Source organism: Actinacidiphila yanglinensis, from assembly GCF_900107965.1.
Classification (GTDB): Bacteria; Actinomycetota; Actinomycetes; order Streptomycetales; family Streptomycetaceae; genus Actinacidiphila; species Actinacidiphila yanglinensis.
Genome location: NZ_FNVU01000004.1, coordinates 513,043 through 570,713, shown reverse-complemented (window position 1 = coordinate 570,713; position 57,671 = coordinate 513,043). Strand labels below are relative to the sequence as shown.

The window sequence follows — 57,671 nt, the reverse complement described above, 5'->3', positions numbered from 1 at the left end:
CAGGGCGGTGGACAACCGCAGCTTACCGAGGTTCCGGATCTTCTCCCGGTCCGCTCCGCCGCCAGGACTCGAACCCGGACTTAAGGCACCAAAAGCCCCAGTGCTGCCAATTACACCACGGCGGATCAACTCGACTTCTCGGACCCGGCGTCGGGCCTGTCGGGCTGGACGCAACCCATCATGCCGTACGACACGGGGTGGACGCGACGCCGTTCCGGGGTAAAGATCCACTCGAACGACACTCGAAAGGGAAGGTAACCCTTACCCGACTGGTCCTGTCGCCCACCGGGTGCCGCTGCAATACTTACGGAGCCGTAGGTTGTGCGGCACACGGCTCGTGCGCCGTGCGCACGACCCCCCCATCAGCCCATTCAGTCCCCCCTCCTCTGCGCAAGGGACACACATGACCACACAGACGGACGTGATCACCGAGTCCCGGGAACCCGGGTCCTCGGGACAGGGATCGCCGCCGCCGAGCGCCACCCGCGGCGGCGAGAGCAAGCGCTCGATCGAGCAGATCTCCCTGCTGCTCTTCATCTGCATCCCCTTCGTGGCACTGGCCGCGGCGGTACCACTGGCCTGGGGACGGGGGCTCAGCTGGCTGGACGTCGGCCTGATGGTCGGCATGTACTTCCTCGGCTGCCACGGCATCACCATCGGCTTCCACCGGCACTTCACCCACGGCTCGTTCAAGGCGAACCGCCCGCTGAAGGTCGCGCTGGCCATCGCCGGATCGATGGCCGTCGAGGGCCCGATCGTGCGCTGGGTCGCCGACCACCGCCGGCACCACAAGTTCAGCGACGCCGAGGGCGACCCGCACAGCCCGTGGCGTTACGGCGAGACCCTCCCGGCCCTGATGAAGGGCCTGTGGTGGGCGCACATGGGGTGGCTCTTCGACGAGGAGCAGACCCCCCAGCAGAAGTACGCGCCCGACCTGATCAAGGACCCGGCGATCCGCCGCGTCTCCCGCGACTTCTGGCTGTGGACCGCGATCTCGCTGCTGATTCCCCCGCTGGTCGGCGGCCTGGCCACCATGTCGTGGTACGGCGCGTTCACCGCGTTCTTCTGGGGGTCGCTCGTTCGGGTGGCGCTGCTGCACCACGTGACCTGGTCGATCAACTCGATCTGCCACGCGGTCGGCAAGCGCCCGTTCAAGTCCCGTGACCGCTCGGGCAACGTGTGGTGGCTGGCCGTGCTGTCCTGCGGCGAGTCGTGGCACAACCTGCACCACGCCGACCCCACCTCCGCCCGGCACGGCGTGCTGCGCGGCCAGATCGACTCCAGCGCCCGCCTGATCCGCTGGTTCGAGCTCGCCGGCTGGGCCACCGACGTCCGCTGGCCCGACGCCGCGCGGATCGAGTCCCGCCGCCAGGAGAACAACCGGCAGGACGTCGACGAAGCGGCGTGAGAGCCCACCCGGCATGATGGCCGGGTGAGCGACGGCGAAGACGGAAGAGCCGGAAAGGCGTCCGCCCCGGCGGGCCCGACCGCGCGACGCACCCGGCGAGTCCGGATGACCGGCAGGGAAAGGCGCGAACAACTCCTCGACGTGGGCCGGGTGCTCTTTGCGGAGCGCGGCTACGAGGGCACGTCGGTGGAGGAGATCGCGCACCAGGCAGGGGTCTCCAAACCCCTCGTGTACGAGCACTTCGGCGGCAAGGAAGGGCTCTACGCGGTCGTCGTGGACCGCGAGATGGACCGCCTGCTCGACATGGTGACCGGCGCGCTCACCGGCGGCCACCCGCGCGAGCTGCTCGAACAGGCCGCCTTCGCGCTGCTCGACTACATCGAGCACTACACCGACGGCTTCCGGGTCCTGGTCCGCGACTCCCCCGTCGCGCAGTCCACCGGCACCTTCGCCTCGCTGATCAGCGACATCGCCACGGAGGTCGAGGACATCCTCGGGCACGAGTTCGAGCAGCGAGGCTTCGACCCGCGGCTGGCGCCGCTCTACGCCCAGGCGCTGGTCGGCATGGTCGCGCTCACCGGCCAGTGGTGGCTCGACGCCCGCCGCCCGCCGAAGGCCGAGGTCGCCGCGCACCTGGTCAACCTCTGCTGGAACGGCCTGTCCGGGCTGGAGCCCAAACCCCGGCTGATCGGCCACCGCAAGAGCTGACCGGACCGGTCGGCCGCGGGGCACCGATGAGTTCCGCGGCCCGCCGGGGTCTGCCCTCCGTAGGCGCGCGCAGGCGCGCGAGGTTCCACGGAAGGGCTCGGCCATGACCGAACAGGCGAAACACAGCGGGCAGGACACTCAGGCCGCACCGGACGGCGCCGCCGTCGTGCTCACGGCGGTGCGCTTCGTCGGCGTCCCGGTCAGCGACCAGGACCGCGCGCTCGACTTCTACACGCGGGTGCTCGGCTTCGAGAAGCGCATCGACAGCACCGTCGAGAACTTCGGCCGCTGGATCGTGGTCGGCCCGCCCGGCTCGGACGTCGGCATCGCGCTGGTGCCGGCCGGCCCGCACCTCCCGGCGGGCGTCGAGACCGGGGTCCGTTTCGGCACCCCGGACGTCGAGGCCGCGCACGCGGCCATGACCGCGCGCGGCGTGGACGCCGACCCGGTGCTGCACTGGGAGGGCGCCCCGCCGATGTACGCGTTCCGCGACCAGGACGGCAACGGCTTCGAGATCGTGCCGTAGGCGCCGCGGCGCCCACAGCCCGAGGTGGCGCCCGCTACCAGAGGCGGCGCGCCCCCGCCGACGGCGTCGTGACGAACTGCCGTGACTGGGGCAGCGCCGCGCTCACCGCGGCGCCGATCCGCTGCTCGTCGTCCGCCTCGATCAGGACGATCGCCGAGCCGCCGAAGCCGCCGCCGGTCATCCGGGCGCCGAGCGCGCCGGCGGCGAGCGCGGTGTCGACCACCAGGTCGAGTTCGGGGCAGGAGACCTGGAAGTCGTCGCGCAGCGAGGCGTGTCCGGCGGTGAGGACGGGGCCGATGTCGCGCAGCCGTCCCGCCTCGCAGAGGTCGAGGACCTCCTCGACCCGCCGGTTCTCGGTGACCACGTGCCGGGTCAGCCGGCGCAGCCGGTCGTCGGGCAGCGCGGCCAGCGCGGCCAGCGCGGCGGCCAGGCCGTCGTGCGGGACGTCGCGCAGGGCGGCGACGCCCAGGGCCGCGGCGGCGGCCTCGCAGCCCGCGCGGCGCTCGCCGTAGGCGCCGTCGGCGTGGGAGTGCTTGACGCGGGTGTCCACGACGAGCAGGCGCAGGCCCTCGGCGGAAAGGTCGAGGGGCACCTGGCGGCCGACGAGCCCGCGCACGTCGAGGTGCAGGGCGTGGCCGTCGGTGCAGCAGGCGGAGGCGGTCTGGTCCATGACACCGACGGGCGCGCCGACGTAGGTGTTCTCCGACGACTGGCACAGCAGCGCGAGGTCCTGCCGGGACAGCCCCTCGACGCCGTGCAGTTCGGTGAGCGCGAGCGCGGTGACGACCTGGAGCGCGGCGGAGGAGGACAGGCCGCCGCCGACCGGCACGGTGCTGTCGTAGAGGATGTCCGCGCCGCCGATGTCGTGGCCGGCCTGGCGCAGCGACCACAGCACCGCGGCGGGGTAGCGGACCCAGCCGGGGGTGGTGCCGGGGGCGAGGTCGGCGACGGCGAGTTCGACGGTGCCGTCGTCCATGTCCGCGGAGCGCAGCCGCAGCAGGCCGTCGTCGCGCCGGGCGATCGCGGCCCGGGTGATGTGCGGGAGCGCGAACGGCATGACATAGCCGTCGTTGTAGTCGGTGTGCTCGCCGATCAGGTTGACCCGGCCGGGCGCGGCCCAGGCGCCCTCGGGGGCGCCGCCGAAGACGTCCTTGAACGCGGCCTCGAAGGTGGAGTCGTCGGTCATCGTGTGTCGCCCTCCCCGAGCGATTGGGCGAAGTTCCAGGCGTCGCGGACGATCTGGTCGAGGTCGGTGCGGGTCGGCCGCCAGCCCAGCCGCTCGCGGGCCCGGTCCGCCGAGGCGACCAGCGCCGCGGGGTCGCCCGGGCGGCGCGGCTGCACGGTGGCCGGGATCGGGTGGCCGGTGACGCGGCGGACGGTCTCGATGACCTCCCGGACCGAGAAGCCGTTGCCGTTGCCGAGGTTGCAGATCAGGTGCTCGCCGGCCGGTGCCTTGTCGAGGGCCAGCAGGTGCGCCTCGGCGAGGTCGGCGACGTGGATGTAGTCGCGCAGGCAGGTGCCGTCCGGGGTCGGGTAGTCCTCGCCGTAGACGGCGATCGACGCGCGGCGGCCCTGGGCGACCTGGAGCACCAGCGGGATGAGGTGCGACTCGGGGTCGTGGCGCTCGCCGTGCGCACCGTAGGCGCCCGCCACGTTGAAGTACCGCAGCGAGACCGCGGACAGCCCGTGGGCGGCGCACTCCCCGGTGATCATGTGGTCCACGGCGAGCTTGGTGGCGCCGTAGGGGTTGGTGGGGGCGGTCGGGGCGTCCTCGGTGATCGGCACGGTCGCCGGTTCGCCGTAGGTGGCGGCGGTGGAGGAGAAGACCAGGGTGCGCACCCCGGCGGTGCGCATGGCGGCGAGGAGTTCGAGGGTGCCGGCCACGTTGTTGCGCCAGTACTTCTCGGGGTCCGCGACGGACTCCGCGACCTGGGAGGATGCGGCGAAGTGCAGCACCGCGTCGTAGGAGCCGTCCAGCACCTTGCCGGCGTCCTGGACCCGTCCCTCGACGAACTCGGCGCCGGCGGGCACCCCTTCGCGCACGCCCGTGGACAGGTCGTCCAGCACGATCACCTGGTGGCCGGCGTTCAGCAGGTACGCGGCGACGACACCGCCGACGTATCCGGCGCCGCCGGTGACCAGCAGCTTCTTCGGGCGGGTGGATTCGGTCACGGGGTGGCCACCTCTCGCAGTCGCAGCGCCGCGGCCTCCGGTGGCACGTCGTTGACGAACACGCCCATGCCGGACTCGGAGCCCGCGAGGAACTTCAGCTTGCCCGATGTGCGGCGAATGGTGAAAAGCTCCAGGTGGAGCGCGAACTCGCGGCGGTCGGCGGCGGTGAAGGGCGCCTGGTGCCAGCCGGAGATGTAGGGCGTGGGCGGCTGGTCGTCGCCGAAGATCCGGTCGAAGCGGCGCAGGAGTTCGAGGTAGATGTGCGGGAACTCGGCGCGCGCGTCCTCGTCGAGGCCGAGCAGGTCGGGCACCCGGCGGTTGGGGTAGAGGTGCACTTCGTACGGCCAGTGCGCGGCGTAGGGGACGAACGCGGTCCAGTGCTCGCCGGCCAGCACGATCCGGCTGCCGTCGGCGCGCTCGTCGGCCAGCACGTCGTCGAAGAGGTTGCGGCCGGTGGTCGCGCGGTGCTCGGCGAGCGAGCGGAGCATCAGCGCGGTGCGCGGGGTGACGAACGGGTACCCGTAGATCTGGCCGTGCGGGTGGCCGAGGGTGACGCCGATCTCCTCGCCACGGTTCTCGAACGGGTACACCTGGACGATGCCCGGCAGTTGGGACAGCTCGCGGGTGCGGTCGGTCCAGGCGTCGAGCACCAGGCGGGCGGCGTCCGGGGTCAGGCTCGCGAAGGACGCGTCGTGGTCGGAGGTGAAGCAGACCACCTCGCAGCGCCCCTTGTCGCCGGTGAGCGACGGGAAGCGGTTCTCGAAGACGACCACCTCGTAGTCCGCGGCGGGGATCTCGGTCTGCCAGCCCTCGCGCGAGGGGCACAGCGGGCACTGGTCGGCCGGCGGGTGGTACGTGCGGCCCTGCCGGTGCGAGGCGATGGCCACGGAGTCGCCGAGCAGCCGGTCGAAGCGGATCTCGGTGGTGGTCGCCACCGGTTCGAGCGGGCGGGGGTCGACCGCGTCGCGGACCACGGCGTCGGCTGAGTCGTAGTAGATCAGCTCGCGGCCGTCCGCGAGCCGGGTCGGCGTCTTCTTCACCTACGGCACCTCACACCACGATCACTCAAACGCTTAACAACAGAATCGCACACAATGAATCACAACGGAACAGAACAGTCAATGCCGGGGGGCCACGAAGTCGCACAGCTTCGTCACGAGGTGGCATCGGGTCGCACGGGGCCGCGGAGGGCACAACCAAACAAAGCCGAACAGACCACGACGCAACGGCTCGCCACGGGGCGGTGAAGGGCGGGACGGACCGGCGGCGCGGCGCCTGCGGGCGCGGGCGGCTCCCGCCGGGCAGGCGCTTCCGGGACCCGGCTGGACACGGTGTCCGGGGGGTCAGTGGCCCTCGGCGGACGCGGCCCGCTCCAGCAGCCCCGTACGCGCCGCGAGTGCCGCCGCCTCCAGCCGGGACCCCACGCCCAGCTTCATCAGCACCCGCTGCACATGCGTGCGCGCGGTGCTCGGCGCGATCCGCATGCCGGCGGCGATCACCCGGGTGTCCTCGCCCTCGGCGACCCGCACCAGGACCTCGACCTCGCGCGGGGTGAGCATGTCCAGCAGCCGGGCACCCTCGTCGTCGGGCTGCCGCGCGGGATTGAGGAGTTCGGCGAACGCGCCCTGGAGCAGCGGCTGGGCCACCGCGACCTCGCCGGTCCTGGCCTTGGCCATGGCCCGCTCGACGCCCTCGATCCGCTCGTCGTGCCGGACGTAGCCGGAGGCGCCGGCCGCGAAGGCCGCGGCGATCCCGCGCGGGTCGGGCACCGGGCCGAGCACCACCACGGCCACCCCGGGCCGCTCCCGCCGGATCCGCGCGACCGTGTCGAACGCGCCCGGCTCGGCGGGCGCCGCCGTGCCGAACAGGCACACCTCGGGTGCCCTGTTGAGCACCAGCTCGGCCGCGCCCGCGGCGGGCGCCGCCGCGGCCAGCACGCGGTGCCCGCGCAGCCTCAGAGCCGAAGCCAGCGCCTCGGCGAGCAGCCGGTGGTCGTCGACCACGACGAGCCGTACACCCATCTCGGGTCTCCCCCATCCCCGCGGGACCGACGGCCGTCGGTCCCGGTCCCCTGTCCATACCGCGACGGGACCGCTCCCAACCGCGCCCCTGGACGGAACCACGCGCCGACCGCGAAAAAAACCGCTTCGCGGCGCGGCGCGCGCCCCTGCCGATGGATACGTCGCACGGTCCTGCGATCGGACCGGCGGGCGGACTCGCGTCCGGGTCAGCCGTACACCACCACGTACTTCTGGCCCGACTCCTCGGAGTAGACCGTCTTGGACGTGAAGTAGAGGGTGTTGGCGTGCCACACGACGTAGTCGCCGGTGCTGATGCTGTCCAGCTTCTTGTACGCGTCGCTGCCGAGCGTCGCGTAGGTGGACATCGTGCCGCTCGCCGGGTCGAGGGTGACCAGCCGGCCCGGCTGGTCGTACTCCGGCTCCTCGTACCCGAGCACCTTGCCGCCCTGGAAGCCGATGCCGGAGATCTCGTAGTTGCCGGTCGTCTTGGCGACCCACTTCTGCTTGCCGTCCGACAGGTTGAACGCCGCGATGCCGCTGAGCACCTTCCCGCTGCTGTCGCTCTGGCTGTCCAGCGTCAGGTAGACGGTGTCCTTGTCGACCAGCACGTTGTGCACGGCCTGCACCTCGGTGCCGTCGTCGTCGATCCGGTACTTCTTGGTGCCCAGTGAGACCCGGGACTGCAGCTTGCCGTTGACGAGCGTCGCCACGTCCGTGTAGGTGGTGTCCTCGGTGCCGAGCAGCACCACCACCGGGTCGGTGGAGACCACCGCGCTGACCTGCAGGCCGTCCGGAGCGGTCCACGACCACTTCGGGGCACCGGAGTTGGCCGGGTCGACGAGCTGCACCTTGTAGGAGGTGTCGTAGCCGCAGTCGACGACCGCCACGAACTGCGCGCCGCCCGCGTACCCGCTGTCCTTGCAGTCGCCGTCGCCCGACTGCCACAACTGCTTCTGGTCGCTGAGCCGGTAGCCGACGGAGCCCTCGCCCCAGGTGATGCCGACCGCGTCGCCGCTGACCGCCATCTCCGTGAAGTCGTAGTCCGGCGCGATGTCACCGCCGGGCAGGGACGCCGTCCACAGCGTCTTGCCCGCGGCCAGGTCGATCGCCATCACCTTGTCGCACTTGGCGCCGTACTGGATCGCGGTCATGTCGTGGTAGGAGTCGCGCGCGGCGGTGCACTCCGAGCCGGAGGGCGCCGGGATCGCCCACGCCTTCGCGCCGGTGGTCGCGTCGTACCCGACCACCTGGTCGATCTGGTTCTTCACCACGTACTTGGAGGTGAACCACAGGCCGAGCGCGTTCTTGAGGTTGTCCTTCTTCGCGACGGTGTCGGCGTCCTGGTCCCACTTGAAGTCCAGCTCGGACTTGTGGGTCGCGGAGGTCGTCCCGCCGCTGGTTCCACCGGAGTTCGCCTGCGGCTTCGGGTCGTCGCCGCCGGAGCCGCCCTTGGTCGCGAAGTACACGCCGCCGCCGACCACCAGCACCGCGGCGACCACGGCCGCGACGATGACCAGCACCTTGTTCCTCGACCCGGCGCCACCGGGGGCGACCGGCTGCCCGTAGGGAGGCTGACCGCCGTAGGGCGGCTGCTGGGCGTACTGCTGGGTGGGGGCCTGCTGCGGGTAGCCGTACGGGCCCGGCTGCGGCGGCGGGGTCTGGCCGTAGGGCTGCTGGCCGTATCCGGGCTGCCCGTAACCCTGTTGGGGCTGCGGCGGCTGCGGGGGCTGCTGCGGGCCCGGGTAGCCGTAGCCCGGCGCGGGCGGCGGCTGCGGAGGTTGCTGCGGCGGCTGCGCCTGCTGCGGGGGCGGCGGGGGCTGCTGCTGCGGGAACGCGGGCTGGGTCGGCGCCGCGTAGGGGTTCTGCCCCGGAGGCGGCGGCGAGGCGTACGGGTTGTCCGGCTGCGAAGGGGGCGGCGGCACGGCGCCACCGGAGTTCCCGTACGGGGGCGGGTTTCCGGGGGGCGGGGGCGGCTGCGACATGGCAGGTCCTTCTTCGGGCCGGGCGAATGGAGTTCGGGCGAACGAAAGCTCTTTCTATCACCCGCCCCACTTGACGCCAGGGGCCGCGGCTGTTCCGTTACCTGGCCGCTACACGTCCCGCACGACCGGCCCGGCACGCCGTCGCGGGCGCCGCCTCACGCGTCCTCGGCCAGCTCCAGCCAGCGCGTTTCGAGGTCCTCGCGCTCCTCGCGCAGAGCGCGCAACTCGGCGTCGAGCGCCGCGACTTTCTCGAAGTCGGTGGCGTGCTCGGCGATCTGCGCGTGCAGTTCGCCCTCCCGCTCGCCGACCTTGTCCAACCGCCGCTCCACACGCTGCAGTTCCTTCTTCGCGGCGCGGGTGTCGCGGGCGCCGGCGCCGGCAGCGGTACCCGAAACGGCGCCGTCCGCAGCCGGCTTCGCCGACTTCTGGGCCGACCTCTGCGCGGGCGCGGCCGGCGCCGCGGCCGCCAGCAGCGCGTGCCGGCGCTCCAGGTACTCGTCCACGCCGCGCGGCAGCATCCGCAGGGTGCGGTCGCCGAGCAGGGCGAACACCCGGTCGGTGGTGCGCTCCAGGAAGTAGCGGTCGTGGCTGATCACGAGCATCGAACCGGGCCAGCCGTCGAGCAGGTCCTCCAACTGCGTGAGCGTCTCGATGTCGAGGTCGTTGGTCGGCTCGTCGAGGAAGAGCACGTTCGGCTCGTCCATCAGCAGCCGCAGGATCTGCAGCCGGCGGCGCTCACCGCCGGACAGGTCGCCCACCGGCGTCCACTGCTTCTCCTTGCCGAAGCCGAACCTCTCGCACAGCTGGCCCGCGGTCATCTCCCGGCCCTTGCCGAGATCGACCCGCTGCCGTACCGACTCCACGGACTGCAGCACCCGCTGCGCGGGGTCGAGTTCGACCACCTCCTGGGAGAGGTAGGCGAGCTTGACGGTGCGGCCCACCACCGCCCGGCCGTGCGCGGGCTGCCGCTCCCCGTCGCTGGCCGCCGCCTCGGCCAGGGCCCGCAGGAACGACGTCTTGCCCGAGCCGTTCACCCCGACCAGGCCGATCCGGTCGCCGGGGCCGAGCTGCCAGGTGATGTGCTCCAGCAACGTCCGGGGCCCCGCGGTGATCGTGGCGTCCTCCAGCTCGAACACGGTCTTGCCGAGGCGGGAGTTGGCGAACTTCATCAGCTCGGCGCTGTCCCGCGGCGGCGGCACGTCCTCGATCAGGGCGTTGGCCGCCTCGATCCGGAACCGCGGCTTGGAGGTGCGCGCCGGGGCGCCGCGCCGCAGCCACGCCAGCTCCTTGCGGACGAGGTTCTGCCGCTTGACCTCCTCGGTCGCGGCGATCCGCTCCCGCTCGGCCCGCGCGAACACGTAGTCGCTGTAACCGCCCTCGTACTCGTAGACGTTGCCGCGCTGCACGTCCCACATCCGGGTGCACACCTGGTCCAGGAACCAGCGGTCGTGGGTGACGCAGACCAGGGCCGCGCGGCGGGCGCGCAGGTGGCCGGCCAGCCACGCGATGCCCTCCACGTCCAGGTGGTTGGTCGGCTCGTCCAGCACGATCAGGTCCTGCTCGCCGATCAGCAGCTTGGCCAGCGCGATACGGCGCCGCTCGCCGCCGGACAGCGGGCCGATCACGGTGTCCAGGCCGTCCGGGAACCCGGGCAGGTCCAGCGCGCCGAACAGTCCGGTCAGCACGTCCCTGATCCGGGCGTCGCCGGCCCAGTCGTGGTCCGGGCGGTCGCCCACGATCTCCTGCCGCACGGTCGCGGCCGGATCCAGCGAGTCGCCCTGCGTCAGCACGCCGAGGCGCAGCCCGCCCTGCTGGGTCACCCGCCCGGCGTCCGGCTCCTCCAGCCGCGCCAGCATCCGCACCAGCGTCGTCTTCCCGTCGCCGTTCCGCCCGACCACCCCGATCCGGTCCCCCTCGGACACTCCGAGCGAGACCCCTTCGAGCAGCATGCGCGTCCCGTAGGTCTTGCTGACGCCTTCGACATTGACGAGGTTGACGGCCACGGACGGCTCTCTCCGAGAGGTTGGGTGTCGGGTGGGCTGGGGACTTCCAGCGTAGTGGGGGCGGCGCGAGCGGCGGAGGCCGCCGGCGGGTGGGGCCCGGGGACGGCGCACGGGCCGGGATCCCGCGGGGCCCGGGTGCGGTGCGTGACCGGGCCTCGGCGCCTTCGGGGTCCGCCGGACCCTACGGGAGGACGGTGGACCCTGGCGCGGGGGCCACGGCGACCCGCGCGCAGGAGCCGAGCACGGCCGCGATCTTGGCGGCGCCCTCCTCCTCCGCGGCGAGGAAGGCCACGGTCGGCCCGGACCCGGAGACGATCCCGGCCAGCGCCCCCGCCCCGAGCCCGGTCGCGACCGTGCGGGCCAGGTCGGGACGCAGCGACAGCGCGGCGTCCTGGAGGTCGTTCGCCAGCACCGCGGCGAGCGCGTGCGCGTCCCCGGCGGCCAGCGCCGCGACCAGCGCCGGATCGGCGACCGGCGCGGGCACCTCGCCCGCCAGGTCGCCCGTCCCCTGCTCCCGGCGCAGCCGGTCGCACTCCCGGTAGACCGCCGGTGTGGACAGCCCGCCGTCGGCCAGCGCGAACACCCAGTGGAACGCGCCGCCGACCTCCAGCGCGGTGAGCCGCTCGCCGCGCCCCACCCCGAGCGCGGCGCCGCCGAGCAGCGGGAACGGTACGTCGCTGCCCAGTCCCCCGGCGATCTCCAGCAGGTCGGCCGGCGGCGTGCCCAGTCCCCACAGCGCGTCGCAGGCGACCAGCGCGCCCGCCCCGTCCGCGCTGCCGCCGGCCATCCCCCCGGCCACCGGGATGTCCTTGGCGATGTGCAGGTGCACGTCGGGCGCGATGCCGTGCCGCTCGGCGAGGGCGACCGCGGCCCGGGCCGCGAGGTTGGTGCCGTCGAGCGGGATGCCCGCGACGTCCCGCCCCTCCGCCGTGATCGTCAGCCGGTCCGCGGAGGTGGCGGTCACGTGGTCGTACAACCCCACCGCGAGGAAGACGTTCGCCAGGTCGTGGAACCCGTCCGGGCGCAGCCCACCGACGGCGAGCTGCACATTGACCTTGGCGGGCACACGTACGGTCACGGCGGTCACGATCAGATTCTCCTCGGTTCGTACGACGTCCGTCTCCGCGGGTTTCCGGTGGGGCGTGGTGGCCTCCTGATGGGGCGCGGCCCCCTGCGCCGGTGCGCGCGTCACGCCGGCCGGTGCTCGGCGATCGCGGCGAACTCCTCCACCGTCAGCGCCTCCCCCCGCGCCTGCGGCGACACCCCCGCGGCGACCAGCGCCTCCTCCGCGGCCGCGGCCGACCCGGCCCACCCGGCCAGTGCGGCCCGCAGCGTCTTGCGGCGCTGCGCGAACGCCGCGTCGACGACCGCGAACACCTCGGCGCGCGTGGCCGTGGTCTTCGGCGGGTCACGCCGCACCAGCGACACCAGGCCCGAGTCGACGTTCGGCGCGGGCCAGAAGACGTTGCGCCCGATCGAGCCCGCCCGCCGCACCTCGGCGTACCAGTTCGCCTTCACCGACGGCACCCCGTACACCTTGCCGCCGGGCGTCGCGGCCAGCCGGTCGGCGACCTCGGCCTGCACCATCACCAGCGTCCGCTGGATGGTCGGGAACGTCGCGAGCATGTGCAGCAGCACCGGCACGGCCACGTTGTAGGGGAGGTTCGCGACCAGCGCGGTCGGCGCCGGGTCCGGCAGCGCGGCCACCGTCATCGCGTCGCTGTGCACCAGCGTGAAGCGCGCGGCGCGCTCCGGCAGCCGCGCCGCCACCGTCGCGGGCAGCGCCCCGGCGAGCACGTCGTCGATCTCGATCGCGACGACCCGCTCGGCGGTCTCCAGCAGCGCCAGCGTGAGCGAGCCGAGCCCCGGCCCGACCTCCACCACGATGTCCTGCGGCTCCACCTGCGCGGTACGCACGATCCGCCGTACGGTGTTCGCGTCGATCACGAAGTTCTGGCCGCGCTGCTTGGTCGGCCGCACCCCCAGCGCGGCGGCCAGCGCGCGCACGTCGGCCGGTCCGAGCAGGGCGCCGGGCGCGTCGGGGTCTGTCGTACTCACACCCGCAAGGCTATCCGCAGCCCGCACCGCCTCCTACCAGCCCGCGGTGCGCCGCAGGGAGCCGGGCGGGGCAGGGCGTACGGGGCGGGCACCAGGGCGAGCGGTGGGTCGGTGCCGGCTCGGCACCGGGCGGGCAGTGGCTCGATGCCCGCCCGCCCGGTGCGGCCCGGTGCGGCCCGGTGCGGCGCGGCACTGCCCGGTGCGGGCCGGAGCGGCTCAGTAGCCGAAGACCCGCGCGGTGTTGGCCGCCACCGCCGCCGCGAGGGTGTCCTCGTCCTCGCCCCTGGCCGCGGCCATCGCCCGCAGCGTCACCGGGATCAGGTACGGGGCGTTCGGCCGGCCCCGGTGCGGGACCGGGGTGAGGAAGGGCGCGTCCGTCTCCACCAGCAGCCGGTCCAGCGGCGCGGCGGCCACCGCGTCCCGCAGGTTCTGCGCCGACTTGTAGCTGACGTTCCCCGCGAAGGACAGGTAGTAGCCGCGCTCGGCGCAGAGCCGGGCCATGGCGGCGTCGCCGGAGAAGCAGTGGAAGAGCACGGTGCGGGGCGCGCCCTCCTCCTCCAGGATGCGCAGCACGTCCTCGTGCGCGTCCCGGTCGTGGATGACCAGCGCCTTGTCGTGCCGCTTGGCGATCGCGAGGTGCCGCCGGAAGGAGTGCGCCTGGGCCTGCGCGCCGCCCGGCCCGGTGCGGTAGTAGTCCAGGCCGGTCTCGCCCACGCCCCGCACCTGCGGCAGCGCGGCCAGTGCGTCGATCTCGTCGATCGCCGTCTCCAGCGCCGCCATCCCGCCCGGCTCTCGGTCGCCCTGCCGCGACCAGTGGTCGGGGTCCCCGTGCACGATCCTGGGCGCCTCGTTGGGGTGCAGTGCCACCGTCGCCCAGATCGCGTCGTGCTCCGCCGCCGTGCGCGCCGCCCAGCGCGAGCCCTCCAGGTCGCAGCCGACCTGGATGAGGGTGTGCACCCCGACCGCCGCGGCCGCCGCCAGCGCCTCCTCGACGGTTCCCGACTGCATGTCCAGGTGCGTGTGCGAGTCGGCGACCGGGACGCGCAGCGGCTCGGGGGCCGGGGCGGGGGCGGCGTTCTTCTTCGACTGCTGCGTCGGCTTCGACTGCTGCGTCGGCTGGGTCGGCTGGCTCGGCGGCGTCGGCTTCGTCGGCATGGTCCGATCCTAGGGACGGCCGCCCGGCCGGGGGCGGCCGGCCCGCGGCTGTCAGGCGGCCGGCCCCGCGGGAGTCCCCGGCCGGCCGGGCGGCTGCGCGGCTCCGGGGATCCCCGGCTGCCCCTGCCTGCGGTGCAGCAGCCCGCGCACCGACCAGTGGTGGACACGCCGCTCCGCGGGCTCGGCCCTCGGCGCGTGCCAGTGCGAGACCACCTCGTCGACCTGCCCGGAGCGCATGATGCGCACCAGGTGGCCGCCGCAGTTGTCGCAGTTGGGGCGGGTCAGCGGCGAGGGCACCGCGGTTCCGTCGGCGAGGTAGGTGACGAAGGGGCGGCCCGAGGTGTCGACGTGGTGCTCTATCTCGTACGCCTGCTCCCAGCCGTGCCCGCAGTTCATGCAGGCGAAGGCGTACGCCTCCCTGACGTTGTGGGCGGACCCGACGTGGGGGGCGGACGCTTCGGGGTGCGCTGTGCGCCCCGCCGCGTCACGCCCGTTTCCGACGGTGTTGCTCATGGCAGCTCCTGCGGCCCTACGGACAACCTGTCCGACCGGGACTTCCCACCCCCAGCGAACGCCCCATCCGTCCCGCACGCAGCACACCCGGCCGAGACTTGAGCCAGATTTGGGGCGTATGTGGGAGATGGCCGAGATTGCTTTGCCCTGCACGGCGTTTATGGGCCACGCGCCCCCGCGGACCGCCGTTCGCGCCGGTCAGGGCGGGGATGGCGTGCGCCGCCGCGCTCCCCCCGTCCGCGGCAGACCTCACCATGCGTCACTCCTTGCTCTGCGTCAGCCCCCCTCGGCGCGTCACACCTTCCCGTGCTTCGCCGCCACCACCGCGTCGAACACCTCGCGCTTCGGCAGCCCCGCCTCGACCGCGACCGCCGCGATGGCCTCCTTGCGGCGCTCCCCGGCCGCCTCGCGCGCCGCCACCCGCCGCACCAGCTCCTCCGGTGCCAGGTCCTGCGGCGCCGGCGCGGGGGCACCCTCCACCACCACGGTGATCTCGCCCCTCACGCGCTCGGCGGCCCACCGCGCCAGCTCCGCCAGCGGCCCGCGCCGCACCTCCTCGTAGGTCTTGGTCAGTTCCCGGCACACCGCGGCCCGGCGGTCGGCGCCGAACACCTCCGCCATGGCCGCCAGGGTGTCGTCGATACGGTGCGGCGCCTCGAAGTACACCAGCGTGCGCCGGTCGGCGGCGACCTCCCTCAGCCGGGCCAGCCGCTCCCCCGACTTGCGCGGCAGGAACCCCTCGAAGCAGAACCGGTCCACCGGCAGGCCCGACACCGCAAGCGCGGTCAGGACGGCCGACGGCCCCGGCACCGCCGTCACCCGCACCCCGCGCTCGACGGCGGCTGCCACCAGCCGGTAGCCCGGGTCGGACACCGACGGCATGCCCGCGTCGGTGACGAGCACCACACGGGCGCCGCCCTCCAGCGCGTCGGCCAGCTCGCCGGTGCGGGCCGCCTCGTTCCCCTCGAAGTAGGACACCACCCGCCCGCCCGGCTCGACGCCCAGCGCCTGGGTGAGCCTGCGCAGCCGCCGGGTGTCCTCCGCGGCCACCACGTCGGCGGCGGCCAACTCCTGGGCCAGCCGCGGCGGCGCGTCCGCGACATCGCCGATCGGGGTGCCCGCCAGGACGAGCAGCCCCGCACCCTCCTGCGCCGGGTGCGGTGCGGGCGCGCCGGGTGCCGGCTCCTCGGCCGAGGTCCGGGACGGATCTGCCGCGGTCTGGGACGGATCTTCGGATGAGCTGGTCACGGGTCGAGTCTAGGGCGGCCCTCTCCCGCCTCCGGCGCTCGGATTACCGGACAAAGCCGCCCCGCCTGCCGACACCTCATCGCAATCTCAGACGCTTTCCCTACGATGGGCCGGTGACGAGTGAGACCGTGGCGCAGGACCGTGCCCCAGAGGACGTCCGGGCACAGGCGGAGCCGAGCGCGTGGGCGCGGCGGCTGCGCGGCTTCGGGCACGTCGAACGACCCCGGACCGACACCCGGGAGCGCCTGGTCCCGCCGTTCCCCGAGCCGGGCACCCGGCTCTGGCAGATGCTCGGCCTCAGCCCGCGGCTGGCCCACCTCGCCGCGAAGTCCTCCGGGTGGCTCGGCCCGATCCTGGTCGCCGTCCTCGCGGGCGGCCTGCGCTTCTGGCACCTCGGCAGCCCGCGTGACGTCGTCTTCGACGAGACGTACTACGCCAAGGACGCCTGGTCGATGATCAAGTACGGCTACGAGGGCACGTGGCCGGACGGCAAGATCTCCAACCCGCAGATCCTCGCCCACCCCCAGGTCGTCGGGCTGTCCAAGGTCGGCAGCTACGTGGTCCACCCGCCCACCGGCAAGTGGATCATCGGCTCCGGCGAGTGGATGTTCGGGCTGAACCCCTTCGGCTGGCGCTTCATGATGGCCGTGCTCGGCACCCTCGCGGTGCTGATGCTGTGCCGGATCGGGCGCCGGCTGTTCCGCTCCACCGCGCTGGGCTGCGTGGCCGGCACCCTGATGGCCGTCGACGGCCTCGAGTTCGTGATGAGCCGGATCGCGCTGCTCGACCTCGTCATCATGTTCTTCGCGCTGGCCGCGTTCGGCTGCCTGCTGGTCGACCGCGACTGGTCGCGGGCCCGGCTCGCGGCGGCACTGCCCGTCGGGGAGGACGGCTTCGCCGGGCCCGACGACAAGACCGGCTCCCGGCAGGGCATGGGCTGGCGGCCCTGGCGGATCGCCGCCGCGGTGCTGCTGGGCCTGGCCGCCTCCAGCAAGTGGAACGGCCTGTACTTCCTGGCCTTCTTCATGATCATGACGGTGCTGTGGGACGTCGGCTCCCGGCGGGTCGCCGGCTCCCGCAGCCCGTACCTCGCCGTCCTGCGCAAGGACCTCGGCTGGTCGGTGCTGACGATGCTGCCGGTGGCCGTGGTCACGTACCTGCTCACCTGGACCGGCTGGTTCCTGTCCAGCGACGGCTACGACCGGCACTGGGCGGACGGCCGCGGCGGCTTCTGGTCCTGGATCCCGGCGCCGCTGCGCAGCCTGTGGCACTACGAGCACGACGTCTACAAGTTCAACGTCGGCCTGCACACCTACCACCCGTACGAGTCCAACCCCTGGAGCTGGCTGGTCCTCGGGCGGCCGGTGTCCTACTACTTCGAGTCGCCCAAGTACGGCCAGGACGGCTGCAAGGCCGCGAGCGGGTGCTCCCGGGAGATCCTCGCCCTCGGCACCCCGCTGCTGTGGTGGTCGGCCTGCTTCGCGCTGGTCTACCTGCTCTACCGCTGGATCGCCCGCCGCGACTGGCGGGCGGGCGCCATCCTGTGCGCGGCCGGCGCCGGCCTGCTCCCCTGGTTCCACTACCAGGACCGCACGATCTTCTACTTCTACGCGGTCGCCTTCGTGCCGTACCTCTGCCTGGCGGTCACCATGATGATCGGCGCGTTCCTCGGCCCACGCGAGTCGTCGGAGAGCAGACGCATGTGGGGCGCGGTGGGCGCGGGCACCCTGGTCCTGCTCATCATCTGGAACTTCATCTACTTCTTCCCGATCTACACGGGCATGACGATCCCCTACCACTCCTGGCAGGCCAGAATGTGGCTGGACTCCTGGATCTGACCGGCGGGTTCGGGGCCGTACGGCGACGCCCCCGGACCGGTTGCCGTTCATACGGCTTCAGTACGAATCCGTGTTCTGATCGAGACCTGAGCTCCCTACCGCTCGCCTAAAGTGCCGAGAGCGCGCTCAATTGAACGCGTTCAGTGGGGGAGGGGGGGCCTCGTGCCCATATCACGGGGAGTCAAGGTCGGCATCGTCGGCACGGTCGCCATCGGGATGCTGGCGGTCGGCGGTTACGGCGCCTACAACATCATCAGCGGCCTGAGCCACAGCGTCGGCAATACCGGCCTGACGACGACGAACTCGACCGCGTCACCCATCAGTTCCAAGCCACCCGGTGCCAAGGAGATCACCAAGGCCGCGGACGCCTTCCTGAAGGCGTGGTCGTCGGGCGACACCGCCAAGGCGGCCGCCCTGACCGACTCCGCGCAGGAGGCGGCCTCGGGGCTGGACGGGTACCGCGACCACGCCCATGTGACGTCCGTCCGGGCGGTCCCGAGCACCACGTCCGGCGCCCAGGTGAACTACACGGTCGACGCGCACCTCTCCTACCAGGGCATCAGCAAGGAGTGGAAGTACACCTCCTCGCTGACGGTCATCCGCAGCTACTACAACCGGATCACCGTGAAGTGGGCGCCCTCGGTGCTCCATCCCGGGCTCAAGGACGGCGACTCCCTGGTGACGGGTGTGGCCAAGACCCCCGACGTGGACATCGTCGACCGCAACGGCAAGGTGCTGGACATCAGTGCCTACCCGTCGTTGACACAGATCGCCGCGCAGTTGCGGGAGCGCTACTCCGGCCACGTGAAGCAGACCGGCACCCCGGGCATCGAGACGTACGTCGAGGACAGCGACGGCGGGACCGGCGCCACGCTCCTCGTCCTGCGCAAGGGCGTCGACGCCAAGTTGCGCACGACGCTGGACGCCACCGCCCAGGCCGCCGCCGAGAAGGCGGTGCTCGCCAAGCCGCAATCCGGGGTGACCGCACTGGACACCGACACCGGCGGCATCATGGCGATCGCCTTCAACCCGGCGAGCGGCCAGGACATCGCGCTCCAGTCACTCGAGGCGCCCGGCTCCACGTTCAAGATCGTCACCGCCACCGCGCTGCTCAACGCGGGCGTCACACCGCAGACCCACTCGCAGTGCGTCAGCGGCTACAGCCGCCACCTCGGCAAGGCCTACACGAACGTCAGCCGCGACAACCCCGGCGCCGACTTCGCGTGGGACTTCGCCAACTCCTGCAACACCGGGTTCATCCGGCTCGCCGGCGACATCGGTCCCACCACGCTGACCACCACCGGCCGCACCTACTACGGGCTCGGCACCGACTGGTATGTCGGCACCTCCACCGACGACGGCAACATCCCCGGCGGCACCGGCGACGAGATGACCTCGGAGATGATCGGCCAGGGCCAGGTGGTGATGACCACCCTCAACATGGCGTCGGTGTCGGCGACCGTGGTCGACGGCCGCTTCCACCAGCCGTCGCTGCTGCAGGACTCCAGCGTGATCGACCAGCGCGCCCAGATCAGCACCTCACCGCTGCCCTCGGGCGTCCGCACCGACCTGATGCAGATGATGCACCGGACCATCACCGACGGCACCGCCTACGCGGCCATGCACGACTTCGGCGGCACGGTCGGCGCGAAGACCGGTTCCGCGGAGGCGTCGACCGGTGCGCCCAACGGCTGGTTCACCGCGTACCACGGGCACGTCGCCGCGGCGGCGATGGTCGTCCAGGGCGGTGAGGGCGTCGACTCCGCCGGTCCGATCGTCGCATCGGTGCTGCGCGCGGCGTCGTAGCAGCCGGCCGCTGCCGGGTGAGGCGAGGGCCCCCTCGCCTCACTCGGCGGTCAGCGCCTCCGTGAACCCCGAGTTGCTGCTGAGGATCCCGCCGTCCACCGGAAGCGTGGTCCCCGTGATCCAGGACGCGTCCTTGGACGCCAGGAACGTCACGGCCGCCGCGATGTCGGCGGGCTCGCCGATCCGCCCCAACGGGTAGGCGTGCGCCGCCGCGTCCAGGACCGCCTCACGCCCCGCCCAGGCCGGCGTACGGATCGTGCCGGGCGCCACAAGGTTGACCCGTACACCGTCGGAGGCCACGTGCATCGCCAGGGTGCGGGTCAGCGAGATCAGTCCCGCCTTCGCCGCGCTGTAGGAGTGATTGCCGAAGTACGACAATCCGTTCACGGAACCGATGTTGACGATGGCACCTCGCCGATCCGGTGCGTTCAGCAGAGCGGGAAGCGCGGCCCGCGAGCATCTCATCGCACCGGTGAGGGTGACATCCAGGTCGCGCTGCCACGCCTCGTCACTCTCCAGAGTGAAGTCGTCGTGATGCTCACCGCAGGAGTAGGCGTTGTTCACCAGCACGTCCAAGGCGCCGAACAGCTCCACCGCGTGGGCGACCGCCGCGTCCACCGACGCCCGGTCCGCCACGTCGCACGCCACCGCCTGCGCCTGCCCGCCCTCCGCCCGGATCGCCGCGGCCGTACGCGCGCCCGCGGCTTCGTCGAGGTCGGCGATCAGCACCCTCGCGCCCTCGGCGGCGAACCTGCGCGCCGTGGCCTCGCCGATCCCGCGCGCGGCCCCCGTCACCAACACGCCGTAGCCCTCGAAGCGCTCAGTCATCCGGTCAGCGTAAGCACTGCCGAACGGCCCTGACCAGAGCCGGGCGTCGCACACCAGGACGCCAACGGGCGCGGCCCGGCGACTGGCCGGCGGCGGACCGAGGGGATCGGGCGGAAGCTCAGCGGCGCGCGGCCGGGCCGAACCAGGTGGTGAGGGCGTTCCTGAGCGCGGAGATGCCGATCGTGCCACCGGCGGCGGCCGCCCAGGCGACGTGGCCGTCGGGCCGGATGAGGAGCGCGGCGGGAGCGGGGACCTCGCCGATGACCGGAACCGGCCAGACGTCGTCCTCGCTCCGCGCCTCGACGAGATCGACGCGGTCGCCCCAGCCCTTGGCGACCGCCGCCACCCCCGCGTTCCCGCGCAGGTCGAGCAGCACGGGGCGGGCGGCGTGCAGCAGCTCGTAGACACGGGTGGCACCGTCGGCCGTCTTGAGGTCGGCGTCGGGAACGCGCCGGCCGGCCAGCGGGTGGTCGCCGTCGATCGGGTACCTGATGTCCAGTGCGGTGATCATGCCGCCGAGATACCGGTTGACGTCGTCGAACACGATGAGCGAGCCGAACAGCTCGCGCAGCGCGTCCGTCTGGGGGCCGGGGCGGGTCATCGCCGCCTGCGCCCGGGTGTTCTGCAGGACGGCCGCCGCGACGGGGTGCCGCTCGGCGTGGTAGCTGTCCAGCAGGCTCTCCGGTGCCAGGCCGCGCACCACCGAGCCGAGCTTCCAGCCGAGGTTGACCGCGTCCTGCACTCCCATGTTCAGCCCCTGCCCGCCGGCCGGGTAGTGGATGTGCGCCGCGTCGCCCGCGACCAGCACCCGGCCCTGTCGGTACGTGGCGGCCTGGCGTGCCGCGTCACCGAACCGGGAGACCCACCTGGGGCTGTGCATGCCGTAGTCGGTGCCCTCGATCCTGATCAGCGAGTCCCTGAGCTGCTCGAACGTCGCGGGCTCGTCGCGGTCCGGGACGCGGTCGTACTCGGACGTGATCACCCGGTACCAGCCCGGCTCGAAGGAGATCACCGAGAAGTCGCCGCCGGGGCGGCGGCGCACCCATATGTAGTCCTCCGGCAGGTCCGGGAGTTCCACGTCGCCGATCATCGCGGTCATCGTCGCCGAAGTGCCGGGGAAGGCGATGCCCGCCGCCTTGCGCACCGTGCTGCGCCCGCCGTCGCACCCCACGAGGTAGCGCGCGCGAAGGGTGGCGCCTGCCTCCTGCGCCCCGCCGAGTTCGATCGTCACGCCTTCCTCGTCCTGGCGGACGCCGGTCAGCGGCGACGCGTAGCGCACCCGCACACCGAGTTCGCCCGCCCACTGCTCCAGCAGCCGCTCGACCGAGTCCTGGAGGATCATCAGCGGCAGGGGGTGCCGGGACTCGAACGCGTCGAACTCCAGCCAGAGTCCCGAGAAGTGGCCCACCGGCTGCAGCTCACCGACCTCCAGGAAGCGGTCGAGGACGCCGCGCTGGTCCAGTACCTCCAGGGTGCGGGCGTGCATCCCGCCGGCACGCGACTCGCCCGTGCGCCCGGCGAGCCCCTCGACCACCATCACGTCGACGCCCGCCAGCCGCAGCTCGCAGGCGAGCATCAGACCCGTCGGCCCGGCGCCCGCGATCACCACGTCCGTGTCCATGCCGGTGTGTCCCACGCGTGGGGCCCCCTTCGTCCCTTGGCCGGTGACGTCGCCACATCACCCCCACGTTCGGGGAACGCGGATCAGCCGGTCAAGGCAAGGCCGGCCGCGGGGCGCGGCCTGTGCTGTCGGACTTGCCCGTCCCGATGGCCCTGTCCCGCCGGCGGGACTCCGGCACAGGGCCTGCCACGCAGCTGCGGTGCGATGACCTGACGAGTCGTCATATTGACAAGTGGGGGTGAGACGCCTGGCCGGGCGGTCAACCGGGGCGTTGGCCGGACGTCGGGCGGGACGCTGACCGGGGTTGGCGACCAGGCGGCGGGACGGGCGTCAGGCCAGGCACTGCCGAACGGCCCTGACCAGAGCCTGGGCGCGGGGATCGGCGGTGACGTTCCTCTGCAGGGCATTGGTGACGTAGCCGAAGCCGATCCCGTTCTCCGGGTCGGCGAAGGCCAGCGAACCGCCGCGCCCTGGATGCCCGAAGGAGCCCGGCCCGAGCAGGGGCGCGGACGGGCCGTGCAGCATGTAGCCCAGCCCGAAGCAGGTATTGACCACCAGCACCCGGTCCGGACCGTCGGCCTCCACGGTGCGTGCGGCCGCCAGCGTGGCGGGCGCGAACAGCCGCCGCCCGACGCCTCCCCCGCTGCCGCCCGCCTCGGCCCCGACATCACCGACGGCACCCTCGGCATCCTCTTCATCGAGGTCACCGATCAGCGCCGCGTAGCAGCGCGACAGCGACCGCGCGGTCGCGATCGTGCCGGACGCCGCCAGCTGGCCGGCCCGGTACCCGGGGTCGTTCTCGTCGGGCAGCGGGGTGATCGCGGCGAAGGCACGGCTGGTCAGCGACGTGGGGTCGGCGTACGCGTCCTGCACGGTGCGCTTGGCCCGCGCCCGCAGTCCGCCGGACGCGGGCGGCTCGGGCGTGGTGACCGCTCCGATCCGGCCCACCCGGTGCGCCTGGTCCGCGGGCAGCCCCAGCCACAGGTCGAGGCCGAGCGGCCGGGCGATCTCCTCGGCGACGAACCGCCCGACGGTCCGGCCGGACGCCCGCAGTACCAGCTCCCCCACCAGCCAGCTGAACGTCTGGGCGTGGTACCCGTGCTCCTGCCCCGGCGCGAACAGCGGCGCCTGCGCGGCCACGGCCCGGGGACCCGACGTCCCGTCGACCGCCTGCTCCGGCGTGAGCGGGATGTCGAGCGCCGGCACGCCCGCCCGGTGCGCCAGCACGTCCCGCACGGTCACCCGGTCCTTGCCGTGCGCCTTGAACTCCGGCCAGTACGCGCTGACCGGTGCGTCCAGGTCCAGCTGCCCGCGCTGGTGGAGCAGCAGCAGGCACACCGCCGCCACGCCCTTTCCGGCCGACCTCACCACCTGGGCGGTCCCGCGCTCCCAGGGCCCACCGCCGTCGTAGCCGCTGCGGCCGGCCCACAGGTCCACCACCGCCCGGCCGTCATGGTGCAGCGCCACGGCGGCCCCGACGTCCCCACGGCGCGCGAAGTTGGCCACGAAGGCGTCCCGTACCGGCTCCCAACCGTCCGCGACCCTCCCGTGCACCTCGACGCCTCCGGCGTCCTTCGACGGCTCGGCCCCGTCCGGCTCTCCCGCCCCGACCTCGCTCATCCGCTGCCGCCTCCCGACCGCCGCCCCCTGTCCGTCCCCGTACCCCTCGATCGTACGAACCGCCGACCGGCGCACGCGGAGCGGGCCCGCGACGGGACCGCCGGCTGGTCGGGTCGACCAGGGACGGCCCCGTCACGGGCCCGGTGGGGGGATCCGCTGTCCAGGTACCAGGTGCTACGACAGCGGCGGGTAGGCGTTCTGCAGGAGCTGGTGGAACTGCGCGGAGAACCAGTGGCCCGCGAGCGGCGAGTCCGGCAGCGCCCCGGTCGGGTTGTTGCCGTTGCGCGCGTTACCGCCGTAGGTCGGGTCGCACATCTGGTCGAAGCCCTTGCCCTCGTCGTTGTCGATGGCCTTGCTCGAACCGTCCGACTCGCCCGGAGGCTTGATCCACACGTAGGCGTCCAGCCCCGTGGCCGGGGCCGCGGTCGGGCGCTCGCCGATGCCGGCACCGGACTGGTTGCACCAGTTGCCGGCGTGGATACGGCGGTCGATCCGGCCGCCGTCGACATAGGTGTCCACGCTGGTGGTGGCACCCGGGCCGGTGGGCCGGGACGAGCCGCCCCAGCCGTTGCGGCCGGTGTCGATCAGCATGCCGATGTTGCTGTCGAAGCCGACGCCGACCAGTTCGGTGCGCAGCGCGGTGGCGTAGGACTGCTCGTCGACGTAGTTGTTCCAGTCGACCCACTTGGACTGGCGCACCGTGGTGCCGTTGACGTTGTCGGTCACCTTGAAGTTGGGCTCCACGGTGGCGCTGTAGTTCGCCGTGTTGGTGATGAAGCCCTGCACGTCGTGGACGGTCGCGCCACTGGTGGTGGCGGCCTTCAGGAACTCCTGCGCGGCGGGGGCGAAGTTGCTGTCCCAGCCGAGCCACGCGTGGTGACCGGCGTCGATGTAGTTGTAGGTGTTGGACAGCGCGCCGAGCTTGGCGAGCGCGTACCCGACGCCCTTCTCGTAGTTGCCGTTCTGCTTCATCGTCGCGCACGCGGCGGTGGCGCCCGCCTGGCCGCTGGCGTTGGTGACGATGTTGGGCAGCGAGTCCGGCTCGATGATGTTGACGATCCGCAGCTTCGCGTACGCCGGGTCCGACATGATCGAGGTGATCGGGTCGATGTACTGGCTCTCGTACGTCGACAGGTCGTCCGGGCCCAGCTCGCCGTTGGAGGCGAGCGCGGCGCAGTCGCGGCCGGGGAGGTCGTAGATGACGAACTCCACGGTCAGCGGCTGCCCGTTGGCCTGGGCCACCGCCTCGTCGAGGTGGGCCTTGAGGCCCATCGCGCCGTCGGCGCCGTTGATCGCGGCGATCCGGTCCAGCCACACCGCGGTCGACTCGTCGGCGATCGCGGAGCCGCCGTCACCGGACGCCTCGGCGGACCACTCCGGGTTGACGTAACCCTTGGCTCCCACGTATGGGTTGTCGACCCGCGTGCCGTCGCTCGGCGGGGGGCTCGTGGGCGGCGGGGAGGTCGGCGGCGTGGTGCCGCCACCCGTGGTGCCGCCGCCGGTCGTGCCGCCGGTACCGCCCGCGGCGCCGCAGGCGACGCCGTTGAGGGTGAACGCCGTCGGGATCGCGTTGGTCCCGCTGTAGGAGCCGTTGAAGCCGAAGTTGACGCTGCCGCCGGCTGCCACCGTGCCGTTGTAGGACAGGCTGGAGGCGGTGACCGCGGCACCGGACTGGCTGATGTCGGCGCTCCAGCCCTGCGTCACCTTCTGGTTGCCGGCGAAGGACCAGCCGACCTTCCAGCTCGTGGTCGCCGCGCCGTTGTTGGTGACCGTCACGGACGCGGTGAAGCCGCTGTCCCACTGGGTCGAGATCGTGTAGTTGACCGAACAGGCGCTGGACGCCGCCTCGGCACTGCTACTGCTCAACGCGGCTGCCACCGCGCCGGAGGTGACGACGAGCGCCCCTGCGGCCAGTGCGGCGGTTCTGCGTCGCAATTTCGGGACTGCCATGTGCGAACGACCTCCATTGGGGGGATGGACCGTCGAAGCTCCGTCGACAGGTCATGGGAGGTGGTGCGTTGTGGAGTTACACGCTCTTAACGTGGGAGCGCTCCCATAGTGGGGAGCCGCCCTGCTCCTGTCAATGCTTGAAACAGGAGAAGGGTGGGAGCGCAGATCGGCGGCCGGGATCAGGCCATGACACCGCAGGGCGCGGGCGCGGCAGAGCCGCCGTGGCGTCGGAAAGATCGATGACAACCCGTCAATAGGTTGACAGATGATGAGGTTTGACGGTCCATCACATCCTGCTTGAACAGGGCACCTTCGGCCGGACGGGTGAGGTCGCAGGCGGCTGCCGCGGGCCCGCGAGGTCACCCGGACGGGTCAGGTCGCAGGCGCCTCGCGGGGCTCCCGCGAGCCGTCCCGAAGGCGGCCTGCGGAGGCGTTCCGGCCACCTGGACGCCAGGCGGTACGCCGGCTCCTTGACGCGCGTTCGGCGGCGGCCAGGAGGTGGCCGGCCGCATCGGGCGACCGGCGGTCCAGGTGCACCACGCCATACCCCTGACCGCCGGAGCACGCTCGCGTAACGTGCTGCCCTAAGGTTTTTACCGGTGAGTAAGGATGACCGAGGGAGCGGGCCGATGGGGCTGGACGCGGACGTCGTGGTGGTGGGCGCGGGACTGGCGGGGCTGGTCGCCACCGTGGAACTGGCCGAGGCGGGCCGCAAGGTGATCCTCGTCGACCAGGAGCCGGAGACGTCGCTCGGCGGCCAGGCGTTCTGGTCGTTCGGCGGGCTGTTCTTCGTCGACTCGCCCGAGCAGCGCCGGATGCGGATCAAGGACAGCACCGACCTCGCCTGGCAGGACTGGCTCGGCACCGCCGGCTTCGACCGGCCCGAGGACCACTGGCCGCGCCGCTGGGCCGAGGCGTACGTCCACTTCGCCTCCGGTGAGAAGCGCGCCTGGCTGCATGAACGCGGCCTGCGGGTCTTCCCGGTGGTCGGCTGGGCCGAACGCGGCGGCTTCCTGGCGACCGGCCCGGGCAACTCGGTGCCGCGCTTCCACATCACCTGGGGCACCGGCCCGGGTGTCGTCGCGCCCTTCGAGCAGCGGGTGCGCGCGGCGGTCGCGGCCGGCCGGGTCGAACTGCGCTTCCGGCACCGGGTGACGTCCCTGACGAAGACCGGGGGCGCCGTCGACGGCGTGGCCGGCGAGGTGCTGGTGCCCAGTGATGTGGCCCGCGGCGAGGCCAGCTCCCGTGAGGTCGCCGGCTCCTTCGAACTGCGGGCCCAGGCCGTGGTGGTGACATCCGGAGGCATCGGGGGCAACCACGACCTGGTGCGCGCCGCCTGGCCCGAGCGCCTGGGCACCCCGCCGGCCAAGCTGCTGTCCGGGGTCCCCGCCCACGTCGACGGCCTGATGCTGGGCGTCACCGAGGAGGCGGGCGGCCGCCTGATCAACGGCGACCGGATGTGGCACTACACCGAGGGCATCGAGAACTGGAACCCGATCTGGGCCCGGCACGGCATCCGCATCCTGCCCGGCCCGTCGTCGCTCTGGCTCGACGCGACCGGCAAGCGGCTGCCGGTTCCGTACTTCCCGGGCTTCGACACCCTGGGCACCCTGGAACACATCATGAGCACCGGACACGACTACACGTGGTTCGTCCTCACCCAGAAGATCATCGAGAAGGAGTTCGCGCTCTCGGGCTCCGAGCAGAACCCCGACCTGACCGGTAAGAGCGTGCGCGAGGTCCTGAAGCGGGCACTCCCCGGCGCCCCGGGACCGGTCGAGGCGTTCAAGGAGCACGGCGTCGACTTCGTGGTCGAACGCGACCTGAGCGCCCTGGTGCGCGGCATGAACGCGGTCACCGGTGACGGCCTCATCGACGAGGCCGCGCTGCGCGGCGAGATCGAGGCGCGTGACCGCGAGATCGCCAACACCTACACCAAGGACCTCCAGGTCACCGCGATCCGCGGCGCCCGCAACTACATCGGCGACAAGCTGGTGCGCACCGCGTCCCCGCACCGCCTGCTCGACCCGAAGGCCGGCCCCCTGATCGCGGTCCGGCTCAACATCCTCACCCGCAAGTCGCTGGGCGGCCTGGAAACGGACCTGGACGGCCGCGTGCTGGCCGGAACCGCTCCCGGTGGCGACACGGGCGCCGACGGCCGCGGCGAGCCGCTGGCGGGCCTGTACGCGGCGGGTGAGGCGGCCGGCTTCGGCGGGGGCGGCATGCACGGCTACCGCTCCCTGGAGGGCACGTTCCTCGGCGGGTGCCTGTTCTCCGGGCGTACGGCGGGGCGCGCGGCGGCCCGCGCCACGGCGTAGGCGGGGGGGGTCGCGCCACTTGGGCGGAGGTCGCCGCGCGCCGAGGCGGGCGCAGGGCGTGTCCGTCGCGGCGTACGGGGCGGCCGGGCGGGATCCGTTGCCGTTGCCGATGGCGATGCCGTCGAACGGCGTCGGTACGCGTCGCGGTTCAGGGGGCGCGAAGGCGCGGCAGCAGCCGCGGAAGCGCCCAGCTGCGGGGCGCACGGGGGCAGCGCGGGGGCGTGCGGCGGCGTGAAAAGTTGCTGGTCCCGCGGGCTCCCCGAACCATGGGAGAGATGAGCGACGGCGCGTACCTCCGGTTCCCGCACCTGCACGGCGACCTGCTCTGCTTCGCCGCGGAGGACGACATCTGGGTGGCTCCCCTCGGGCCGCCGGGCGCGGAGCCCGGCCGAGCGTGGCGGGTGACCGCCGACCGCACCCGTGTGGGCAGCCCCCGCATCTCGCCCGACGGCGGCACCATCGCCTTCACCACCTGGCGCAGCCTCGACCCCGAGGTGTACCTCGTCCCGGTGGACGGCGGCGCCCCGCGGCGGCTGACCTACTGGGGCAGTTCCGACACCCGGGTGTGCTCCTGGACGCCGGACGGCGACATCCTGGCGGTCTCGTCGCACGGGCAGCCGTTCGCGTACCACACCTGGGCGCACAGCGTCCCGACCGAGCACGGTCCGGGCGGTCCGCTGCCCTGGGGACCGGTCTCCGACATCGCCGTGCACGACTGCGACGACGGGGAGCGGCGCACCCTGCTGCTCACCGGCACCCCGCCGCACGAGCCGCACGCCTGGAAGCGCTACCGCGGCGGTGCCACCGGGCGGCTGTGGCTGCACGGCGAGCGGCTGGTGCCCGACCTGGAGGGCCACCTGGCGTCGCCGATGTTCGTCGCCGGCCGTATCGCCTTCCTGTCCGACCACGAGGGCATCGGCAACCTGTACTCCTGCCTGCCCGACGGCACCGACCTGCGCCGGCACACCGACCACGCCGACTTCTACGCCCGCGCGGCCGCCACCGACGGCAACCGCGTCGTCTACCAGTGCGCGGGCGCCCTGTGGCTGGTCGACAGCCTCGCGGCCGACTCCGTCCCCCGCCGCCTGGACGTCCGCCTCGGCGGCCCGCGCAGCGGCCGCCGCCCGTACCAGGTGCCAGCCGCCGCGAACCTCGACGGCATCGCCATGGACCGCACCGGCCGCGCCAGCGCCGTCTGCGTGCGGGGCAGCCTGTACTGGCTCACCCACCGCGACGGCCCCGCACGCACGATCAGCGACGTTCCGGGTGCCCGGGTGCGGCTGCCCGAGATGTTGGGCGACACGGGGCTGGTCGCCTATGTGACCGACGCCGAGGGCGAGGACGGCATCGAACTCGCCCGTCTGCCGGGCCGCGCCTCCCGTGCCCTCACCCGCGGCCCCGAGGAGCCGGGTGACGTCCCCGCCGACCTCAGCGCCGATCTCGCCCTCGTTCCGCGGGGCGGGTCCGGCGACCCCGACGCCGTTCCGGTCGGGGGGCGGGCCGCGTCCGGTCCGGTCCGCTGGACCAGCGACCTCACCCGCGCGAGCGAGACCGCGCCGGTGGCCTACGCACCGGGCGGCCAAGGCGGCCAGAACGGCGGCGAGGAGGAGACCGACGGCGCCGGCCCCCGCGGGGACGGCGGGGGGTACGGAGGCCGCGAGAGCGGCGACTGGGGCTCCTTCGGCCACCCCTCCGACGCACCGCACGCGCGGATGGCGGCCGGGCGGCTGGGCCGCGTCACGCAGATGATCTCCTCCCCCGACGGCTCCGTCCTCGCGGTCGCCGCTCATGACGGCCGGCTGCTGCTCGTCGCGACCGGCGAGGGCACCACGGCCGACGAGTACGGCCCGCCCGGACGCCCCGCCGACCCGGGCACCGTCGACGAACTCGTCCGCTCCACCAACGGCCCGGTCCGCGACCTCGCCTTCTCCCCCGACTCGGCCTGGCTGACCTGGTCGCATCCCGGCGTCGGCCGCTCCCTGCGCTCCATCAAGATCGCCAGGCTCACGGACCACACGATCATCGACGTCACCAACGGCCGGTTCGAGGACGAGCAGCCCGTCTTCACCCGGGACGGCCGCTACCTGGCGTTCCTGTCATGGCGCGGCTTCGACCCGGTGTACGACGTGCACACCGGCGACCTGTCCTTCCCGCTGGGCTGCCGCCCGTACCTGGTGCCGCTCAACTCCGCCACGCCCTCTCCCTTCGCGCTGCGGGTCGACGGCAGCCCGGTCGGCAGCGGCCTGGACCCGGGCGAGGGCGGCGGCGACGGCCCGGTCGTGGTGGAGGCGGAGGGGCTGCCCAGCAGAGTGACGCCCTTCCCCGTGGCCGCGTCCAAGTACAGCGCCCTGGAGGCCGTGGAGGGGGGCCTGGTGTGGCTGCGCTGGCCGATCTCCGGCGCGCTCGGCGAGACGTTCGTCAACCCGGCCGACCCGTCGGCGCGCCCCACCCTGGAACACTTCAACCTCGGCAAGTCCAAGCGCACCGAACTCGTCCGCCACATGGACTGGTACGCGGTCAGCGGCGACGGCCTGCGCCTGGCCGTCTACGACGAGGGCGAACTCGCCGTCCTGCCCGCCACCGAGCGCGGCGACGACGACTCCACCGTCTACGTCGACATGCGGCGCATCCTGCACGAGGTGGAGCCGACCGCCGAGTGGCGCCAGTCCTACGCGGAGGCCGGCCGCATCATCCGCGACTACTTCTGGGCCCCCGACATGTGCGGCGTCGACTGGCCGGCGATCCTCGACCAGTACCGGCCGCTGGTCGAACACGTCGCCACCCCTGACGAGTTCGCCGACCTGCTACGCGAGGTCCTCGGCGAGCTGGGCACCTCGCACGCCTACGTCCAGCCCGCCCGGCGCAACGAGGGCCCGCCGCACTACCAGCGCCCGATCGGGCTCCTGGGCGCCGACTTCCAGCACAACAAGGACGGCACCTGGACGGTCGCCCGGATCCTGCCCGGCGAGTCCTCCGACTCCAAGGCGCGCTCCCCGCTCGCCGGTACCGGCATCCGCGAGGGCGCGGTCCTCACCCACATCGACGGGCGGCGCGTCGACCCGCACGCGGGGCCCTCACCGCTGCTGGCCGGCGCGGGCGGCACCACCGTGGAGTTGACCTTCGCGCCGCCCGGCGGCCACGGCGCGCCCCGCCGCATCGCCGTAGTGCCCCTGGTCGACGAACGGCCGCTGCGCTACCAGCACTGGGTGGCCAGGCGACGGAGCATCGTCCGCCATCTGAGCGGCGGTCGCTGCGGCTACCTGCACATCCCCGACCTGGGCGGCTCGGGCTGGGCGCAGTTCAACCGCGACCTGCGCAAGGAAGTCGCCTACGACGCCCTGCTGGTGGACGTGCGCGGCAACGCCGGCGGCAACATCAGTGAACTCGTCATCGAGAAACTCACCCGTACGGTGCTCGGTTGGGACGTCACCCGCAACGCCCAGCCCGTCTCTTACGCGGGCAACGCCCCGCGCGGTCCGGTGGTCGCGATCGCTGACGAGGCCACGTCGTCCGACGGCGACATGATCACCGCTGCGTTCAAACTGCTGCAGCTCGGCCCGGTGGTCGGCCTGCGCACCTGGGGCGGCGTCGTCGGTATGACCGGCCGCCACCGCTTGGGCGACAACACGGTCATCACCGTTCCGATGAACGCCGCCTGGTTCGACGCCTACGGCTGGTCCGTCGAGAACCACGGCGTCGCCCCGGACATCGAGTGCCTGCGCACCCCGCTCGACTGGGCGGAGGGACGGCACGGCCAACTCGCCGTCGCCGTACGCGAGGCGCTGTCCCTGCTCGACGAACACCCGGCGGCCGTACCGCCCGACCTGTCCTCGCGCCCCAACCGCGCCCGCCCGCCGCTTCCCGTGAGGACCCGTACGTCACGCCCATGACCGCCGAGGCACGTGACCGCGACCAGCGCGGTACGGCCTTGACCGACGCGGGGCGGCCGGTGGCAGCCGCGTGACGCACAACGAACGGGAAGTCGGTGCGGGCCGGGGCGGTTTGGGAGCCGACAGGACGCAGAAGGGGCGCCCCGCAGGGGGCGCCCCTTCCGTATCACGGCGTTCCCGGTGTCAGCGCGTTGCGCGACGCCGAGGTCAGCTCAGTGGGACGTCAGGCCCAGTCGTCCTGGTTGTCGTCCTCCTCGCGGCCCATGCGTCGCGACGCCTGGTCCTCGACCTCGGAACGACGCTCCCGGCCCTCCTGCCGCATGCCGCGCTCGGCCTGCTCGGGGTTCTGGGGGTCAGCGGACTTGTTCCGCTTGCCACCCTGCGCGCCCTTGGCCTGCGCGGCATAGTCCTCGGCCTTGTCCTTGAACTGATCGAAAGCGCCCATGGCTACTCCTCCTGGAGTTTTGTGGGGATGGGGCCTCGACCAGACTGACACGGCCGGACATACCCCGCATCCTGGGACAATAACCCCAGGTCAGCGGGTCGTTACAGCTACGGAGCGTGAGGAGAGGACGTTCGCGCCGACTCGTCGGCGGCTCCTCCCCTGCCGACGAGGCCGCGCCGCATCCCGGCAGCCCGCGCCAACGCCGGTGCGGCGCGGCGCATCTCCCGCTGTCCGAGCGCGCCGCCGATGACCGACGGCAGGTAGCCGCGCACCGGCTGCATCCCGCGCAGCCACCACTGTGCGTACACATGAGGGGAGCGACGGACGATACCGGCGACGAGCCGCTCAACGGCCGGTTCCAGCGGATACGTTCGGTTGGTCGGCCACGGCAGCCGCGCGCGCATGTCCCGGAGCGCGTCGTCCTCGTCGGCCCCGCGCACCATGTCGGTGTCGGTCCAACTCAGGTAGCCGACCCCCACCTTGACGCCCTTGGGGCCCATCTCCGCGCGCAGACTGTGCGCGAAGGCCTCCACTCCCGACTTGCTCGCGCAGTACGCGGCCATCAGCGGCGCGGGGGTGATCGCCGCCAGCGATGCGATCTGCAGGTAATAGCCGTGCGAGTCGACGAGCGCGGGCAGGAACGCCCGCGCTGTCGAGATGCTGCCCAGCAGGTTGACCTGGATCACCCGGTCGAAGGCATCGGGGTCGGAGTCGAGGAACGGCCCGCCGGTGGCGACACCGGCGTTGGCGACGGCGACGTCGATCCGGCCGAAGCGCGCCAGCACGTCGGCGGCCACCTGAGCCATCGCCGACCGATCGGTGACGTCGGCGGTCCAGCACGCCGCCTCACCGCCCAAGGACGCGGCGACGTTCTTCAGTTCATCGGGTTCGAGGCCGACCAGTGCGAGGCGGGCGCCGCGCGCGGCTAGCCTGCGGGCGAGCAGTTCGCCCACGCCGCGCGCCGCCCCCGTGACCACCACGACCCGGCCGTCCAACGATGATCGGCTCATGCGCTCTTCTCCTGTTCGCCCACCGTCTGTTCGCCGACCGTCGCGGCGGGACTGGTAGTCGCGCCGCGCGATGCCGCGTCCCTTGCCACCAGATGATCGGCCGCCAGTGCGCGGATCGCCGCCTCCACGGCGGGGGTGTCCTCGACGGGCGTCATATGGCCGCGCCCGGGCAGTTCGGTCAGCCCGGTGCAGTGGGGCAGCGCGGCGGCCATCCGGTGCGCGTGCACCTTGGGTGTGAGCTTGTCGACGGTACCGACCAGGACGCCGGTGGGCACTGTGAGCGCGGCCAGCTCCGCGTCGAGGTCGAGCACTGCGAGCACCTTGCCCCAAGCCGAGCGCTGACGCGCCTTGCACGCGTGGACGATGCGCGCACAGAACGCCACTTGTTCGGCCGTGGAGCCCGGGCTCATCACCCCGTACTTCAGGGCCGCCTTCGCCACCGGAGTGACCGGGCCCAGCGGCAGGCGCGAGACGAGGAGCTGGCGGTGGAAGGCACGCCGAAGCCACCGCGCGCTCAACCGCGGTGGCAGCACCTGGGTGGAGCCGAGCAGCCGGCTGCTGCCGGTGCTCACCAGCAGCGCCGCGGCGGTACGTGCGCGCACGGCCTGCCGGTCGGCCGCCGCCATGATCGTCATACCGCCCATGGAGTGACCGACGAGCAACGCGCTTTCACCGTCGGGCAGCACCGCCTCCAGCACCGCCTGCAGATCATCGGCCAATACGCCCGTGCCGTAACCCTCGCGGGTGGCCGGCGCCGCACTCAGCCCGTGACCGCGCTGGTCGTAGGCGATCAGACGGAAATCCGATGACAGGGCACGTACGATCGGCGCCCAGAACAGCGTCGAGCACGTCCAGCCGTGTGCCAGTACCACGGTCGGACCATCGGACCGGCCGTACTCCTCCACGTGCAGGTGCGTCCCGTCGGCGGAGACCGCGGTCAGAACCCGGCGCGGCTGGGCCGCCTCGTAGGGCAGGCTCATGACGCCACCTCCGCGGATCGTCCGGTCACCGCGGCGGTGACGGGCTTGTCGCCGGCCGGAGCCAGCAGGTTGTACTCCGACAGCTTCAACTGCCGGGTGGCGCGCCGGAACTCGGCGGTGGTACCAGGCCAGGCGGTGGTGTTGCGGCCGTTGGCGTCCAGGTACCAGCTCTTGCAGCCGCCGGTGTTCCACACGGTGCGTGACGCGCGGCGCTGCATCTCCTGGTTCCAGGCGGTGACCGCGGCCGGTTTGGCATCCAGGGCGGCGGCGCCCGAACGCTCCAGTGCGCGCAGGTAGTCGGCGACGTAGTTGAGCGATGATTCGATCATCAGGATCATCGAGCTGTTCCCGAGGCCGGTGTTCGGCCCGATGATGAACAGCAGGTTCGGGAAGCCGTCCACGGTGCAGCCGCGCAGCGCGGCCATGCCGTCTTTCCAGTGCTCGCTGAGGGTGCGGCCGTCCGATCCGATCACCCGGTCGCCGATCGGCATGTCGGTGACGCGGAAGCCCGTCCCGAAGATGATCGCATCGACTTCGCGCTCGGTTCCGTCGGCCGTCACCACGGACGAACCGCGCACCTCCTTCAGCGCGGAGGTGACCACCTCGGTGTTGGGCTGCGACAGCGCCGGATAGTAGGTGTTGGACAACAGGATGCGCTTGCAGCCGATGGTGTAGTCGGGCGTGAGGCGGGCCCGCAGCCCGGGGTCCTTGACCGACCGCCGCAGGTGGGCGCGCGCCACCCGCTCGGCCGCCTTCATGAGCTTCGGCCGCTTCACGAAGGCGCCGACCTGGAACTCCCGGATCAGCCACAGCACCCCGCGCCGCATCTTCGCGGTGCCGGGCACGGCGCCGTGCAGCCACCGCTCCGCAGCGCCGATCGGCCGGTCCACCCGCGGCATCACCCACGGCGGGGTGCGCTGGATGACGGTCAGCTTCCCTACCTCCGGCTGGATCGACGGCACGATCTGGATCGCGGAGGCGCCGGTGCCGACCATGGCGACGCGCTTGCCCTTCAGGTCGAGGTCGTGGTCCCAGCGCGAGGAGTGGAACACCGCGCCGGGGAAGTCCTCGATGCCCGGCACCTCGGGGATCTTCGGGTCGGACAGCGGCCCGGTCGCGGAGACCACCACGTCGGCGGTGAACTCGCCGGCGGCCGTCGTCAGGTGCCAGTGACGCGCCTCGGTGTCCCAGCGCGCCTGCTGCACCTCCGCGCCGAAGCGCAGGTGCGGTCGCAGCCCGAAGGTGTCGGTGACCCGTTCGAGGTAGGCGCGGATGTGCTCCTGCCCGGAGAAGGCGCGCGGCCAGTCGGGGTTCGGTGCGAACGAGAACGAGTACAGGTGGGAGGGCACGTCGCAGGCGCATCCGGGATAGCTGTTGTCGCGCCAGGTACCCCCCACCGCTTCCGCCCGCTCCAGGACCACGAAGTCGGTGATCCCCTCCCGCCGCAGCCTGACCGCGGCCCCGAGTCCGCCGAAGCCGGACCCGATCACCGCCACCCGCACGTGTTCGACGTCGTCGTCCATGGCACCGCCCTTCCCCACCATCCGCAATCGCGCCAGCAATCACTGGCACAATCGGACTGTAGGGCACCAGGCGTTACCTCCGGTAGGGGTCGGTATGGAATTCGGCCTCCCGCGGCAGCCCCGCCTCGCGCCCGTACGCCCCGCGGCACGCCTGCGCGAGCACGCCCCGGACGGCCGGAGGGCTGTCGCACGGGAGGGGTTTCCGCACCCCCTAGGCTTGCAGCGTGGACGACAACGCGACCGGACCGCGCGAGTACCGCGTCGAGGAACTGGCCGAAGCGGCCGGCATCCCCGTGAGGACTCTGCGGTTCTACCGCGAGCGGCGCCTGCTGCCGCCCCCGCGCCGCGAGGGCCGGATCGCCTGGTACTCCGAGGACCACCTCGCCCGGCTGCGCACGATCTCCGCGCTCCTGGAGCGCGGCCACACCCTCGGGGGCATCGCCGACCTGATCGCCGCCTGGGAGAAGGGCCGCACCCTCGACGGCGTCGCCGAACTCCTCGGCCTGGAGGGCGCCCTCGCCACACCGTGGTCGGAGGAGACCCCGATAAGGCTCAGCCCCCAGGAGCTCGCCGATTACTTCGGCGAGGGCATAAGTCCTGAGAACCTGACCGACTCCCTGGAGATCGGCTACATCGCGGTCGACGGCGAGCAGGTCGTCCACGTCAGCCGCCGCCTCCTGGACGCCTCGGCCGCGCTCGTGCGCGAAGGCGTGCCGCTGTCCGCCGTCCTCGCCGCCGGTCGCGAAGTACGCATCCACGTCGACGCCATGGCCGACCTCTTCACCCAGGTCATCAAGACCCACGTCATGGGCGACCTGGCCGACCTGACCCCCACCGGGACCCATCGCATCTCGGCGTCCCTGCACCGGCTGCGCCCGCTCGCCAAGAACATCGTGGACGCGGAGATGTCGCTCGCCATGGATCGCAGGGTGCGCGCCGAGATCGACACCTGGATGCGCAGCCACACCGAGCCCTCGCCTGGCGCCCATGGCGACGCCCTCGCTGCCGACGGCCCGGACGGTGACGCACCGTCCGACGCGGCACACGACGAGCAACCGGACATGGCCTCCGTGGTACCGGACCCGGACCACCGGACACCCTGAGCCCCTGGCCCGCCCGCGCGCGTCGTACCGTACGACCTGAGAGAGTGGAAACGCAGTAACGATCGGGAGGTGTCCCGTGCAACAGCCTCAAGACGCCAACGCCGAACAGGCCATCCTGGGCCGCATCAGCAAGATGGTTTCCGACGAGAAGACCCTGCGCGACCTGCTCGCGGGGGGCAGCAACGACGGAGGGACCGAGCGCGAGCGGCTCGCCGCCCTGGAGCGCGAACTCGACCAGTGCTGGGACCTGCTGCGCCAGCGCCGCGCCCTGTCCGAGGCGGGCGAGGACCCGGGAGGCGCCCGGGTGCGCCCCTCCTCGACCGTCGAGGGCTACCGTTCGTGAGCCCCGCAGCCGATGACCTCACCATCGCCGACGTTCCCAGCGCACAGCGTTACGAGGCGCGTGCGGGTGACGACCTCGCCGGGTACGCCGCCTACATCCGCGGCGAAGCGCTGATCGCCTTCGTCCACACCGAGGTGGAGGAGGGCCACGAAGGGCGCGGCGTCGGCTCGGCACTGGCCCGCGCCGTCCTTGACGACGCCCGCGCTTCCGGGCTCGAGGTCCTGGCCATCTGCCCCTTCATCGACGGATGGATCAGCAAGCACCCGGAGTACGAAGACCTGCGTTACACGCCTGACAGCCAGGTGACGGACTAGGCATCCTGGGAGCGTGACCTGCCACCCAGGAGGGCAGGTCACGCACCCTGGGGTCGCGGACAGCATCCGGCACCTATAGGCGCGCGCCGGGTCACCCCCCTTGAGGGCCATGTCGGATTCTCGCCAGACCAGTGCCGTGACGAGGCGCGACACTGGTCAGGTGCATACGGATTTCGACGCCTGCGTGCGGGCCGTGCAGTCGAAGGACTCCCGTTTCGACGGCTGGTTCTTCACCGCGGTGCTGACCACGCGCATCTACTGTCGGCCGAGCTGCCCCGTCGTGCCGCCCAAGGTCGAGAACATGACCTTCTACCCGAGCGCGGCGGCCGCGCAGCAGGCCGGGTTCCGCGCCTGCAAGCGCTGCCGCCCCGACGCCAGCCCCGGCTCACCGCAGTGGAACGAGCGCGCCGACCTCGTCGGCCGCGCCATGCGGCTCATCGGCGACGGCGTCGTCGACCGCGAGGGCGTACCGGGCCTCGCGTCGCGGCTCGGCTACAGCGCGCGGCAGGTCGAGCGCCAACTCCTCGCCGAACTCGGCGCCGGCCCCCTGGCACTGGCCAGGGCCCAGCGCGCGCAGACCGCGCGGCTGCTCATCGAGACGACGGCCATGCCGATGGGCGAGGTGGCCTTCGCGGCGGGTTTCGCCAGCATCCGCACCTTCAACGACACCGTGCGCGAGGTGTTCGCCCTGTCCCCGGGCGAACTGCGCGCAAGGGTCGCCAAGGGCCGTCCGGCCGTGGCCGCGGGCTCGATCGCGCTTCGGCTGCCCTTCCGCCGCCCGCTCAACCCCGACAACCTCTTCGGGCACCTGGCGGCCACCGCGGTCCCGGGCGTCGAGGAGTGGCGCGACGGCGCGTACCGGCGCACCCTGCGGCTGCCGTACGGCTCGGGCACGGTGTCACTGCGGCCGGAACCCGATCACATCGGCTGCCGGCTGTCGCTGACGGACTGGCGGGACCTGGGGCAGGCGATCAGCCGCTGCCGCCGCCTGCTGGACCTGGACGCCGACCCCCTCGCGGTGGACGCCCTGCTGTCGTCCGACCCGGTCCTGGCGCCCCTGGTCGCCAAGGCTCCCGGACGCCGGGTGCCGCGGGTCGCGGACGGACCGGAGTTCGCGGTGCGCGCCGTGCTCGGCCAGCAGATCTCCACCTCGGCGGCACGCACTCACGCCGGCCGCCTGGTGACCGCGTACGGGGAGCCCGTGGCGGACCCGGACGGCGGCCTGACCCACCTCTTCCCGTCACCGCAGACGCTCATCGAGCGCGCACCCGCCTCCCTGGCGATGCCGCAGACGCGCAAGGACACCCTCTCCGCTCTGCTCAGCGCCCTGGTCGACGACGAACTCGACCTGGACGTCGGCAGCGACTGGCAGCGCGCCAGGGCCCGGCTCGCGGCCCTGCCCGGCTTCGGACCATGGACCGTGGAGACCATCGCCATGCGCGCGCTCGGCGACCCCGACGCGTTCCTCCCCACCGACCTGGGCGTCAGGTACGCGGCCCGCGACCTGGGCCTGCCGGCCACCCCCGCGGCGCTGACCCGCCATGCCGCGGCCTGGCAGCCATGGCGTGCATACGCGACGCAGTACCTGTGGGCCACGGGCGACCATCCGATCAACGTCCTTCCCGATGACCACCACCCGATCGTCAAACGCGCCGGCAAACACGGCACTTCAGCGATGGAAGGCACCACACCATGACGACGACCACCACAGAAACCGTCGTCCACACCCTGGTGGACAGCCCCTGCGGCCCACTGACCCTCGTCGCCCGGGAGGGTGAACTCAGCGGCCTGTACATGACCGACCAACGACACCGCCCCCCGGCGGAGAACTTCGGCCCCCGCGCCGACCTGCCCGCCTTCGACGACGCCGAAGAGCAGCTCGCCGCCTACTTCGCGGGCGAACTCAGCGCCTTCGACCTCGACCTGAACATGGTCGGCACGCCGTTCCAGAAGCGCGTGTGGTCGGCGCTGCGCGACATCCCCTACGGCGAGACCGTCACCTACGGCGAACTCGCCGAAGTCCTGGGCCGGCCCACGGCCTCCCGCGCGGTGGGGCTGGCCAACGGCAGGAACCCGATCGGCGTCATCGTCCCCTGCCACCGTGTCGTCGGCGCCGACGGCAGCCTCACCGGATACGGCGGCGGCCTCGCCCGCAAGCAGTGGCTGCTCGACCTTGAACGAGGCACGCAGCAGCCGACGCTGATGTGATGTCACCCGCACGGGTGACATGACGACACCGCAACCACACCTGCCCCCGGCCGGTCATCACGACCGGCCGAGGGCAGGCACCGTTCAGCAGTTCCGCAGTTGAGCGGGTGCCACCAGGGCCGTCAGATCCGCGCCCCCTCCAGGTCAGCCTCGTCCTCTTCCGACGACGCGAGGAGCCTGGGCCGCTCGGCGAGGTTCTTGCGCAACTGCTCGCCTTCGACGTCGACGTTGGGCAGCGCGCGATCCAGCCAGCCCGGCAGCCACCACGCGGCCCGGCCGAGCAACGCGAGCACCGCGGGCACGATTGTCATCCTCACGACGAAGGCGTCGAACGCCACCGCGATCGCCAACCCGAAGCCCATCATCTTGATCATCGATTCCGACGATCCGATGAACCCGGCGAACACGCTGATCATGATGACCGCAGCCGCGGACACCACCCGCGCGCCATGGTTGAACCCGGTCACGACCGCCTGACGCGGCGACTCGCCGTGCACGAACGCCTCGCGCATCCGGGTGACCAGGAACACCTCGTAGTCCATGGCCAGTCCGAAGACCACACCGACCATGAAGATCGGCATCATGCTCATGATCGGACCGGTCTGCTGAACGCCGATCAGACCGGACAGCCACCCCCACTGGAAGACGGCCACCACCGCGCCGAGCGCGGCCAGGACCGACAGCAGGAAGCCCAGCGCGGCCTTCAAGGGCACCAGCACCGAGCGGAAGACGACCATCAGCAGCAGGAACGCCAGCCCCACGACGAGCGCCAGATAGGGCAGCAGCGCGTCGTTCAGCCGCTGCGAGACGTCGATGTTCATCGCGGTGGTCCCGGTGACCAGAACCTTCGCGCCGGTGGAGTCGGAGAAGTCACCCGCATGGCCGCGGATGGTGTGCACCAGGTCCTCGGTCTGGGTGCTGCTCGGCTTGGACGCGGGCACCACGGTGAGCGTGGCCGTGTCATGCGCCGTGTTGAAGGCCGGACCAGTCACCGTCTTGACGTCGCGGAAGCCCGCAATGGTGTGCTTGACCTGCTGGGCCGCCGACTCCGGCTGCTTGCTGTGCGCCGCGTCGACGACCACCGTCAGCGGCCCGTTGAAGCCGGGCCCAAAACCGTCCGACAGCATGTCGTACGCCTTGCGCTGGGTCGTGCTGACCGGCTGGGAACCGTCGTCGGGCAGGCCGAGTTCCATCCGGCTCATCGGTATGGCCGCCAGGCCGAGCGCCACCACGGCCGCGACCAGGAACGGCACCCGGCGCCTGACGACCAGCCGCGCCCAGCGGGTGCCCATGTTGGGCTTGTCCGTGGCCTTGGCACGGCCCTTGCGGACCTTGCGGGTGAGCACCTTGGGCCCGGCAAAACCGAGAAGCGCGGGGATGAGGGTGAGCGCGATGAGCACCGCTATGGCGACGGTCCCCGCCGCGGCCAGGCCCATCTTGGTGAGCATCGGGATGTTGACGACCGCCAGACCCGCCAGCGCGATCAGCACGGTGAGCCCGGCGAAGACCACCGCGGAACCCGCGGTGCCGACCGCCCGGCCAGCCGCGTCCTCGCCGTCCCGGCCCTCCATGAGCTCATGGCGGTGCCGCGAGACGATGAACAGCGCGTAGTCGATGCCGACCGCCAGTCCGATCATCGACGCGAGCGTCGACGACGTGCTCGACAGGCCGAGTGTCGTCGCCAGGGCCGTGATCGACGCGATACCGACCCCGACGCCCATGATCGCGGTCAGGAGTGGGAGCCCTGCGGCGACCAGCGAACTGAACGTGATCAAAAGGACGACCGCTGCGATGCCGATACCGATGACCTCGCTGTTGCCGGTCTCCGGTGACGCCTGGAGCGCGGTGCCGCCGGTCTCCACGGTGAGTCCGGCGTCACGACCGTCCTGCGCCGCGTTCTTGATCGCGGTGTGCGTGGCGTCGGTGATCTCCGTCGACTTGGCCGTGTAGCTGACGGACGCGTACGCAGTGGTGCCGTCCTTGCTGACGGCTCCCGCGGTGTACGGGTCGGCGACCGTCACCTTCTGCGGGCTGTCCCTCAGATCGGTGACGACCTTCTCGACGGCCGCCTTGTTGGGGCCTGCGGTGATCTTCTGCCCGTTGGGCGCCTGGAAGACCATGCGCGCGGAGGCGCCGTCGGCGTTCGTGCCCGGGAAGCGCTGGTGGAGCAGGTCAAAGGCCTGCTGCGCCTCGGTGCCCGGCACGGTGAAGTTGTCGGCCGGCGCGGACCGCGCGGTCGCGGCGCCGACCCCCGCGAGAGCGAGCAGCGCCACCCACAGCAGGACGACGTAACGCCGTTTCCGGAAGGACAGCCGACCGATCTTGTAGAGGAATGTGGCCATGGAGGCAGGGGCTCCCGTCAGGAGGGTCGGACAAGGGCGTGTGGAACCAGCCCGACGACGAGAGCGGCGTGTCAGGTGGAGCGTGGTGTGTTGATGTGCTGGTACGGAAAGGTTCGGTGGTTCGACAGCGGTCGGATCACCGACGGCGGTCGCTCGTGTGGATCACGGCGCCGCAGGACTCAGGACAGGCCGAGCGCGGGCACGACCACCGCGTCGATGTATCTGTGGCTGTACTCCGGATCGGGGTCGATGCCTTCGATGATCGGGCGGGTCAGCGCCCCCCCGAACACCATGTGCGGTACGAACGCGCGCGCCGGGTTGTCCACGGCGAGTTCGCCGCGGTCGACCGCGCGCTGCACCAGCTCGGCGAAACTGGCGAGCTCCGGTTCGATGAGCAGCTCGCGCAGGGCCCGGAACAGCTCGACGTTCTGGAACGCCGCGTGGGACAGCCCACGCATCAGCTCCTGGTCGCGCTTGACCTCGCTCTCGTCGTGCAGCCGCACGAGTTCGTGCAGGTCACCCGCGAGTGATCCGGTGTCGATGTCCGCCGGGGAGATCGGCTTGCACTGGCGAAGCGCGGTGGCGACGAGTTCCGGCTTGCCCTTCCACTGGCGGTAGAGGGTCGCCTTGCTGGAGCGGGTACGCGCGGCGACGGCATCCATGGTCAGCGCCTCGTAGCCGACCTCGCGCAGCAGGTCGACCACCGCCTCGTACAGTTCCCGCTCGCGCTCAGGGGTCAGACGGCTGCGGCGCGAAGTAGTGGTCGTCTCCGGCGGCATGCCCTGCCCTCCTGTCTGCTCGTCGCGTCGATCGTATGGTGCCCGTTCGGGCAGTCCGGCCGACTTCGTCGAAACGGTGTCGTACACCTAAGAGAGTAATCGGCCCACGATCGAAACGCCACCGTTTCGATCGTGGGCCGTATCACGTCACCGCCAGGCAACCGTCAAGCCGCCATCCGACCGTTTCCGACCGGTCTCCGACGATGTCCAGGCACGGTGCGGCGCGAACCGCAGGACCACGCCGTCACGCCGGCAGGGCGAGGGTGTGACCGGTGTGCTCGACCTTCGCCCGCAGATAGCGGACGTTCGACGCCGACACGTGGGCGGCGGTCGGCACCCGCTCCACGACCTCGACACCAAGCGCGCCGAGCTGGCGCTCCTTGTCGGGGTTGTTGCTCAGCAGCCGGACGCTTCCGACATCCAGTGCGGCGAGCATCTGCGCGGCGGCGGTGTAGTCGCGCTCGTCCTCACCGCGCCCGAGCGCCAGGTTCGCCTCATAGGTGTCAAGGCCGTCGTCCTGGAGGGCATAGGCATCGAGCTTCGCGTAGAGACCGATGCCACGCCCCTCCTGGCGCAGGTAGAGCAAGTAGCCACCGGTGGCAGCGATCCGCTCCACCGACTCCCTCAACTGCGGTCCGCAGTCGCACCTCTCGGAGCCGAAGACGTCACCCGTCATGCACTCCGAGTGCGGTCGCACCATCGGCACACCGGCGTTGCAGTAGTCGCCCAGACCCAGCGCCAAGTGCTCCTTGCCGTCCACCAGCCCGGTGAACGTGTACACGTCCGCAGTCGTCCCCCACCCGTCGGAGAACCGAAGCGGAACGCGCACTTTCGTACGGACCCCGGCGGCGGCAACCGCCGCGCTCGCGTCACCCGTCATCGCCACTCCCTCGCAAGATTTTGAAAACTCAAGCTCTTGCCCGACGCCGATTATTTCCCTCGACCTATGTGCTCCAGGTCACACAGGCCCTGAGCTGCCGAACCCGCCGTGCATGTCCGTCACCGCATCGGATTGTCGGTACCTGCGGCTACGGTGCCGGCAGAGGCACACAGCGGTATTGACTCGGGAGGCAGGGCGTTGGCCGACGGAATCCAGTGGCTCATGGACCTGGACCGCTGGGACACGGACATCATGTTCGCGCGCGGAATTCCGCCCGCGGAACTGGCCACACGCATGGGCGCGGCCCCCGGCTCCGCGCTGCCGCCGATCACCGAGGCGGACGTGTGGGAGGCGGCCCCGGGGACTTCGCAGCCGCATGGCGCGGACAGCGCCGGCCTCATCCGCGTCGGCAGGAGCGGTGACTGGTCCTTCGCGGTCGAGTACGGCGACTGCGAGGGCTCCCGCCGGGTCGACGAGGTCTCCCGCGACGGCGTCGAGGCAGTGCACCTCGCCGCTCAACCCGATCACCCGCCCAAGGTCTTCACCTACGGGTACGGCGGCAAGCCCCTGTGCTCGTTCGGCATCGGGGAGGAGTCGTGGCGCTGGGGCGAGCGACCCGAACTCCTGGTGGCGGAGTTGACCGCGGCAGGTGTCCTGGAGCCCGGCGGCTCGGAGAGCGCGTTGCGGGACGACGTGCCCCACCAGGAGCGTGACCGCCGCACTCTCGCCGTCGTGGAGACCTACTTCGGCCTGTCGCTCCCGTGGGAACTCGTGATCGTCGGGCGGCTGCCCGCCTACGCGCTCCGAAGGGACACCGATCACTTCGGCCGGTAGACCGCCACGTTGAAGGAGGCGGCGATCTCGATCGGGGTGCCCATGGACGCGATCCGGCGCGCCAACTCGTCGGCGTCGACATGGCGGGCAGAGGGACCCATGGCGACGAGGTCGTTGGCCTCCTGGGGGGTCAGACGCAGAAGGTGGTCGACTTCCAGCGCCTCGGCGCGTTCCTGGCGGAAGTGGGCGTCCAGCGTGCGTCCGAGCCGCTCCTCCTTCGCCGCGTCGACCGACAGCAGGCCCGCGGCCTGCCGGAGTTCGGCCAGGTGCCGAGCGGTCGGTGTGACCACAAGGAGCGCGCCGCCCGGGCGCAGGACGCGCTGGAACTCGGGACCGTTGCGCGGCGCGAAGACGTTCAGCACGACGTCCGCCACCCCCGACCGCACGGGAAGCTCGCGCCACACGTCCCACACGGCGGCACCCGCCCGCGGATGTGCGCGGGCTGCCCGCCGCAGCGCGAACTTGGAGGCGTCCAGACCGAGTCCGACCGCACCGGGCACGGCGTCCAGGGCCGCGGCGAGGTAATGGCCCGTGCCGGCGCCGGCGTCCAGGACCACGCCTTGAGGCGGGCACCAGCGAGCGGTGAGCTCGGCCACCGCGCGTGCCAGCGGGGCGTAGTGTCCGGCACCCAGGAAAGCGTCACGCGCCTGGACCATCGCTGCGGTGTCGGCGGTGCCGGCACGCATGTCCCCCGTCAGGAGGCTGACGTATCCGTGGCGTGCGATGTCGAAGGTGTGCCGCCGGGCACACCGGAGGGCGCCGCCCGCCGCGCTCAGGCCCTCGCCGCATACGGGGCAGCGCAGGACGTCCAGGAGCCGGCGGCGCGGGTCACCGTGCTCGAACGCGGATACGGGCATGCTCTGTTCCTCGGCAGCGGTCGTGCCGCGTGATCGGTGGTCAGGGTGGGTGCAGGGAACCGGCACGACCCACTGGTTCGGCGTCTGCGGCCCGCGGACGAACCGGACGACCAACGGGCTCGCCGGAGCGCCGCCGCCGCGTCAGACGACCGTCTGGGGCCTACGAGCCTGGGGTTGGCCGTAGCGCACGCCACGGCGTTGCCGCCACACGCATGATCCGTCGCCCCCTGGCATGCCGACGAGGCTACACGTCCTCGCGGAGCCGACCTCAGCTGGACCTGTCGACCTGGGGGCGATTGTTGTGGAACAGGTGGATGCCCTCCACGAGCCCCTTCTGCACGACGGCCGGGGTCTCGCGAAGCCACGTCAGTGCGATCTCCCGGTCCGGGACGTCACCTGTGAGCACCTCATAGGCGCGCATGTACCCCGCGAGACGGTTCAGGAGGGTGCTGTCCCTGACGGGGATCACCCGCCCGAAGGCGGCGAGGGGATCCGCGCCGGAACGGACGTATCCGTCCATGGCGTGGTACTCCAGGGCCAGCTGTTTGCGCTCGGAGGAGAGTCGGCTCTCCTCGATCCTCGCGAGGATCGCCGACGGCTTCCCCCGGACTGGGGATAGCTGTCCCCGATGGCGAGTTTGAACGCCGCTGCCGCCTCCACGCCGAACGCCCGCAACTCGGAGGAGATCTTCCGCTGCTTCATCGTCTGCATGGGCGTCTGGGCCTTGAAGCCGCCGCTCACCGAGTCGAACGCGTGCTGCATCTCGTGCGTGACCGTCGCGGCGAACTCGCGCAGTTCACGTGCCGAGGCGCCGGCAGCAGGGGGCTTGATGCGCAGCACCCCGCCCTCAGCGGTCGTCGAGTCGAGGACGAACATCGCGCGCGCACCACGGAAGTCCGTCTCCTCGCCGATCTCGATACTGATGCGCGAGTCCTCCAGCTCCTTGAACAGCGCCCGGTACGGGACGGAGAAGTGGATTCCCTCGCTCTCCTCGGACGCCTTCTCCAGCAGCACGGCGACCCGGTCCGGCGCGAGATTTTGCCGCGACCAGGCTCCCCTGGCGAAGTCGAGAGCCCGCTGCACGGCAGGCATACCGTGCTGCGCCGCCGGCGTGGCCTCGGCGCTCGACTGCTCGGGAGCCGGGCCGCTCAGCACCCGTCGCATTGGCTTCGGCCGCCCGCTCGAAGGGGTCGGACGGGGAGGAGACCTTGAGGCCGTGGCCGTTGTCCGTCCCCGCCACCGGGCCGCGGCGCTGCTGGACGACGTGGGTCAACTCGTGCGCCAGGGTGTGCCGGTCGGCGCCGCCGTCTCCGATGACCACATGGTTGCCGGAGGTGTACGCGCGGGCGCCGATCTCCCGCGCCGACCGTTGGGCTGCGGTCCCGGCATGCAGCCGCACGTCGGAGAAGTCCGCCCCGATCCGTGCCTCCATGTCCCGCCGGATCGGCTCAGTCAGGGGCGTGCCAGGGCTGCGGAGCACCTCGTCCACAGCGGAGCGCTGCACAGCAGGGGCCTGGGGAAGGGGTTGATGCCCGTTGGCGCTCGAGTGCTCGTGCTGGGCCTCTTCCAGTATCCGGGTCACCGCAGCATTGCCCGCCGAACGTTGCAGGGCGAGGAGGGACGACCCGCTCATGCCGCCGAGACGGGCCGAGCCAGGAGGCGAGGCGAGCGGAGCCGCTCGATCGGCCGCCTTGTGGGATGCGGCAGCGCGCGGCGTCTTGTCGTTTGCGTGGGCACGCATGAGGCATTCCCTTGTCACGGCACAGGCGGACGGCTCTAGGAATACCCGGTGCCCGGCGCGCGCGGGAGGGCGCCAAGGGCAGAGTGCGCTGCCCTTCGAAGGCCCCTCACATCCACGGAGAGCGCCGGCATCGACCCCCATGAGGCCCGGTCCGGGAGAATGACGGCGAGACCCACCTTGGTGGGCACCCTCGGCGAACGGGCCGGGCAATGAACGGGCCGGCCCCGGCACCGATCGATCGCGGCCGGCCCGAAAACGAAGAAGATCCCGACCGATCATCGTGATCGGTGGGATCTCATCAACTGCCCCGAGCGAACTCGATGGCAGTTGCAGTTGTGGACCTGAGGGGATTCGAACCCCTGACCCCCTCGATGCGAACGAGGTGCGCTACCGGACTGCGCCACAGGCCCTTGCAACGAGGGAAACTCTAGCATCTCGCCGAGGGTGGTCGTGAACCCGATATCGGCTGTTCACGACCGTCACTCGTTGGCAGCGCGGGGGCGGTCGGGATCGGCGTACTGGTCGAACAGCGGGGTGCGGGCACCACGGGGGCGACGCACGGGAGGCTGCTGCTCGCGCGGTTCGGCCGGGCGGGACTGCTGAGCGTCCCGCTGCTCGCGCTTCTCGCGAGCTGCCGCGGAGTCGCCCGGCGTCGTACCGGACCGCGCGGAGCTCCACGTGTCGGGTGTGCCGAGGTCGACGCCCCCGGACGTACGCGGGGCGACCGGGGCGGTGACGTAGGTGGGCAGGGGCACCGGTACGGGCGCCCAGCCGTCGTCGGTGGACTGCTGCGCGCGCTGCTGATCGACCCACTCGGCGTGGTCGGTCTGCTCGACCAGCGCGCGTCGGTCCGCGGAACGCGGGGACGGCGCGGGAGCCGCAGAGGGCGCGAGGCGGGCGGCCTGGGCGTCCGCGGCGGGCACGGGGCGCTCGTCGCGGTCACGACCGCGCTCAGGCGCCTGGGCGGCGGGGCGGGGCGACCTGAGACGGCGTGCGGCCTCGGCGGCGCGGCGCTGGTCGAGGCGGACCTCGTAGCGACGGCGCTCCTGGCGGCGCATCTGGCCGATGTAGACGGTGAGCAGGACCGCGGGGATCGCGGGGACCCAGAGCAGCGCGACGCCGCCGACGGCTGCGGCGATCGCCCCGATGGTGAAGGCGAGGAAGAGCGTGGTGGTGGTGCGGCGACGCCGGGCGAGCACCTGGGCGCGCTGACTGACCGCGTTTCGGCCGCCGGCTGCCTGGGACGCGGCGGGCACGGGGCGTGCGGCGGGGCGCCGTACCTCGGTCGCGGGCACGGCAAGGTCCCGGACGTCGACCGACTCCTCCGGCTCGTCCGGGTCGGCGTCGTCGTCCGGTGCGTCGTCGGCGGGGTCGCCGCTCTCTCCGCGCGCCTTGGCGACGCGCCGTTCCATCGCCGCACGTCCGGACAGCAGCCGGATGGCGGTGCTGAAGCGTTCCGTCGGGCGCGCTTCGTTGAGCTCGTCCTGCCTACGGAGCCACATCGGCACCAGATAGGCAGCCCAGGCCCCGACGATGACTGCGTAGATGAGGCCGCTACTGCTCACGCGTTACACGGTAGGGGTGATCGAGACACGCCATTGGCAATTCGGCCCGGTGTGTCGCACGATCTGGCTGATACGTCGAGATTTTTGTGCGATGAGCTTTACCGTCGAACAATTGTCTTATTTCTGAGGAGTCCCGGGTCTTGCCTGCCGCCATCGGCCGAGGAGGCCGTCGGGCACTTCTTCCGCGGTGAGCGCGTAGACGAGATGGTCACGCCATCCGCCGTCGATATGCAGATAGCGCGGACGCAGGCCCTCCTCGCGGAAGCCAAGCTTTTCGGCGACCCGGCGGCTGGGGCCGTTCTCGGGCCGAATGCACACTTCCACCCGGTGCAGTCCGACACGTCGGAAGCAGTGGTCCACGGCGAGTGCGACGGATGTGGGCATCACTCCCCGACCGGCGACGGCCTCGTCCACCCAGTAGCCGATGTGCGCGGAACACATGGAGCCCCAGGTGATTCCGGCGACGGTGAGTTGCCCCGCGAGACGCCCCTGGTAGTCGATGACGAACGGCAGCATGCGCCCGGCGTTCGCCTCCCGGCGCAGATGCCTGACCATCTGGCGGTAGGTGGGGCGCTGCGCGACCTGCCCTGGCGGCGCGGGCGGAACGGTGGCCTCCCATGGGCGCAACCAGTCGCGGTTGCGCCGGTTGACCTCGCGCCACGCACGCTGGTCGCGCATCCGGATCGGGCGGAGGGTGATGTCACCGTCCACCAACTCGGCCGGCCAGGACCCGTTCAGCTCGGTCTCCCAGTGACGGAATGCGGATCATCATCCGAGTGGTGATCCGACTGCTCTTTCGGGTGATCGCCGCCACGGATCTGATCGACGGCATGTATGACAAGCGGTGCGAGCACGGCGAGGCCGTCCTTCACCCCACCGGTCGAACCGGGAAGGTTCACCACCAGGGTGCGGCCGGCGACCCCGGCGACGCCACGGGAGAGCACGGCGGTGGGCACCTTCTCGCGGCCCGCGGCCCGGATCGCCTCGGCGATGCCGGGAATCTCGTAGTCGAGCACCGTCCGGGTGACCTCAGGGGTGCGGTCGGTCGGCGAGATGCCGGTACCGCCGGTGGTCACCACGACGTCGTAACCCTCGGCGACCGCCTCGGCGAGCGTCTCCCGAACCGGCTCCCCGTCGGGCACCACCCGGGGACCGTCAACGGCGAAGCCCAGCTCGCGCAGTGCCGAGACGATCAGCGGCCCGCCCCGGTCCTCGTACACCCCGGCGGACGCACGGTTCGACGCGGTGACGGCCAGAGCGCGCAGGGCGTGCGGAGGCCGGTGGCCGGTGTGTGCGGTCACGACCGCTGCCAGTCGCCGGACTTGCCGCCGGTCTTCTCCTCGACCCGCACGTCCGTGACCACGGCGCCCTTGTCGACCGCCTTGACCATGTCGACCACGGTGAGCGCCGCGACGGCGACGGCCGTCAGCGCCTCCATCTCAACACCCGTGCGGTCGGTCGTCTTGACCGTCGCGGCGATCTCGACCGCCTGGTCGGTGACCGCGAGGTCGATCGTCACACCGGACAGCGCCAGCGGGTGGCAGAGCGGGATGAGGTCGGGGGTGCGCTTGGCACCCATGATTCCGGCGATCCGCGCGACGGCGAGGGCGTCGCCCTTGGGCAGGCCGCCGTCGGGCCCGTCGGCGCGCAGGAGTTCGACGACACGGGGGGCGACCAGAACGCGCCCGGTGGCACGCGCGGTCCGCGCCGTGACGTCCTTCGCGGAGACGTCGACCATGCGGGCTGCGCCTGCCTCGTCTACATGGGTGAGGTGCTGCTGCGCGCTGCTCATCGTTCTCCCGGTACGGTCGCTTGGGCAGACACCGTACCGGCCTGTGCCCGGGCGCGGCGCGCTGGCCCGCGACCCGGGATGCCGGGTGCTAGTCCAGCAGGACGACATCGACCTCGCTGCCGGCCGCGACCGAGGTGACGGCCTCCGGTACGACGATCAGTGAATCGGCGTGCGCGAGGGCTTTGACCAGGTGGGACGCGGCGCCACCCACAGGAGTGACCGTACCGGACCGCTTGTCGTACTGCGCGCGCAGGAACTGCCGCTTGCCGTCCGGCGACTCCTTGATCTCGGTGGTGCACTTCGCCTGTACGACCCGCCGATGAACGTCTTCCGAACCCATCAGCGTGCGAATGACGGGCCGCACGAACATCTCGAACGACACGTAGGCGCTCACCGGGTTGCCCGGCAGTGCCAGCAGCGGGGTGCGCTCGGGGCCGATCCGGCCGAATCCCTGCGGCTTGCCCGGCTGCATGGCGAGCTTGCGGAAGTCAACGTGCCCGGCGGCCTCTTCAGCGTCCTCGCCGAACGAGCCGCCCAGCGACGACAATGCCTCCTTGACGACGTCGTAGGCACCGACACTGACTCCCCCGCTGGTGACGACGACGTCCGCGCGGATGAGTTGGTCCTCGATGGTGGCGCGGAGGGTCTCCACCTCGTCGGCAACGGCACCGACCCGGTACGCGATGGCGCCGGCGGCACGTGCGGCAGCGGTCAGCGCGAAGCTGTTGGAGTCGTGGATGCGGCCCGGACCCAGCTCCTCACCCGGTTGGACCAGCTCGCTGCCAGTGGAGACGACCACGACGCGTGGGCGCGGACGCACGGTGACCGTGCCGCGGCCCACGGCGGCCAGCAGTCCGATCTGCGGCGCTCCGAGCACCGTGCCCGCGGACAGCGCCAGTTCCCCGGCGGTGACATCACTGCCCCGCTCACGAACGAACTGCCCCGCCTCCGCGGCCCTGTGGACGCGCACCTCTCCGCCGGCGCCTGCTGGATCTGTGCCGAATGCCGCCATGGAGTCGACCGGGCCGCCCCCGGTACCGCCGTCCGTCCACTCGACGGGGACCACGGCCTCGGCCCCAGGAGGCAAGGGAGCGCCGGTCATGATGCGGGCGGCCTGCCCGGGTCCGACGACGAGCGGCTCGTCGCTGCCCGCGGCGATGTCGCCGACCACATCGAGCACCGCGGGATGATCGCGGGTCGCCGCCTTGGTGTCCGCGACCCTGACGGCGTAGCCGTCCATGGAACTGTTCGGGAACGGGGGCAGCGAGGTCGGCACCGTCACGTCCTCGACCAGCACGCACCCTTGGGCGTCGAGGAGTTGCAGCTCGATCGGCTCCAGGGGGCGGAGTTGCCCCAGGATGTTCTCGAGGTGTTCGGTGACGGACCACACACGATCGACGCCGTGACTCACTCTTGCATCTCCTCATTGACGTACGAACGCAGCCAGGTCCGGAAATCTGGTCCCAGGTCTTCACGTTCGCATGCCAGTCGGACAATCGCACGCAGGTAGTCGGCCCGGTCGCCGGTGTCGTAGCGGCGACCGGTGAACACGACGCCGTGCACCGGGCCGCCGTCGGCCTCATGGTGGGCCAACTCACGCAGCGCGTCGGTGAGCTGGATCTCGCCGCCTCGGCCGGGCTGGGTCTTCTTGAGCACCTCGAACACCGCGGGGTCGAGCACGTACCGCCCGATGACCGCGTAGAAGGACGGCGCCTGCGACCTCTCGGGCTTCTCGACCAGGTCCGTGACGCGGACGACGTCGGAGTAAGTGGTGGGCACTATGGCGGCAGACCCGTACAGGTGGATGCTGGCGGGGTCGACCTCCATGAGCGCCACGACGCTGCCCCCGTACTCCTCCTGGACGGCGATCATCCGAGAGAGCAGCGGGTCGCGCGGGTCGATGAGGTCGTCGCCGAGCAGCACCGCGAACGGCTGGTCGCCCACGTGCGGTTCGGCGCACAGCACCGCGTGCCCGAGTCCCTTGGGGTCGCCCTGCCGCACGTAGTGCATGGTGGCGAGGTCGCTCGACTCACGGACCTTCGACAGCCGGGACTCGTCGCCCTTGCGGCGGAGCGCTTCCTCCAGCTCGTAGTTGCGGTCGAAGTGGTCCTCCAGCGGCCGCTTGTTGCGACCTGTGACCATCAGCACATCGGACAGCTGCGCCGCGACAGCCTCCTCGACCACGTACTGGATCGCCGGCTTGTCCACCACCGGCAGCATCTCCTTGGGAGTCGCCTTGGTGGCCGGCAGGAACCTGGTGCCCAGGCCCGCGGCCGGGATGACAGCCTTGGAGATCCGTGTACGTGTACTCGTCATGGCGAGCACCATAGCGGCGGCGAATGTGGAGAAGATGAAGAACGGGTGGATTGTGGCTGATAAACAACGACTGGGCATGGTATGAGCGAGATGCGAACCCGCAAGGCCGAGTTGCGGGCGCGGCTCCTGGAGGCCAGGCGCGCGTTGACCACAGGTGAACGCCAGGCGGCGAGCGCGGCGCTGGTCCAGAGGGTACGTGACTGGGCGCCCCTGGCAAGCGCCGGGACAGTCGCCGCGTACGCATCCATGGGCACCGAGCCCGGGACGCACGATCTGCTCGACGCCCTGCACGCAGAGGGCACCCGGGTGCTCCTACCTGTGCTGCAGGACGACAACGACCTCGACTGGGCCGACTACGCCGGCCCCAGCACCCTGGAGCGCACCCGGCGCGGACTGCTGGAACCCACCGGCCCGCGACTGGGACCGCAGGCAGTCACCCAGGCGCGCGCGGTCCTTCTGCCCGGGCTCGCCGTGGACGGCCAGGGGACACGGCTGGGACGGGGCGGCGGCTCGTACGACCGGGTCCTTGAGCGCCTTGCCGCCGCCGAGGCCCATCCGGTGCTCGCGGTACTCCTCTACGCGCACGAGGTGGTCGACACGGTTCCGCGTGAACCGCACGACCACCTCGTCGACGCCGCCGTCACCCCGGAGGGCGTGCGGCACTTCGCCCGCCCCCGGGGCGGCGCTACGGAGTGAGCGCCATCTTCGCCTTTGTCGTCTTGTCGACGCGTTTGTCCGAGAAGTACCAGGGCAACAGTTTCCCGTCGGCCCACAGGCTCGTCTGGTCCGTGTAGTGGGCGTTGTACGCGTGACCTGACGCCCCGGTGAGATTGATCCAGCGGGACTTGTCGAAGTCCTGGAGGTTGACGATCATCCGCATGGACGGCACCCAGACGACGTCGTACCCGCCGGCTGCGTTCCAGCCCGTGGCGTCGACGGCGGCCTCACCGCCACTGAGCTCCCAGGGGCCGCGGTTGAGCATCCACTTCACGACACCGGGGCCGTCGGTGCCGAGCGTCTGGTTCTTCAGGTCGAGCTTGTGCAGTCGACCCCAGCTCCAGGTGTTTATGTCCTTGCCCAGCTTGGCGGTCAGCTCGTAGCGGGCGTCCTTCATGGCCTGCTCGAGCAGCTGGTCGCGGTCACTGCGGTGGGACTTGTCCTGATCCACACCGAAGAACGCGGTCGTGGACATCGTCCACCACTGGCTCTCCGGCTTCTGCAAGATGTTGCGGACCACCTCGAACCAGCGGTCGCCGCCGTCCGGCTGTGCCTCGTCCGCGTCCCGCTCGCCGCACTCCTCGACCGTCTTCGCCTTGCCGTCGAGGTTGTCGACCGGGCCGGTCTCGCCGACCGGTGGCACTCTCAGACACTGCCCCTTGGGACGTAGCTCCTTGGGCAGCTTGTTGCCGAACGCCAACTTCAGCACGTTGCGCCACACCGCGTTGAAGTACGCCGCGGCGGCCGAGTCCGAGTCCTGGTTGTAGTCCCATCCTTCGAGCAGCTTTTGTGCGTCACGCACATAGTTGCCCTTGTCGTTCGTGATGTTGATCTTCAGCAGGTACGGCACGAGCAGCTTGGCGATCTCGCTGCTGTCGTCGTTCTGCATGGACTGCATGTCGTCCATGGAGATCTTGCCGCCGTCCTTGATCTTGGACGCGATCAGATCGTTGATGCGCTGGCTGCGGGTGCCGTAGTCCCAGTCGTCCGTGAGCAGGTACGGATACTTGTTCTGGTCGATGACGGGCTGGTTGGCGGTCACGATGTAGCCGCGCTTCGGGTTGTACTCGTAGGGCATCGCCTTGGACGGGATGTAGCCCGTCCACTTGTAGTGCGGGTCCCAGCCGGGCACGGGGTACGTCCCGTCGACGCCCTTGGCGCGAATCGGGACCTTGCCGGGCGCCTGGTAGCCGATGTTGCCCTTGGTGTCGGCGTAGATCAGGTTCTGCGACGGCACCGCGAAGTCGGCGGCCGCCGCACGGAACTGGTCGAAGTCGGTAGCCCGGTCGAGTTCGAAGACGGCGTCCATGGTCTTCGACGGCTGGAGCGCGGTCCACTTCAGGGCGACCGCGTAGCCGCTGTTCACGCCACCTGGTGGATCGGTGACCGGTGCGGTCTGGCCGACCGTGCGGATCTCGTCGCTCCGGTCCGAGATCAGCGGACCGTTGTTCGTCACGCGGACGGTGATCGTACGGGACTTCCCGCCGGCGACCTTGATCGTCTCCCGCCGCTTGGTGAACGCCACCTGCTTGCCGTCGTACAGGTAGGTGTTGGCGGTGACCTTCTCCAGGTAGAGGTCGGTGACGTCCGCGCCCAGGTTGGTCATCCCCCAGGCGATGTCCTGGTTGTGGCCGATGATCACACCGGGCATGCCGGAGAACGTGAAGCCCGTGACGTCGTACGGACAGGACTTGCTCACCGTGCGGCAGTGCAGGCCCATCTGGTACCAGATGGACGGCAGCTGGGGCGCGAGATGAGGATCATTGGCGAGCAGTGGCTTGCCGGTCGTCGTGTACTTGCCCGAGACCACCCACGAGTTCGAGCCGATACCGCTGCCGGACGGACCGAGCAGCGTGGGCATCTGGTCGATGATCTGAGAAATCCCGGCCAACTGGGTGTCCACCGACGTACTGAGGCCCTGCGGGCTGCCCGAGTCCGTGGAGCTGGAAGTGTCACTCGAACCGGCCGGCGTGTACACGTGGGTGGTCGGATCCACCGTCCCCGCGTCGACAATCGGTTGATTGCGACTATAGGGATAGTCCGGGTAAAGCTCCTTGATCTGCGACTGGCTGAGCCGGCTCGTCATCAGCGCGCGGTCGATCTCGTCCTGCATATTGCCGCGCAGGTCCCACGCCATGGCCTTCAACCACGCGACCGAGTCGACCGGAGTCCACGGCTCGGGCTTGTAGTTGTTGCTCAAGGACAACGCGGCGTACTCCACCGACAGCGAGGCACCACTGTGGTCCTTGAGATACGCGTTGACGCCGTCGGTGTACGCGCGCAGGTACTCCTTCGTCGAAGCGTCGAGTTCGGTGTCGTACTCCTTCTGCGCGATGCCGTGCCAGTCCATCGTGCGCAGGAAGGCGTCGGTCTCGACCTCACTTTTTCCGAACATCTCCGACAACCGCCCCGAAGTGAGATGACGCCGGACGTCCATCTCGTAGAAGCGGTCCTGCGCCTGGACGTAGCCCTGGGCGCGGAACAGGTCGTCGGGGGTGTCGGCGTAGATCTGCGGGATGCCGTTGGCGTCCCGGTCGACGTCGACAGGCGCGGACAGGCCCTTGAGTTTCAAGGAGCCGGACGTCTGGGGGAAGGAGGCCCGCACGGTGCTCACGCTCCAGTACGACCCGTACCCGAGTCCCGCCACGAGCAGGAGCACGACCGCAATCACGATGATGCGTAGGCGGCGGGACTTCTTCCGTGCGGGCATCGCTGTCCTTCGAGGGGCAGGGTGAACCGGATGATCAAGCGCTCGTGGTGCAAGGGCAACCATAGGCGCACGCGCTATGACCGTGGGACGCGGCGTCCGGGTGCCCATGCGGTGGACCGGGGAACGTCAAGGGAGGGTAAAATGTTAGCTAAGGCAATGAAGTTGAAAGGACCAAGCCCCTGACTGTCCACCACCTGAACGAGATCCTGCTGATCGGCGCCTCGGTTCTCCTGGTCGCCGTCGTTGCCGTGCGGCTCGCCTCGCGCAGCGGACTTCCGACCCTTCTCATCTACCTCGGCATCGGCGTGATCATCGGACAGGACGGTCTGTTCGGCTTCACATTTGATGACGTTCAGCTCACTCAAGTGCTGGGCTACGCCGCCTTGGTGGTGATCCTCGCCGAAGGCGGCCTCCGCACGAAGTGGCACGAGATCAAGCCCGTGGTGCCCGCTGCTGCCGTCCTGGCCACCGTCGGCCTCCTGGCCAGCGTGTTCGTCACCGCGGCAGCCGCGCATTACCTGGTGGGTCTCGACTGGCGCCCCTCTCTGATCATCGGCGCGGTGGTGTCGTCGACGGACGCTGCCGCGGTGTTCTCGGTGCTGCGGAACATCTCCCTTCCCAAGCGGGTGACAGGCGTCCTCGAAGCCGAGTCCGGGTTCAATGACGCCCCGGTGGTGATCCTCGTGGTGGCCTTCTCCAAAACGGGGCCGATCGACCACTGGTACGTGCTGCTCGGCGAGATCGCTCTGGAGCTGCTCATCGGAGCCGCCATCGGCATCGCGGTGGGCTGGCTCGGCGCGTACGGACTCAAGCGCGTGGCCCTGCCTGCGTCAGGCCTGTACCCGATCGCCGTCATGGCGATCGCAGTGGCCGCATACGCCGCCGGGGCCCTGGCACACGGGTCGGGATTCCTCGCCGTCTACCTCGCGTCGCTCGTCCTGGGCAACTCCAAGTTGCCGCACCGACCCGCGACGCTGGGCTTCGCCGAAGGGCTCGGCTGGATCGCGCAGATCGGCCTGTTCGTCCTCCTAGGACTCCTGGTGACACCGCACGAGTTGGGCGACGACATCGTGCCCGCGATCATCATCGGCCTGTTCCTGACGCTGCTCGCACGACCGGCGTCGGTGGTGGTGAGCCTCGTTCCGTTCCGCGTCCCATGGCGCCACCAGGCCCTGATGTCGTGGGCCGGCCTGCGCGGAGCGGTGCCCATCGTGCTGGCGACGATCCCCATGGTGGCCGGCATCACGGACAGCAAGCGGATCTTCAACATCGTCTTCGTCCTTGTGATCATCTACACGCTGGTACAGGGGCCGACACTGCCCTGGGTGGCCCGACACCTGCACCTGGGCAACGTCGACGAACGCCAGGCGGCCGATCTGGGTATCGAATCCGCGCCCTTGGAGCGTCTGCAGGGACACCTGCTGTCCGTTGCGATCCCGGACGGGTCGAAGATGCACGGGGTCGAGGTCGACGAGCTGAGGCTGCCCCGCGGGGCGGCCGTGACGCTCGTGGTGCGCGAAGGCCGCAGCTTCGTGCCGCTGCCATCG

Annotated in this window: 47 protein-coding genes, 2 tRNA genes and 1 pseudogene (1 of these 50 running past the window's edge); 15 read left to right on the top strand and 35 right to left on the bottom strand. The window is 71.5% G+C overall.

The features are described from left to right. Nucleotides 1-53: 53 nt before the first annotated feature. Nucleotides 54-125, bottom strand: a tRNA-Gln gene (locus C4U44_RS12350). 278 nt (nt 126-403) lie between these two features. On the opposite strand from C4U44_RS12350, the gene C4U44_RS12345 reads away from it, so the two are divergent. The 3 genes from C4U44_RS12345 (at nt 404) to C4U44_RS12335 (ending at nt 2,642) form a co-directional block, all read left to right on the top strand. Then, nucleotides 404-1,408 (top strand): acyl-CoA desaturase, encoded by a 1,005-nt coding sequence (locus C4U44_RS12345; RefSeq protein WP_103885744.1) that lies wholly within the window; start codon nt 404-406, stop codon nt 1,406-1,408. Nucleotides 1,409-1,432: 24 nt separating this feature from the next. Next, on the top strand, nt 1,433-2,116 hold the full coding sequence (locus tag C4U44_RS12340) for a TetR/AcrR family transcriptional regulator (protein WP_235032005.1): 684 nt from the start codon (nt 1,433-1,435) through the stop codon (nt 2,114-2,116). Nucleotides 2,117-2,219: 103 nt separating this feature from the next. Beyond that, nucleotides 2,220-2,642: a VOC family protein gene (locus C4U44_RS12335; RefSeq protein ID WP_103885742.1), complete on the top strand. Its 423-nt coding sequence runs from the start codon at nt 2,220-2,222 to the stop codon at nt 2,640-2,642. A 34-nt stretch (nt 2,643-2,676) separates the two neighbouring features. Here the strand turns inward: C4U44_RS12335 and galK are convergent, their stop codons facing one another. The 11 genes from galK to rsmI all read right to left on the bottom strand — a co-directional run bounded on the left by galK (nt 2,677) and on the right by rsmI (nt 15,680). Continuing rightward, entirely contained in the window at nt 2,677-3,828 is a 1,152-nt protein-coding gene (galK, locus tag C4U44_RS12330) for a galactokinase (protein WP_103885741.1), read from the bottom strand. Continuing rightward, complete coding sequence (gene galE / locus C4U44_RS12325) at nt 3,825-4,814, bottom strand: UDP-glucose 4-epimerase GalE (RefSeq protein ID WP_103885740.1); 990 nt, start codon at nt 4,812-4,814, stop codon at nt 3,825-3,827. Before galE ends, galK begins: the two co-directional genes overlap by 4 nt. Beyond that, complete coding sequence (gene galT / locus C4U44_RS12320) at nt 4,811-5,854, bottom strand: galactose-1-phosphate uridylyltransferase (protein WP_103885739.1); 1,044 nt, start codon at nt 5,852-5,854, stop codon at nt 4,811-4,813. Before galT ends, galE begins: the two co-directional genes overlap by 4 nt. A gap of 303 nt (nt 5,855-6,157) precedes the next feature. Further along, nucleotides 6,158-6,835 (bottom strand): response regulator transcription factor, encoded by a 678-nt coding sequence (locus C4U44_RS12315; protein WP_103885738.1) that lies wholly within the window; start codon nt 6,833-6,835, stop codon nt 6,158-6,160. A 206-nt stretch (nt 6,836-7,041) separates the two neighbouring features. Then, entirely contained in the window at nt 7,042-8,817 is a 1,776-nt protein-coding gene (locus C4U44_RS12310) for a PQQ-binding-like beta-propeller repeat protein (protein ID WP_103885737.1), read from the bottom strand. Between the two features lie 155 nt (nt 8,818-8,972). Then, entirely contained in the window at nt 8,973-10,820 is a 1,848-nt protein-coding gene (locus tag C4U44_RS12305) for an ABC-F family ATP-binding cassette domain-containing protein (RefSeq protein WP_103885736.1), read from the bottom strand. A gap of 181 nt (nt 10,821-11,001) precedes the next feature. Beyond that, nucleotides 11,002-11,910, bottom strand: a complete 909-nt coding sequence (locus C4U44_RS12300) for a 4-(cytidine 5'-diphospho)-2-C-methyl-D-erythritol kinase (RefSeq protein ID WP_103885842.1) — start codon at nt 11,908-11,910, stop codon at nt 11,002-11,004. Nucleotides 11,911-12,008: 98 nt separating this feature from the next. Next, a complete protein-coding gene (rsmA, locus tag C4U44_RS12295) occupies nt 12,009-12,878 on the bottom strand; it encodes a 16S rRNA (adenine(1518)-N(6)/adenine(1519)-N(6))-dimethyltransferase RsmA (RefSeq protein ID WP_103885735.1) in 870 nt (289 codons plus the stop codon). A 216-nt stretch (nt 12,879-13,094) separates the two neighbouring features. After that, nucleotides 13,095-14,033: a TatD family hydrolase gene (locus C4U44_RS12290; RefSeq protein WP_103885734.1), complete on the bottom strand. Its 939-nt coding sequence runs from the start codon at nt 14,031-14,033 to the stop codon at nt 13,095-13,097. Between the two features lie 51 nt (nt 14,034-14,084). Further along, nucleotides 14,085-14,546 (bottom strand): hypothetical protein, encoded by a 462-nt coding sequence (locus C4U44_RS42420; RefSeq protein WP_235032004.1) that lies wholly within the window; start codon nt 14,544-14,546, stop codon nt 14,085-14,087. 294 nt (nt 14,547-14,840) lie between these two features. Continuing rightward, nucleotides 14,841-15,680 (bottom strand): 16S rRNA (cytidine(1402)-2'-O)-methyltransferase, encoded by an 840-nt coding sequence (rsmI, locus tag C4U44_RS12280; protein WP_103885841.1) that lies wholly within the window; start codon nt 15,678-15,680, stop codon nt 14,841-14,843. Between the two features lie 242 nt (nt 15,681-15,922). Here rsmI and C4U44_RS12275 point away from each other — a divergent pair, with 242 nt between their 5' ends. Both C4U44_RS12275 and C4U44_RS12270 read left to right on the top strand, forming a co-directional pair. Further along, nucleotides 15,923-17,632, top strand: coding sequence for a dolichyl-phosphate-mannose--protein mannosyltransferase (locus tag C4U44_RS12275; RefSeq protein ID WP_407642829.1), 1,710 nt, complete (start codon nt 15,923-15,925; stop codon nt 17,630-17,632). A gap of 162 nt (nt 17,633-17,794) precedes the next feature. Further along, nucleotides 17,795-19,438: a penicillin-binding transpeptidase domain-containing protein gene (locus C4U44_RS12270; protein WP_103885732.1), complete on the top strand. Its 1,644-nt coding sequence runs from the start codon at nt 17,795-17,797 to the stop codon at nt 19,436-19,438. A 39-nt stretch (nt 19,439-19,477) separates the two neighbouring features. Here C4U44_RS12270 and C4U44_RS12265 read toward each other — a convergent pair whose 3' ends face one another. The 4 genes from C4U44_RS12265 to C4U44_RS12250 all read right to left on the bottom strand — a co-directional run bounded on the left by C4U44_RS12265 (nt 19,478) and on the right by C4U44_RS12250 (nt 25,457). Further along, nucleotides 19,478-20,266, bottom strand: coding sequence for an SDR family NAD(P)-dependent oxidoreductase (locus tag C4U44_RS12265; protein ID WP_103885731.1), 789 nt, complete (start codon nt 20,264-20,266; stop codon nt 19,478-19,480). A gap of 118 nt (nt 20,267-20,384) precedes the next feature. Continuing rightward, complete coding sequence (locus C4U44_RS12260) at nt 20,385-21,902, bottom strand: FAD-dependent monooxygenase (protein WP_235032002.1); 1,518 nt, start codon at nt 21,900-21,902, stop codon at nt 20,385-20,387. 315 nt (nt 21,903-22,217) lie between these two features. Beyond that, nucleotides 22,218-23,507 carry a serine hydrolase domain-containing protein gene (locus C4U44_RS12255; protein ID WP_103885729.1) on the bottom strand — a complete coding sequence of 430 codons (1,290 nt, stop codon included), beginning with the start codon at nt 23,505-23,507 and terminating at the stop codon, nt 22,218-22,220. Nucleotides 23,508-23,681: 174 nt separating this feature from the next. Beyond that, nucleotides 23,682-25,457 carry a glycoside hydrolase family 6 protein gene (locus C4U44_RS12250; RefSeq protein WP_103885728.1) on the bottom strand — a complete coding sequence of 592 codons (1,776 nt, stop codon included), beginning with the start codon at nt 25,455-25,457 and terminating at the stop codon, nt 23,682-23,684. Nucleotides 25,458-26,086: 629 nt separating this feature from the next. On the opposite strand from C4U44_RS12250, the gene C4U44_RS12245 reads away from it, so the two are divergent. Together C4U44_RS12245 and C4U44_RS12240 are read left to right on the top strand one after the other, a co-directional pair. Further along, the gene (locus tag C4U44_RS12245; protein WP_103885727.1) at nt 26,087-27,775 is read left to right on the top strand and encodes an FAD-binding dehydrogenase; all 1,689 of its coding nucleotides are present in this window, start codon (nt 26,087-26,089) and stop codon (nt 27,773-27,775) included. Nucleotides 27,776-28,050: 275 nt separating this feature from the next. Then, nucleotides 28,051-31,665, top strand: coding sequence for a S41 family peptidase (locus C4U44_RS12240; RefSeq protein ID WP_103885726.1), 3,615 nt, complete (start codon nt 28,051-28,053; stop codon nt 31,663-31,665). 223 nt (nt 31,666-31,888) lie between these two features. Here C4U44_RS12240 and C4U44_RS12235 read toward each other — a convergent pair whose 3' ends face one another. The 4 genes from C4U44_RS12235 to C4U44_RS12220 form a co-directional block, all read right to left on the bottom strand. Continuing rightward, on the bottom strand, nt 31,889-32,110 hold the full coding sequence (locus C4U44_RS12235) for a hypothetical protein (RefSeq protein WP_103885725.1): 222 nt from the start codon (nt 32,108-32,110) through the stop codon (nt 31,889-31,891). 107 nt (nt 32,111-32,217) lie between these two features. Beyond that, nucleotides 32,218-33,120: an SDR family oxidoreductase gene (locus tag C4U44_RS12230; protein WP_103885724.1), complete on the bottom strand. Its 903-nt coding sequence runs from the start codon at nt 33,118-33,120 to the stop codon at nt 32,218-32,220. Further along, nucleotides 33,117-34,100, bottom strand: a complete 984-nt coding sequence (locus tag C4U44_RS12225) for an alpha/beta fold hydrolase (protein ID WP_103885723.1) — start codon at nt 34,098-34,100, stop codon at nt 33,117-33,119. The genes C4U44_RS12230 and C4U44_RS12225 overlap by 4 nt, the downstream gene beginning before the upstream one ends. Further along, on the bottom strand, nt 34,097-35,623 hold the full coding sequence (locus C4U44_RS12220; protein WP_103885722.1) for a flavin-containing monooxygenase: 1,527 nt from the start codon (nt 35,621-35,623) through the stop codon (nt 34,097-34,099). Before C4U44_RS12220 ends, C4U44_RS12225 begins: the two co-directional genes overlap by 4 nt. A gap of 224 nt (nt 35,624-35,847) precedes the next feature. Here C4U44_RS12220 and C4U44_RS12215 point away from each other — a divergent pair, with 224 nt between their 5' ends. The 5 genes from C4U44_RS12215 to C4U44_RS12195 all read left to right on the top strand — a co-directional run bounded on the left by C4U44_RS12215 (nt 35,848) and on the right by C4U44_RS12195 (nt 39,591). Continuing rightward, the gene (locus tag C4U44_RS12215; RefSeq protein ID WP_103885721.1) at nt 35,848-36,726 is read left to right on the top strand and encodes a MerR family transcriptional regulator; all 879 of its coding nucleotides are present in this window, start codon (nt 35,848-35,850) and stop codon (nt 36,724-36,726) included. Nucleotides 36,727-36,802: 76 nt separating this feature from the next. Further along, a complete protein-coding gene (locus tag C4U44_RS12210; RefSeq protein ID WP_265737321.1) occupies nt 36,803-37,069 on the top strand; it encodes a DUF2630 family protein in 267 nt (88 codons plus the stop codon). After that, nucleotides 37,066-37,383: a GNAT family N-acetyltransferase gene (locus tag C4U44_RS12205; protein ID WP_235032001.1), complete on the top strand. Its 318-nt coding sequence runs from the start codon at nt 37,066-37,068 to the stop codon at nt 37,381-37,383. The genes C4U44_RS12210 and C4U44_RS12205 overlap by 4 nt, the downstream gene beginning before the upstream one ends. Before the next feature lie 160 nt (nt 37,384-37,543). Next, nucleotides 37,544-39,079 (top strand): DNA-3-methyladenine glycosylase 2 family protein, encoded by a 1,536-nt coding sequence (locus tag C4U44_RS12200; RefSeq protein WP_103885720.1) that lies wholly within the window; start codon nt 37,544-37,546, stop codon nt 39,077-39,079. Continuing rightward, nucleotides 39,076-39,591 carry a methylated-DNA--[protein]-cysteine S-methyltransferase gene (locus C4U44_RS12195; RefSeq protein WP_103885719.1) on the top strand — a complete coding sequence of 172 codons (516 nt, stop codon included), beginning with the start codon at nt 39,076-39,078 and terminating at the stop codon, nt 39,589-39,591. The genes C4U44_RS12200 and C4U44_RS12195 overlap by 4 nt, the downstream gene beginning before the upstream one ends. Before the next feature lie 122 nt (nt 39,592-39,713). Here C4U44_RS12195 and C4U44_RS12190 read toward each other — a convergent pair whose 3' ends face one another. The 3 genes from C4U44_RS12190 to C4U44_RS12180 all read right to left on the bottom strand — a co-directional run bounded on the left by C4U44_RS12190 (nt 39,714) and on the right by C4U44_RS12180 (nt 43,592). Next, nucleotides 39,714-41,933, bottom strand: coding sequence for an MMPL family transporter (locus C4U44_RS12190; RefSeq protein WP_103885718.1), 2,220 nt, complete (start codon nt 41,931-41,933; stop codon nt 39,714-39,716). Between the two features lie 179 nt (nt 41,934-42,112). Beyond that, nucleotides 42,113-42,712, bottom strand: coding sequence for a TetR/AcrR family transcriptional regulator (locus C4U44_RS12185; RefSeq protein WP_103885717.1), 600 nt, complete (start codon nt 42,710-42,712; stop codon nt 42,113-42,115). A 244-nt stretch (nt 42,713-42,956) separates the two neighbouring features. Beyond that, the gene (locus C4U44_RS12180; RefSeq protein ID WP_103885716.1) at nt 42,957-43,592 is read right to left on the bottom strand and encodes a GTP cyclohydrolase II; all 636 of its coding nucleotides are present in this window, start codon (nt 43,590-43,592) and stop codon (nt 42,957-42,959) included. A 198-nt stretch (nt 43,593-43,790) separates the two neighbouring features. Here C4U44_RS12180 and C4U44_RS12175 point away from each other — a divergent pair, with 198 nt between their 5' ends. After that, a complete protein-coding gene (locus C4U44_RS12175; RefSeq protein ID WP_146088250.1) occupies nt 43,791-44,426 on the top strand; it encodes a DUF6461 domain-containing protein in 636 nt (211 codons plus the stop codon). On the opposite strand, the gene C4U44_RS12170 is transcribed toward C4U44_RS12175, so the two are convergent. From C4U44_RS12170 to galU, 11 genes and pseudogenes are all read right to left on the bottom strand, one after another. Further along, nucleotides 44,411-45,283, bottom strand: coding sequence for a putative RNA methyltransferase (locus tag C4U44_RS12170; RefSeq protein ID WP_103885714.1), 873 nt, complete (start codon nt 45,281-45,283; stop codon nt 44,411-44,413). The genes C4U44_RS12175 and C4U44_RS12170 overlap by 16 nt on opposite strands. Before the next feature lie 268 nt (nt 45,284-45,551). Continuing rightward, entirely contained in the window at nt 45,552-45,803 is a 252-nt protein-coding gene (locus tag C4U44_RS41505; RefSeq protein WP_160145022.1) for a hypothetical protein, read from the bottom strand. Further along, nucleotides 45,749-46,438 (bottom strand): hypothetical protein, encoded by a 690-nt coding sequence (locus tag C4U44_RS42415; protein ID WP_235032031.1) that lies wholly within the window; start codon nt 46,436-46,438, stop codon nt 45,749-45,751. Before C4U44_RS42415 ends, C4U44_RS41505 begins: the two co-directional genes overlap by 55 nt. A 148-nt stretch (nt 46,439-46,586) precedes the next feature. After that, nucleotides 46,587-46,715: pseudogene (locus tag C4U44_RS43590) on the bottom strand (eCIS core domain-containing protein); the annotation flags it as partial. Between the two features lie 645 nt (nt 46,716-47,360). After that, nucleotides 47,361-47,434: transfer RNA gene (locus C4U44_RS12150), tRNA-Ala, on the bottom strand. Nucleotides 47,435-47,503: 69 nt separating this feature from the next. Next, nucleotides 47,504-48,589, bottom strand: coding sequence for a divisome protein SepX/GlpR (gene sepX, locus C4U44_RS12145; RefSeq protein WP_103885710.1), 1,086 nt, complete (start codon nt 48,587-48,589; stop codon nt 47,504-47,506). Nucleotides 48,590-48,706: 117 nt separating this feature from the next. Beyond that, nucleotides 48,707-49,327, bottom strand: coding sequence for a GNAT family N-acetyltransferase (locus C4U44_RS12140; RefSeq protein ID WP_103885709.1), 621 nt, complete (start codon nt 49,325-49,327; stop codon nt 48,707-48,709). Then, entirely contained in the window at nt 49,324-49,854 is a 531-nt protein-coding gene (locus C4U44_RS12135) for a MogA/MoaB family molybdenum cofactor biosynthesis protein (protein WP_103885838.1), read from the bottom strand. Before C4U44_RS12135 ends, C4U44_RS12140 begins: the two co-directional genes overlap by 4 nt. 32 nt (nt 49,855-49,886) lie before the next feature. After that, nucleotides 49,887-50,381, bottom strand: coding sequence for a cyclic pyranopterin monophosphate synthase MoaC (moaC, locus tag C4U44_RS12130; RefSeq protein WP_103885708.1), 495 nt, complete (start codon nt 50,379-50,381; stop codon nt 49,887-49,889). Between the two features lie 88 nt (nt 50,382-50,469). Beyond that, the gene (glp, locus tag C4U44_RS12125) at nt 50,470-51,792 is read right to left on the bottom strand and encodes a molybdotransferase-like divisome protein Glp (RefSeq protein ID WP_103885707.1); all 1,323 of its coding nucleotides are present in this window, start codon (nt 51,790-51,792) and stop codon (nt 50,470-50,472) included. After that, nucleotides 51,789-52,697: a UTP--glucose-1-phosphate uridylyltransferase GalU gene (galU, locus tag C4U44_RS12120; RefSeq protein WP_103885706.1), complete on the bottom strand. Its 909-nt coding sequence runs from the start codon at nt 52,695-52,697 to the stop codon at nt 51,789-51,791. The genes glp and galU overlap by 4 nt, the downstream gene beginning before the upstream one ends. An 81-nt stretch (nt 52,698-52,778) precedes the next feature. On the opposite strand from galU, the gene C4U44_RS12115 reads away from it, so the two are divergent. After that, the gene (locus C4U44_RS12115) at nt 52,779-53,393 is read left to right on the top strand and encodes a 5-formyltetrahydrofolate cyclo-ligase (RefSeq protein ID WP_103885705.1); all 615 of its coding nucleotides are present in this window, start codon (nt 52,779-52,781) and stop codon (nt 53,391-53,393) included. Here the strand turns inward: C4U44_RS12115 and C4U44_RS12110 are convergent. Then, nucleotides 53,383-56,124, bottom strand: a complete 2,742-nt coding sequence (locus tag C4U44_RS12110) for a penicillin acylase family protein (protein ID WP_103885704.1) — start codon at nt 56,122-56,124, stop codon at nt 53,383-53,385. The two genes, C4U44_RS12115 and C4U44_RS12110, sit on opposite strands and share 11 nt — an antisense overlap. Nucleotides 56,125-56,303: 179 nt before the next feature. Between C4U44_RS12110 and C4U44_RS12105 the strand changes: the two genes are divergently transcribed. Further along, on the top strand, nt 56,304-57,671 hold the 5' portion of the coding sequence (locus C4U44_RS12105; protein ID WP_103885703.1) for a potassium/proton antiporter. It continues 129 nt past the right edge of the window; the window shows 1,368 of its 1,497 coding nt (coding positions 1-1,368); the start codon lies at nt 56,304-56,306; the stop codon falls past the right edge of the window.

Bases quoted from the DNA above. Each gene is read 5' to 3' on its own strand.
- C4U44_RS12235 (WP_103885725.1), bottom strand. From the start codon at position 32,110: ATGGGCGCTTTCGATCAGTTCAAGGACAAGGCCGAGGACTATGCCGCG.
- C4U44_RS12180 (WP_103885716.1), bottom strand. From the start codon at position 43,592: ATGACGGGTGACGCGAGCGCGGCGGTTGCCGCCGCCGGGGTCCGTACG.
- C4U44_RS12345 (WP_103885744.1), top strand. From the start codon at position 404: ATGACCACACAGACGGACGTGATCACCGAGTCCCGGGAACCCGGGTCC.
- C4U44_RS12315 (WP_103885738.1), bottom strand. From the start codon at position 6,835: ATGGGTGTACGGCTCGTCGTGGTCGACGACCACCGGCTGCTCGCCGAG.
- C4U44_RS12220 (WP_103885722.1), bottom strand. From the start codon at position 35,623: ATGGACGACGACGTCGAACACGTGCGGGTGGCGGTGATCGGGTCCGGC.
- C4U44_RS12185 (WP_103885717.1), bottom strand. From the start codon at position 42,712: ATGCCGCCGGAGACGACCACTACTTCGCGCCGCAGCCGTCTGACCCCT.
- moaC (WP_103885708.1), bottom strand. From the start codon at position 50,381: ATGAGCAGCGCGCAGCAGCACCTCACCCATGTAGACGAGGCAGGCGCA.
- C4U44_RS12190 (WP_103885718.1), bottom strand. From the start codon at position 41,933: ATGGCCACATTCCTCTACAAGATCGGTCGGCTGTCCTTCCGGAAACGG.
- C4U44_RS12250 (WP_103885728.1), bottom strand. From the start codon at position 25,457: ATGGCAGTCCCGAAATTGCGACGCAGAACCGCCGCACTGGCCGCAGGG.
- C4U44_RS12335 (WP_103885742.1), top strand. From the start codon at position 2,220: ATGACCGAACAGGCGAAACACAGCGGGCAGGACACTCAGGCCGCACCG.
- C4U44_RS12170 (WP_103885714.1), bottom strand. From the start codon at position 45,283: ATGCCCGTATCCGCGTTCGAGCACGGTGACCCGCGCCGCCGGCTCCTG.
- C4U44_RS12240 (WP_103885726.1), top strand. From the start codon at position 28,051: ATGAGCGACGGCGCGTACCTCCGGTTCCCGCACCTGCACGGCGACCTG.
- C4U44_RS12290 (WP_103885734.1), bottom strand. From the start codon at position 14,033: ATGCCGACGAAGCCGACGCCGCCGAGCCAGCCGACCCAGCCGACGCAG.
- C4U44_RS12265 (WP_103885731.1), bottom strand. From the start codon at position 20,266: ATGACTGAGCGCTTCGAGGGCTACGGCGTGTTGGTGACGGGGGCCGCG.
- C4U44_RS12195 (WP_103885719.1), top strand. From the start codon at position 39,076: ATGACGACGACCACCACAGAAACCGTCGTCCACACCCTGGTGGACAGC.
- C4U44_RS12110 (WP_103885704.1), bottom strand. From the start codon at position 56,124: ATGCCCGCACGGAAGAAGTCCCGCCGCCTACGCATCATCGTGATTGCG.
- C4U44_RS12310 (WP_103885737.1), bottom strand. From the start codon at position 8,817: ATGTCGCAGCCGCCCCCGCCCCCCGGAAACCCGCCCCCGTACGGGAAC.
- C4U44_RS42420 (WP_235032004.1), bottom strand. From the start codon at position 14,546: ATGAGCAACACCGTCGGAAACGGGCGTGACGCGGCGGGGCGCACAGCG.
- C4U44_RS41505 (WP_160145022.1), bottom strand. From the start codon at position 45,803: ATGGACGGATACGTCCGTTCCGGCGCGGATCCCCTCGCCGCCTTCGGG.
- C4U44_RS12225 (WP_103885723.1), bottom strand. From the start codon at position 34,100: ATGAGCCTGCCCTACGAGGCGGCCCAGCCGCGCCGGGTTCTGACCGCG.
- C4U44_RS12115 (WP_103885705.1), top strand. From the start codon at position 52,779: ATGAGCGAGATGCGAACCCGCAAGGCCGAGTTGCGGGCGCGGCTCCTG.
- galU (WP_103885706.1), bottom strand. From the start codon at position 52,697: ATGACGAGTACACGTACACGGATCTCCAAGGCTGTCATCCCGGCCGCG.
- galK (WP_103885741.1), bottom strand. From the start codon at position 3,828: ATGACCGACGACTCCACCTTCGAGGCCGCGTTCAAGGACGTCTTCGGC.
- C4U44_RS12255 (WP_103885729.1), bottom strand. From the start codon at position 23,507: ATGAGCGAGGTCGGGGCGGGAGAGCCGGACGGGGCCGAGCCGTCGAAG.
- C4U44_RS12245 (WP_103885727.1), top strand. From the start codon at position 26,087: ATGGGGCTGGACGCGGACGTCGTGGTGGTGGGCGCGGGACTGGCGGGG.
- C4U44_RS12230 (WP_103885724.1), bottom strand. From the start codon at position 33,120: ATGAGCCGATCATCGTTGGACGGCCGGGTCGTGGTGGTCACGGGGGCG.